This window comes from Salinisphaera orenii subsp. orenii MK-B5 (assembly GCF_003788635.1).
Taxonomy (GTDB): Bacteria; Pseudomonadota; Gammaproteobacteria; order Nevskiales; family Salinisphaeraceae; genus Salinisphaera; species Salinisphaera orenii.
This window is the reverse complement of sequence record NZ_AYKH01000012.1, coordinates 1-57,671: the sequence shown is the minus strand read 5'-3', so window position 1 is coordinate 57,671 and position 57,671 is coordinate 1. Positions and strand designations below refer to the sequence as shown.

51 protein-coding genes and 1 pseudogene (1 of these 52 running past the window's edge) are annotated in these 57,671 nt (G+C 62.6%); 31 read left to right on the top strand and 21 right to left on the bottom strand.

Annotated elements, in window-relative coordinates; genetic code table 11:
- The 3 genes from SAOR_RS07180 to SAOR_RS07170 form a co-directional block, all read left to right on the top strand.
- Positions 1-433: the final stretch of an MFS transporter gene (locus SAOR_RS07180; protein WP_221179909.1), read on the top strand. 842 nt of this gene lie to the left of the window's left edge; the window shows 433 of its 1,275 coding nt (coding positions 843-1,275); its start codon lies beyond the left edge, outside the window; it ends in the stop codon at positions 431-433.
- Positions 434-509: 76 nt separating this feature from the next.
- Positions 510-1,046, top strand: a complete 537-nt coding sequence (locus SAOR_RS07175; protein WP_123630829.1) for a VOC family protein — start codon at positions 510-512, stop codon at positions 1,044-1,046.
- A 635-nt stretch (positions 1,047-1,681) separates the two neighbouring features.
- Complete coding sequence (locus SAOR_RS07170; protein ID WP_123630828.1) at positions 1,682-3,043, top strand: carbohydrate porin; 1,362 nt, start codon at positions 1,682-1,684, stop codon at positions 3,041-3,043.
- Positions 3,044-3,077: 34 nt separating this feature from the next.
- Here SAOR_RS07170 and SAOR_RS07165 read toward each other — a convergent pair whose 3' ends face one another.
- From SAOR_RS07165 to SAOR_RS07105, 13 genes are all read right to left on the bottom strand, one after another.
- Positions 3,078-4,049 carry a helix-turn-helix domain-containing protein gene (locus tag SAOR_RS07165; RefSeq protein ID WP_123630827.1) on the bottom strand — a complete coding sequence of 324 codons (972 nt, stop codon included), beginning with the start codon at positions 4,047-4,049 and terminating at the stop codon, positions 3,078-3,080.
- Between the two features lie 253 nt (positions 4,050-4,302).
- Positions 4,303-5,496 (bottom strand): 4-hydroxybenzoate 3-monooxygenase, encoded by a 1,194-nt coding sequence (gene pobA / locus SAOR_RS07160; RefSeq protein WP_123630826.1) that lies wholly within the window; start codon positions 5,494-5,496, stop codon positions 4,303-4,305.
- Between the two features lie 56 nt (positions 5,497-5,552).
- Positions 5,553-6,176 (bottom strand): protocatechuate 3,4-dioxygenase subunit alpha, encoded by a 624-nt coding sequence (pcaG, locus tag SAOR_RS07155; RefSeq protein ID WP_123630825.1) that lies wholly within the window; start codon positions 6,174-6,176, stop codon positions 5,553-5,555.
- A gap of 10 nt (positions 6,177-6,186) precedes the next feature.
- Positions 6,187-6,924, bottom strand: a complete 738-nt coding sequence (gene pcaH / locus SAOR_RS07150) for a protocatechuate 3,4-dioxygenase subunit beta (protein WP_123630824.1) — start codon at positions 6,922-6,924, stop codon at positions 6,187-6,189.
- 144 nt (positions 6,925-7,068) lie between these two features.
- A complete protein-coding gene (locus SAOR_RS07145) occupies positions 7,069-8,001 on the bottom strand; it encodes a LysR substrate-binding domain-containing protein (protein ID WP_123630823.1) in 933 nt (310 codons plus the stop codon).
- Between the two features lie 84 nt (positions 8,002-8,085).
- Positions 8,086-9,258 (bottom strand): bifunctional 3-oxoadipate enol-lactonase/4-carboxymuconolactone decarboxylase PcaDC, encoded by a 1,173-nt coding sequence (gene pcaDC, locus SAOR_RS07140; protein WP_123630822.1) that lies wholly within the window; start codon positions 9,256-9,258, stop codon positions 8,086-8,088.
- A 19-nt stretch (positions 9,259-9,277) separates the two neighbouring features.
- A complete protein-coding gene (gene pcaF / locus SAOR_RS07135) occupies positions 9,278-10,486 on the bottom strand; it encodes a 3-oxoadipyl-CoA thiolase (RefSeq protein ID WP_123630821.1) in 1,209 nt (402 codons plus the stop codon).
- Between the two features lie 2 nt (positions 10,487-10,488).
- Entirely contained in the window at positions 10,489-11,262 is a 774-nt protein-coding gene (locus tag SAOR_RS07130; protein ID WP_123630820.1) for a CoA-transferase subunit beta, read from the bottom strand.
- Positions 11,259-12,080, bottom strand: coding sequence for a CoA transferase subunit A (locus SAOR_RS07125; protein ID WP_123630819.1), 822 nt, complete (start codon positions 12,078-12,080; stop codon positions 11,259-11,261). The genes SAOR_RS07130 and SAOR_RS07125 overlap by 4 nt, the downstream gene beginning before the upstream one ends.
- 141 nt (positions 12,081-12,221) lie before the next feature.
- The gene (locus SAOR_RS07120) at positions 12,222-13,559 is read right to left on the bottom strand and encodes a class-II fumarase/aspartase family protein (RefSeq protein ID WP_123630818.1); all 1,338 of its coding nucleotides are present in this window, start codon (positions 13,557-13,559) and stop codon (positions 12,222-12,224) included.
- Between the two features lie 58 nt (positions 13,560-13,617).
- Entirely contained in the window at positions 13,618-14,418 is an 801-nt protein-coding gene (locus SAOR_RS07115) for an IclR family transcriptional regulator domain-containing protein (protein WP_221179908.1), read from the bottom strand.
- A gap of 169 nt (positions 14,419-14,587) precedes the next feature.
- Positions 14,588-14,992 carry a transposase gene (locus tag SAOR_RS07110; protein WP_123630817.1) on the bottom strand — a complete coding sequence of 135 codons (405 nt, stop codon included), beginning with the start codon at positions 14,990-14,992 and terminating at the stop codon, positions 14,588-14,590.
- Positions 14,993-15,250: 258 nt separating this feature from the next.
- Positions 15,251-16,954, bottom strand: coding sequence for a sigma-54-dependent Fis family transcriptional regulator (locus tag SAOR_RS07105; RefSeq protein ID WP_123630816.1), 1,704 nt, complete (start codon positions 16,952-16,954; stop codon positions 15,251-15,253).
- Between the two features lie 240 nt (positions 16,955-17,194).
- On the opposite strand from SAOR_RS07105, the gene SAOR_RS07100 reads away from it, so the two are divergent.
- The 12 genes from SAOR_RS07100 to SAOR_RS07045 all read left to right on the top strand — a co-directional run bounded on the left by SAOR_RS07100 (position 17,195) and on the right by SAOR_RS07045 (position 30,210).
- Positions 17,195-17,539 (top strand): c-type cytochrome, encoded by a 345-nt coding sequence (locus tag SAOR_RS07100; RefSeq protein ID WP_123630815.1) that lies wholly within the window; start codon positions 17,195-17,197, stop codon positions 17,537-17,539.
- 1 nt (position 17,540) lies between these two features.
- A complete protein-coding gene (locus SAOR_RS07095; RefSeq protein WP_123630814.1) occupies positions 17,541-18,086 on the top strand; it encodes a hypothetical protein in 546 nt (181 codons plus the stop codon).
- Positions 18,087-18,116: 30 nt separating this feature from the next.
- Positions 18,117-19,673, top strand: a complete 1,557-nt coding sequence (locus SAOR_RS07090) for an FAD-binding oxidoreductase (protein WP_123630813.1) — start codon at positions 18,117-18,119, stop codon at positions 19,671-19,673.
- A 250-nt stretch (positions 19,674-19,923) separates the two neighbouring features.
- Complete coding sequence (locus tag SAOR_RS07085) at positions 19,924-21,567, top strand: flavin-containing monooxygenase (RefSeq protein WP_123630812.1); 1,644 nt, start codon at positions 19,924-19,926, stop codon at positions 21,565-21,567.
- 73 nt (positions 21,568-21,640) lie between these two features.
- Positions 21,641-21,955, top strand: a complete 315-nt coding sequence (locus SAOR_RS07080; RefSeq protein ID WP_123630811.1) for an EthD family reductase — start codon at positions 21,641-21,643, stop codon at positions 21,953-21,955.
- A 58-nt stretch (positions 21,956-22,013) separates the two neighbouring features.
- On the top strand, positions 22,014-22,958 hold the full coding sequence (locus SAOR_RS07075) for an alpha/beta hydrolase (RefSeq protein WP_123630810.1): 945 nt from the start codon (positions 22,014-22,016) through the stop codon (positions 22,956-22,958).
- A gap of 43 nt (positions 22,959-23,001) precedes the next feature.
- Positions 23,002-24,183 (top strand): OmpP1/FadL family transporter, encoded by a 1,182-nt coding sequence (locus tag SAOR_RS07070; RefSeq protein WP_123630809.1) that lies wholly within the window; start codon positions 23,002-23,004, stop codon positions 24,181-24,183.
- Positions 24,184-24,376: 193 nt separating this feature from the next.
- Complete coding sequence (locus tag SAOR_RS07065; protein ID WP_123630808.1) at positions 24,377-25,195, top strand: glucose 1-dehydrogenase; 819 nt, start codon at positions 24,377-24,379, stop codon at positions 25,193-25,195.
- Between the two features lie 94 nt (positions 25,196-25,289).
- Positions 25,290-27,080 carry an FAD-dependent oxidoreductase gene (locus SAOR_RS07060; RefSeq protein WP_185015578.1) on the top strand — a complete coding sequence of 597 codons (1,791 nt, stop codon included), beginning with the start codon at positions 25,290-25,292 and terminating at the stop codon, positions 27,078-27,080.
- Positions 27,070-27,471, top strand: a complete 402-nt coding sequence (locus SAOR_RS07055; protein ID WP_123630806.1) for a c-type cytochrome domain-containing protein — start codon at positions 27,070-27,072, stop codon at positions 27,469-27,471. The genes SAOR_RS07060 and SAOR_RS07055 overlap by 11 nt, the downstream gene beginning before the upstream one ends.
- Positions 27,472-27,765: 294 nt before the next feature.
- On the top strand, positions 27,766-29,217 hold the full coding sequence (locus tag SAOR_RS07050) for an aldehyde dehydrogenase (RefSeq protein WP_123630805.1): 1,452 nt from the start codon (positions 27,766-27,768) through the stop codon (positions 29,215-29,217).
- A gap of 252 nt (positions 29,218-29,469) precedes the next feature.
- Positions 29,470-30,210 carry a sulfite exporter TauE/SafE family protein gene (locus tag SAOR_RS07045; protein ID WP_123630804.1) on the top strand — a complete coding sequence of 247 codons (741 nt, stop codon included), beginning with the start codon at positions 29,470-29,472 and terminating at the stop codon, positions 30,208-30,210.
- Between the two features lie 24 nt (positions 30,211-30,234).
- On the opposite strand, the gene SAOR_RS07040 is transcribed toward SAOR_RS07045, so the two are convergent.
- Complete coding sequence (locus tag SAOR_RS07040; RefSeq protein ID WP_123630803.1) at positions 30,235-31,545, bottom strand: MFS transporter; 1,311 nt, start codon at positions 31,543-31,545, stop codon at positions 30,235-30,237.
- A 263-nt stretch (positions 31,546-31,808) separates the two neighbouring features.
- Positions 31,809-31,958 (bottom strand): hypothetical protein, encoded by a 150-nt coding sequence (locus tag SAOR_RS17300; protein ID WP_342782575.1) that lies wholly within the window; start codon positions 31,956-31,958, stop codon positions 31,809-31,811.
- Between the two features lie 176 nt (positions 31,959-32,134).
- Here SAOR_RS17300 and SAOR_RS07030 point away from each other — a divergent pair, with 176 nt between their 5' ends.
- Positions 32,135-32,614: a MarR family winged helix-turn-helix transcriptional regulator gene (locus tag SAOR_RS07030; RefSeq protein ID WP_123630802.1), complete on the top strand. Its 480-nt coding sequence runs from the start codon at positions 32,135-32,137 to the stop codon at positions 32,612-32,614.
- A gap of 30 nt (positions 32,615-32,644) precedes the next feature.
- On the opposite strand, the gene SAOR_RS07025 is transcribed toward SAOR_RS07030, so the two are convergent.
- Both SAOR_RS07025 and SAOR_RS07020 read right to left on the bottom strand, forming a co-directional pair.
- Positions 32,645-34,489, bottom strand: coding sequence for a feruloyl-CoA synthase (locus tag SAOR_RS07025; RefSeq protein ID WP_123630801.1), 1,845 nt, complete (start codon positions 34,487-34,489; stop codon positions 32,645-32,647).
- 42 nt (positions 34,490-34,531) lie between these two features.
- The gene (locus SAOR_RS07020) at positions 34,532-35,368 is read right to left on the bottom strand and encodes a p-hydroxycinnamoyl CoA hydratase/lyase (protein ID WP_123630800.1); all 837 of its coding nucleotides are present in this window, start codon (positions 35,366-35,368) and stop codon (positions 34,532-34,534) included.
- A 351-nt stretch (positions 35,369-35,719) separates the two neighbouring features.
- Here SAOR_RS07020 and SAOR_RS07015 point away from each other — a divergent pair, with 351 nt between their 5' ends.
- From SAOR_RS07015 to SAOR_RS07005, 3 genes are read left to right on the top strand one after another with little or no spacing between them, the layout of a single operon-like run.
- Positions 35,720-36,802, top strand: coding sequence for an aromatic ring-hydroxylating dioxygenase subunit alpha (locus tag SAOR_RS07015; protein ID WP_123630799.1), 1,083 nt, complete (start codon positions 35,720-35,722; stop codon positions 36,800-36,802).
- Positions 36,803-36,828: 26 nt separating this feature from the next.
- Positions 36,829-37,548, top strand: coding sequence for a GntR family transcriptional regulator (locus SAOR_RS07010; RefSeq protein WP_123630798.1), 720 nt, complete (start codon positions 36,829-36,831; stop codon positions 37,546-37,548).
- Positions 37,549-37,583: 35 nt separating this feature from the next.
- Complete coding sequence (locus SAOR_RS07005) at positions 37,584-38,588, top strand: PDR/VanB family oxidoreductase (RefSeq protein WP_123630797.1); 1,005 nt, start codon at positions 37,584-37,586, stop codon at positions 38,586-38,588.
- 103 nt (positions 38,589-38,691) lie between these two features.
- Here SAOR_RS07005 and SAOR_RS17075 read toward each other — a convergent pair.
- A pseudogene (locus SAOR_RS17075) lies at positions 38,692-38,814 on the bottom strand (IS1595 family transposase); the annotation flags it as partial.
- 557 nt (positions 38,815-39,371) lie between these two features.
- Here SAOR_RS17075 and SAOR_RS07000 point away from each other — a divergent pair.
- Positions 39,372-39,839, top strand: coding sequence for a (2Fe-2S)-binding protein (locus tag SAOR_RS07000; protein ID WP_123630796.1), 468 nt, complete (start codon positions 39,372-39,374; stop codon positions 39,837-39,839).
- A complete protein-coding gene (locus SAOR_RS06995; RefSeq protein WP_123630795.1) occupies positions 39,836-42,058 on the top strand; it encodes a xanthine dehydrogenase family protein molybdopterin-binding subunit in 2,223 nt (740 codons plus the stop codon). Before SAOR_RS07000 ends, SAOR_RS06995 begins: the two co-directional genes overlap by 4 nt.
- 627 nt (positions 42,059-42,685) lie before the next feature.
- Here SAOR_RS06995 and SAOR_RS06990 read toward each other — a convergent pair.
- A complete protein-coding gene (locus SAOR_RS06990; RefSeq protein WP_123630794.1) occupies positions 42,686-43,321 on the bottom strand; it encodes a hypothetical protein in 636 nt (211 codons plus the stop codon).
- 341 nt (positions 43,322-43,662) lie between these two features.
- Between SAOR_RS06990 and SAOR_RS06985 the strand changes: the two genes are divergently transcribed.
- Positions 43,663-44,097, top strand: coding sequence for a hypothetical protein (locus SAOR_RS06985; RefSeq protein ID WP_123630793.1), 435 nt, complete (start codon positions 43,663-43,665; stop codon positions 44,095-44,097).
- Between the two features lie 206 nt (positions 44,098-44,303).
- Here the strand turns inward: SAOR_RS06985 and ilvB are convergent, their stop codons facing one another.
- Positions 44,304-46,148 (bottom strand): biosynthetic-type acetolactate synthase large subunit, encoded by a 1,845-nt coding sequence (gene ilvB, locus SAOR_RS06980; protein WP_123630792.1) that lies wholly within the window; start codon positions 46,146-46,148, stop codon positions 44,304-44,306.
- 150 nt (positions 46,149-46,298) lie between these two features.
- On the opposite strand from ilvB, the gene ilvN reads away from it, so the two are divergent.
- The 7 genes from ilvN (at position 46,299) to SAOR_RS06945 (ending at position 52,278) form a co-directional block, all read left to right on the top strand.
- The gene (ilvN, locus tag SAOR_RS06975) at positions 46,299-46,826 is read left to right on the top strand and encodes an acetolactate synthase small subunit (protein ID WP_123630791.1); all 528 of its coding nucleotides are present in this window, start codon (positions 46,299-46,301) and stop codon (positions 46,824-46,826) included.
- A 66-nt stretch (positions 46,827-46,892) separates the two neighbouring features.
- Positions 46,893-47,909: a ketol-acid reductoisomerase gene (gene ilvC, locus SAOR_RS06970; RefSeq protein WP_123589650.1), complete on the top strand. Its 1,017-nt coding sequence runs from the start codon at positions 46,893-46,895 to the stop codon at positions 47,907-47,909.
- Positions 47,910-47,965: 56 nt separating this feature from the next.
- Entirely contained in the window at positions 47,966-48,637 is a 672-nt protein-coding gene (locus tag SAOR_RS06965; RefSeq protein ID WP_123589649.1) for a phosphatidylserine decarboxylase, read from the top strand.
- Positions 48,638-48,681: 44 nt separating this feature from the next.
- Positions 48,682-49,455 carry a CDP-alcohol phosphatidyltransferase family protein gene (locus SAOR_RS06960; RefSeq protein ID WP_123630790.1) on the top strand — a complete coding sequence of 258 codons (774 nt, stop codon included), beginning with the start codon at positions 48,682-48,684 and terminating at the stop codon, positions 49,453-49,455.
- Between the two features lie 287 nt (positions 49,456-49,742).
- Entirely contained in the window at positions 49,743-50,543 is an 801-nt protein-coding gene (locus tag SAOR_RS06955; RefSeq protein ID WP_123589647.1) for a uracil-DNA glycosylase, read from the top strand.
- Complete coding sequence (rimI, locus tag SAOR_RS06950; RefSeq protein ID WP_123589646.1) at positions 50,540-51,016, top strand: ribosomal protein S18-alanine N-acetyltransferase; 477 nt, start codon at positions 50,540-50,542, stop codon at positions 51,014-51,016. Before SAOR_RS06955 ends, rimI begins: the two co-directional genes overlap by 4 nt.
- On the top strand, positions 51,013-52,278 hold the full coding sequence (locus SAOR_RS06945; protein ID WP_123630789.1) for an MFS transporter: 1,266 nt from the start codon (positions 51,013-51,015) through the stop codon (positions 52,276-52,278). The genes rimI and SAOR_RS06945 overlap by 4 nt, the downstream gene beginning before the upstream one ends.
- 129 nt (positions 52,279-52,407) lie before the next feature.
- Here SAOR_RS06945 and SAOR_RS06940 read toward each other — a convergent pair whose 3' ends face one another.
- The gene (locus SAOR_RS06940) at positions 52,408-53,022 is read right to left on the bottom strand and encodes a TetR/AcrR family transcriptional regulator (RefSeq protein ID WP_123630788.1); all 615 of its coding nucleotides are present in this window, start codon (positions 53,020-53,022) and stop codon (positions 52,408-52,410) included.
- Between the two features lie 217 nt (positions 53,023-53,239).
- On the opposite strand from SAOR_RS06940, the gene SAOR_RS06935 reads away from it, so the two are divergent.
- Together SAOR_RS06935 and SAOR_RS06930 are read left to right on the top strand one after the other, a co-directional pair.
- Positions 53,240-54,538: an efflux RND transporter periplasmic adaptor subunit gene (locus SAOR_RS06935; RefSeq protein ID WP_123630787.1), complete on the top strand. Its 1,299-nt coding sequence runs from the start codon at positions 53,240-53,242 to the stop codon at positions 54,536-54,538.
- The coding region (locus tag SAOR_RS06930; protein WP_123630786.1) for an efflux RND transporter permease subunit at positions 54,535-57,671 on the top strand (3,137 nt) is incomplete at its 3' end. The genes SAOR_RS06935 and SAOR_RS06930, both read left to right, overlap by 4 nt.

Sequence of the window (57,671 nt, the reverse complement as noted above, 5' to 3'; positions counted from 1 at the left end):
TGCCGCGACCAGCTTCGTCGTGCCCTGGCTGTCCGACCGGCTGGGTCGCAAGCCGGTGGTGGTGTTGTTCGGCCTCGTCGGTATTTTTACGCCGCTGTCGGTGCTTTATTTCCAGGGCACGCCGATCGCGCTCGGTTGCCTGGTGTTCGTCTTCTGGTCGGTGATCGGCACCTTGCCTATCACCATGTCTACCATCCCGGCAGAGACCGTGCCCGCCCAGTACCTGGCCACCGTGATGGGTCTGACCAACGGGTTGGGTGAGGCGATTGGTGGGGTGTGCTCGCCCGCGATCGCGGGCTTCGCAGCTGATCATTATGGTCTGGCGGCCCCGCTGTGGATCGCCGCCGGCTGTTCGCTGCTGATCGCGGTGTTCGGGCTGATGCTTCAAGAGACCGCGCCCGGTAAAACGCGAGCTGCCACCGCGGCCGCTTGACGCCTTTGTCTTCCGCTCGAAGCGGCGGCCTGTCGGTCGCCGCCGAACCTACGCGCTCTGACTACGGAGAGACAGCATGCGATTAAGTTTTGGTCAGCCCACGAACTCGATCATCCAGACCGCCTATATCGTGGCTCACCTCGAGGACGAGATTCAGCGATGGATTGACGATCTGAACGTCGGCCCCTGGTTTGTACTGGAGGATTTCAAGGGCGAGGAGGCGATCTATCGCGGCAAGCCTTCTAAGGCGAGCGTTAAGATCGGCATGGCTTTCGCTGGGCATATGATGATTGAGCTACTGCAACCCAATGACGATCATCCTTCGGTCTACAAGGAAACACGTGAGGCACGCGGTTACGGCTTTCACCACTTCGGCGTAGGCTCACCTCACTTCGGCGCCGATGTGCAGCGCCTGGAACGACGCGGTTACGATCTGGCCTTCCAGGCTAGGGTGCCGACCGACGACCGTGTGGCCTATCTGGACACGAAGGGCGAGCTACCAGGCTTTCTCGAACTCATAGAGGTAAGCGAGGGAATGGATGAATTCTTTGGCCGCTGCTATGCCGCCTCGGTCGGCTGGGATGGCAAAGAACCGCTACGTCCATTCACCTAGCGAACTTGCGACCATGCAGAGCGCGCGGTGGAAAGCGTATGCACGATTTCCATACCGCCGGATGTTCGGCGTCCTCTGCGGTCTCGACAAACCCTCAGGCCCGGCTCGGCGGCATTCGTGCTTGCGTCTATAGCTGATTGACATCGTTATTGGTCGGGGTGCTCCCAGCCCCGCCGCGCGCTGACCATGGGCACATGTTGCTAAGGGGGCCGTAGCGAGCGCCGCGCAGGTCTAACGGTCGATAGCTGACCAATCGGAAATCCTACCTCATCGTTCCCGCCTGCCTGCGGTTTCTATGACCCGGCGGTCGGGTTGTTTCTAGCCTCCGGTATTTGTCGCGAATCGGAACCGTTGTATCAGTCGGTGTGCCGGTTAGCTGCGAGCGCTGTGCGTGGCCCATCGCTACAGCGCGTCGGCCGGCACCTTGGCCTGTGCGTCGCGAGCGATCAAGTGATTGGTCTTTTCGGGTCAAGCCATACCTCCCACTAGCTTCTACGGTTGTCTTGGCCCAACGGGCCTGAGGCAGACGTGCTCGGTGCGAATGGTCGTTACTCGCCGCGACAGGCGGGAGGGGCCCGCGAGGAGATACGCGCACGTACTGCGGAAATTCCTCCAAGCCACGGATAACGATAATTATGGGCAAGCTTAAAACGGAGTTCTGCAGCCGCCGGGCACTCGCCACGGCAGCGGCCATCGGGGCTTTCAGCCCGCTCGCCATGGCCGCCAGTGTGGACATGAATACCAACGATCCCGGCTCGCGCGGTGCGTCCGCCCCTTTGCTCGGAGCCGTGGCCGACTCGCTGGAAGAAGCGGGTATCAAACCGCATCTGTTCGCCTGGTCGCTCGCGCTGGCCAACCCGAGTACCGGCCCGCGCCAAGATGAATACACCATCAACAACGACGTCTTCGTCGGCGCTGACTTCGATCTCGACAAGCTGGCGGGCGTGTCGGATGCGGTCTTTCATTTGGAATACATCTTCTTCCCGGCCAACCACAACATCGGCAGTCCGCCGGCTTCTGCCTATCAGGGCGCGGTTGGCGGTTATTTCGGCGGTTCACCTTCGCACAACGATATATCACGCGGTTATCTGTCTCAGTTTGCCCTGGAGCAGACACTCTTCGACGGGCGGTTCACTTACGTGCTCGGGCGAAGTAACGCGGAACGCTATTTCTTCAAGAACAACTGTTCGAGCGTCATCACCTGCAATGACCCGATCTGGGATAACTCGACGGGCGTGCTGCCGATTCCCTATGGCTCCTGGGGTGCGTTCGGCCGCCTTGGTACGTCTGCGCATACCTATGTAAAGGCAGGGGCGTTCGAATCCGATCCGCAACAGTACCTGGACAAGGGCAATGGCTTCAGTTGGGGGCTCGGCGAAGCGGCAGGGGAGAGCATCATGGTCGCGGTGGGGCGCAAGACCGATTTTGCCGATACGCGATATCCCGGACAGTACGAATTGATCGGATTCTCCAATACCAGCGATCAGATCGATCCCCGGACCGGTCTCATCGACGAGACCGGCACAGAAGGCGTGATCTTCAAGTTCCGCCAGGCGCTCTGGCGCGAACCCGGCCCCTTGACGCAAAATCCGAAGGCATTACAGCTGTTCGGTTCGCTGGATGCTGCCCCAGGGGACAATCAGCCCTATCAGGCGTTTGCAGAGGTGGGGCTGACTTATCGCCAACCGTTCAATCGCCCCTACGACACCGTCAGCATGAAAGTGGCCTATGCGAAGATCGGCGATCGCCAGCTCGAAGCTCAGCGCATGCTGCGGGTGGCCAGCGGCGGCGAGGATCGGTCGGCGCCCGACGACACCTATCGAATCGAGGCCAACTACCATGTGGCATTGCCGTGGAATGCCTTCGCCGAGCCGACCGTGCAGTACGTCATCAATCCCAGCAACTTTTATAATCCGGCCGCGCCCCGACTGAACGACGACGGCGTCGTGGTCGGCGTGCAGTTGGGCATCGATATCGGCAAGGGTCTAGGCTTCTAGCCGCTGCTAAAGCGGTGCGGCAGAGCGTGCCGCTTCAGTTGATACGAGCCTGGGTGGCGCGGTATTCCTTAGCGGACATGCCGAAACGGGCCTTGAATACACGACAGAAATGGGCCGCATCGTTGAAGCCCATCCGGTAGCACAGTTCCGTAATACGGACATTGTATTGCGCAGGGTCGCTAAATATCGCCGCGCACTGGTCCAGGCGCCGTTCGCGGATCCACGCATGCGGCGTACTGCCGATGCTTTCGAAGAGTCGATGCAGCTGACGCCGTGAAATCCTGAGCGCAGCGCTGATCGCCTCGCAATCCAGATCCGGATCGCAGAGATGTTCAGCGATCATGGCTTTGGCCCGAATCAGTAGATCGAGATTCGACGGCGCCTGGGGATTGGTCTGGCCGTCTAGCTGCATCAGGCTTTCGGTTGCCGGCCAGAAGCGCTCGGCAAGAACTGAATCCTTTGGGCGGCCGGCGAGTAGATCGCCGGCACAGGCGTTAAGTGTTCGGAACAGGAACTTGCCACTCTCGGTGAAGCCGTTGAGCTTGGTCAGTCCGTGTACATTCCACCCCGCACAGTGCTCGCGAAAACGTTCCACCGGGATGTCGAAGGTGATCTGGCGCGAACGGCTCGGAAATCCGTGGATATAGGGTTCGTCGCCGGCGTAGACTACGCCGTCGCCGGCAGTCAGCGTGACGCAGTCATCTGCCTGATAAGTGAAGGCTTTCCCTTCCAGCAACAGGCACACGAATACTGACTCGGTACGGTGGCGGCGTATTTCCTCCGGCGACCGTTCCACTACGTGGGAATTGCCGTGTACTTCCACCAGGCCAATATCGCCCAGATCGACGGCGGCCAGCCCAGCGTCCAACCCGTCGTTTACGAAGGTGCGGCAGTCCAGTTCGACCAGCGTATCGGCAAGGCAGCTCTGCCAGTAGTCAATACGGTGTTCAGGCGCGACATCACTCGTGCTTACGCGAGACGTCGCGCACATCGTGGAATCGGTCATCGGTGGTCTCCTCCGGCCCTCTTTGGGGCCTGTTTTATTGTGTTACCGGATCAGCCTTGCCCGAACCTTGTAGCGGTTCTTCGGGCCTAGGGTCCAGTTGCAGGGTACCTGTCTGCCTGCTTTCCTATCCTCCTATTGCTAGCGCAGCGCGTGTGTTGGTTGTTCGATGGCCGCGGTCCGACGTTATGCAGTAGTAATACCGACCTTTGGCGTTTTCGTTTTTAGATAGCTTCACCCTACGTTTTACCGGCCATTAGGCGTCGTTTTCGAGTGCCTCGAACGGCAGGCCGACATAGTTTTCGGCGATGGTGGTGAGCCCGGCTCTCGAACTGGTGTAGTAGTCCAGTTCGGCGCGCTGCATACGGCTCAGGAAGTTGTCGTTGTCCGAGAAGGTGTGCAGGTTCGTGGTCATCCACCAGGCGAAGCGCTCGGATTTCCAGACCCGGCGCAAGCAGGTTTCGGAATAACGCGGGATCAGGTCGGTGCGATTATCGCGGTAGACCTTGGTCAGCAGTCGATAGGCCGTGTTCACGTCGCTGCAGGCCAGGTTCAGGCCCTTGGCGCCGGTGGGCGGCACGATATGCGCCGCGTCGCCGAGCAGGAACAACCTACCGTGTTGCATCGGTTCGGCCACGAAGCTGCGCAGCGGTGCAACGCTCTTCTCGATCGATTCGCCGGTCACGAGCTTATCGGCGACATGCTCGGGCAGCCGGCGTTTGAGCTCGGCCCAGAAGGCATCGTCCGACCAGTCATCGGCGTCTTCGGTATCCGGCACCTGGATGTAATAACGGCTACGCGACGACGAGCGCATGCTGCACAGGGCAAAGCCGCGGTCGTGGCTGGCATAGATCAGTTCGTCGTCGACCGGCGGGGTGTCGGCGAGCAGGCCGAGCCAGCCGATCGGGTATTCGCGCTCGAAGATGTTCAGCCGGTCTTCGGGGATACAGCGTCGCGATATGCCGTGGAAGCCGTCGCAGCCGGCGATATAGTCGCAGTCGAGGCGCTTCTGCTCGCCTTCATGGGTGAAGGTGACATAGGGCGTGTCGCTTTCCAGATCGTGCGGCTGTACGTCGTCGGCTTCGTAGCAGGTGGTCGCACCGATCGCCTCGCGGGCAGCCATCAGATCGCGGGTGACCTCGGTCTGGCCGTAGACGAGCACGGTCTTGCCGCCGGTGAGTTCTTCCAGATCGACCCGGATTTGCTGGCCGCCGAAGGCGAGCGCAAAACCGGTATGCGGCAGGCCTTCGCTGTCCATGCGTTCGGCGACGCCGGCCTCGCGCAGCAGATCGGCCGTGCCCTGTTCGAGCACGCCGGCACGGATACGCGAGAGCACATAGTCGCCCGAACGGCGCTCGAGGATCACGTTGTCGATGCCCTGGCGTGCGAGCAGTTGGCCCAGCAGCAGGCCAGACGGGCCCGCACCGATGATGGCGACCTGTGTCTTCATTGCGGTACTCCGGTGGAAAAGACCCGCCACGAGTCGGCGGGCCGGCGCGTGCGCTTCTAGAAGTCGAAGAACACCGTCTCCTGCGGACCCTGCAGGTGGATTTCGAAGCGATAGCGGGGCTTGTCGCTGCCGTTCTCGCGGGTGGCGATCAGGGTGTCGCGCCGGCTCGGCGGCACGCGGGTCAGGAACGGGCAGGCGGCATTCGCGTCGGCTTCGTCATCGAAATACAGCCGCGTGTTCAGATGGATATTGATCCCGCGGGCGAACAGCATGAGGTTGATATGCGGCGCCATGGCGTCGCCGTTGGGGTGCGGTACGCGCCCCGGCTTGATCGTGTGCAGCGACCATTCGCCGGCATCGTGCTCGCCCGGCGCGCTGCGACCGAAGCCGCGAAAGGCGCGATCGGCACGGTAGTCGGTTTGGTAAACACCGTTCGCATCGGCCTGCCAGGCCTCGACGAGGATGCCCTCAACGGTGTCGCCGTTGCCGTCGATCACGCGGCCGACGATCTCGACCGGCTCGCCTTCGGCATCGGGCGTCGCGATCTCGGGGCCGATCTCGTCGTCGCGTGGCGGCAGGCCGGCGACTTCCAGCGCCAGGCCGATATGCACATAGGGCCCGGCCGTCTGCGAGGGCGACTCCGGATACATCAGCCCGCCGTCTTCCGTCGGTTGTGTCATTTCTAACCCCTTAGCCCTGGTTCTCGAAGTAGGTCTGCAGCGCGCCGCGGGTGACGATATCGAAGCGGTACGCCAGGCTGTCCATCGGTCGCGAGCCGGCCTTGTCGAGACGGGCCACGAGGGTGTCGACCGCCTCCGGATCGTTGAGCGTGTTCACGATCGGGCATAGCGGGATCAGCGGATCGCCTTCGAAATACAGCTGGGTTATCAGGCGCGTGCTGATCGACGGGCCCATGACCGAGACATGGATATGCGCCGGCCGCCAGGAATTGACGTCGTTCGGCCAGGGGTAGGGGCCGGGTTTGATGGTGCGAAAGCGATACCAGCCGTCGGCATCGGTAACCGTACGGCCCACGCCGCCGAAGTTCGGGTCCAGCGGCGCCATATAGGCGTCCTTCTTGTGCCGGTAGCGCCCGCCGGCGTTCGCCTGCCAGACCTCGACCAGGGTGCCGGGAACCGGCTTGTTGTACTGATCCACCACGCGCCCGTAGACGATGATGCGCTCGCCGATCGGCAGGCCGTCGCGGTCCGTGCCGGGGCGAAAATTCAGCAGCAGGTCGTTATCGACCGGGCCGAGGACGAAGTTGTCGAAGTCCGGGCCGGTGAGTTCGGAAGCCGTCGGCGTCTGCAGGCTCATCAGCGCCTGCTGCGGCGACCGGGCGACCGACGTCTTGTAGGCCGGTGCATAGGCGGGCGGGTGCCAGCCCCGATCGCGCATGACGAAAGCGGTATGGTCGTTCTGCGCCATTGGGTTTATCTCCTGCGATTTCACGCGCGTTCGAGCTGGGATTAACCCGTCGGCTCCTTGCCGCGCGTCTTGTTATGGCTTTCAGTTTGCCGTAACGGCTCGTGCTGCCAAGTGAAAGTCGAACCAGTGGATATAACCGTGAGGTTATATATCGGTTTCGTGTGTCGGATAGGTCTTCGCCACGCTCTGCAGTTCGTTGCAGAACAGCCGGACCGCGGTCGACAGGGGCTGACTGCTATTGACCGCGTAGCCCACCGAGCCGCCGCGCAGTTCGATCTGCTGGGGCAGGCGGACCATGTCGCCGGCCTGCAACGCTTCACGAGCGGTATCGAACGGCGTGACCCATATCGCATCCGACAGCTGCACATAGCGGCTGCTCAATGGCAACGACAGCGTTTCCAGAGCCAGTCGCGGCGGCTGCGCCGCCTGTTCGACCCAGAAGCGCTCGAGCTGTTCGCGCAGCGTGGTGCCACGCGGCGGCACGACCCAGGGGTAGGCGATGACTGCATCGGTATCGACCGCTTGGGCAAGGCCAAGCAGGGGATGATCGCGGCGTACGACGGCTATCAGCGGTTCGTAATAAAGATGCTCGAACTGCAGGTCGCGTATCTCTTCGGCCTCGCTCATGCGCCCGAGTACCAGATCCAGCTCGCCCAGACGCAGCCGTGCAAGCAGCGCAGCACTGGTGCCGGTATCCACTTCCATGCGTAGCTGCGGATGGGCCCGATGCAGACGATCGAGCACTGGCGGCAGCAGCCCGCCTTCCACGTTCGACAGCGCGCCCAGACGAACCACGCTGTCTGCGTTGTCCTGGCGGATCGCGTCGATGCCTTCGCGCAGCGAGCGCAGCGCGGGGGCGGCATGGCGCAACAGTGTGCGCCCGGCTGGGGTCAGCCGTACGCCGCGTGGCAGGCGCTCGAACAGGGCCACGCCGAGGCTGTCCTCCAGCTCGCGGATGGTCTTGGACACGCCCGGCTGGGTAATCGACAGCGCCTCGGCGGCGCTCTTGAAACGGCCGAGCCGGGCGACCTCCTGGAAGGCGACCAGATGGCGCAGCTTGATCGGCGAATGGATCATCGGCGTGCAGCGTTGAAGCCACGCCCGCGAGCCATGCCGCGTGTGTTCATGCCGGGGCGGGCACGCCGGGTGTGCATGACGATGCTAGAGCGTATCGCCCCAGCCCTGTTCCTTGGCGAGTTTGAAGGCATGGTTCGACGCCGGCACGCCGGCATAGATCGCCACATGCATGAGCGACTGGCGCAGCTGCGCTTCGGTCACGCCGATACGTTTTGCGGTCTTAAGGTGCAGTACCAGTTCGCCGTCGCGCCCGAGTGCTGCGAGCACCGCGATGGTGATCAGGCTGCGCTGGGTGCGCGAAAGATCGGGATTGCTCCAGAGCTCGCCCCAGGCAAAACGCGTGATCAGTGCCTGGAACGGTGCATCGAGCGTGGTCGCGGATTGCGAAGCGCGCTCGACGTGTTCGCTGCCGAGCACCGATTTGCGTGTGGCCAGGCCTTCGTCATAAGTGACCGGCGCGCTCTCTGCCGCTTCGCTCGCACCGAGCCAGCCGGGCAGACGGGCGGCGAATTCGCCCGGTGCTTCGACAGAGGGTACATGTGCCACCGCGTCGAGCGTGTCCAGCGAGGCAGCCGGTATCTCCTGGCCAAGCGCGGCCAGGGTATCGGGCGGCGTGGCCGGGTCATCGGCGCCAGCGACCAGTTGCACCGGGCTGTCGACATCCGCGAGCCGGCCGCGAAAGTCGGTCGCGCCCAGCAGTTCGCACAGGCGCGCATAGCTTTCGTCGTCGGTACGGGCGAGCTGGTATGTCCAGCCTTTCACGCCCGCGCTGTCGTCGCGCTTGTAGGCGTCGGCGAACCAACGCTGCGAGAGCTCACCGGCGATCGCGGCCAGCCCTTCGCGACGCACGCGTTCGGCGCGCTCGTTCCAGGCATCGGGCGTGCCGATCACCGCGCCGGTGTTGGTGAGCACCACATTCTGCAGCCGATCGCTCGCGTCGAGCAACAGCGCCTGGCCGATCACGCCGCCGATGGATGTGCCGACGAAATGGCAGCGCTCGATATCCAGATGATCGAGCAGGGCGAGGGCGTCGAGGCCCAGTTCGGACGCATCGATCTCGTCCTCCACGGGGGCGCTGGCGCCGTGGCCGGGCAGATCCCAGCTGATACAGCGATAACGGCCACGTAGCGCTTCGATCGTATCGGACCAGACAGCCTGCGACATGCCCAGCGGGTGGGCGAACAGCACGGCCGGCAGGCCGGCTTCGCCGCTATCGCGATAGCAAAGAACCCGGCCGTTGCATTCGACAAATGCCATAACTCGTTTCCTTCGGGTATCAGACCCGTTCGATCACGGTGGCGATGCCCTGGCCGACGCCGATGCACATGGTGCACAGCGCATAACGGGCATCGGTGCGGCCCATCTCGTGCAGGGCCGCGCTGACGATACGTACGCCCGACATGCCCAGCGGATGCCCGAGCGCGATCGCGCCGCCGTTGGGGTTCACATGCGGGGCATCGTCGGGCACGCCGAGTTCGCGCAGGCAGGCCAGCGACTGGCTGGCAAACGCTTCGTTGAGTTCGATGATATCCATCTGCTCGATGGTCAGGCCGAGACGATCCAGCAGTTTGCGGGAGGCATACACCGGCCCCATGCCCATGATGCGCGGCTCCACGCCAGCGGTCGCCATACCGAGGATGCGGGCCTTGGGCTGCAGATCGAACTGCTTGATCGCGTCATCGCCGGCCACCAGCAGGGCACCGGCGCCGTCGTTCACGCCCGAGGCGTTGCCGGCGGTCACCGTGCCATTGCTGCGAAACGGCGTCGGCAGCTTGGCGAGTTTTTCCAGCGTGGTGCTGGCACGCGGGTGTTCGTCGGTATCGAACACGATCGGATCGGCCTTGCGCTGGGGGATCTCGATCGGCGTTATTTCTTCAGCCAGGCGACCGGCCTGGCGGGCGGCTTCGGCCTTTTGTTGTGAGCGCAGAGCAAAGGCGTCCTGATCTTCGCGGGAGACGTTGTACTGCTCGGAGACGTTCTCGCCGGTCTCGGGCATGGAGTCGATGCCGTACCACTCTTTCATCAACGGGTTCACGAAACGCCACCCGATGGTGGTGTCTTCCATGATCTGCTGACGGCTGTAAGCAGATTCCGCCTTGGCCAGCACATAGGGCGCGCGCGACATGGATTCCACGCCGCCGGCCAGCATCAGTTTCGTCTCGCCGGCGCGGATCGCGCGCGCGGCGGTGCCGATCGCGTCCATGCTCGAGCCGCACAGGCGGTTGATGGTCGAGCCCGGCACGCTGGTCGGCAGCCCGGCGAGCAGGGCGCTCATGCGCGCGACGTTGCGGTTGTCTTCGCCGGCCTGGTTGGCACAGCCCATGAGCACGTCGTCGATCGCGGCCGGGTCGAGGTTCGGCGCCTGGCCGATCACGGCCTTGATGATATGCGCGAGCATGTCGTCGGGACGCACGCTGGCCAGAGTGCCGCCGAAACGGCCGACCGCGGTACGCGCGGGGTGACAGAGATAGACATCGTTCGCCATGTTCAGGCCTCGCTGTGGTGTCGTTCGGTGCGCGCCTTCAATTCGCGCAGCACCTCGAGTTCGTGGTCGTCGGGCACCGGCGTTTCGTCGATGTCGTCGGCAAAGCGTATCTCCCAGCCGGTCGCCTCGATGACCTGTTCGCGGGTCACGCCGGGATGCAGCGACGTCACCGTGAGTTCCTTGGTGTCGGCATCGGGCTGCATCACGCACAGATCGGTGATGATGCGCGTCGGCCCCTTGCCGATGTTGGGCACATTGTCGCGCGCCGTACCGTCGCGGCCGAAACCGACGGTGGTGACGAAATCGACTTCATCCACAAACGTGCGCTTGGAATGCTTGAGGGTGATGAAGATCTCGCCCGTGCAGGTTGCCATTTCCGGCGCGCCGCCGCCGCCCGGCAGGCGGACCTTGGGGTTGTCGTAGTCGCCGATCAGGGTGGTGTTGAGATTGGCGTACTTGTCGACCTGGGCCGCGCCGAGAAAGCCGACGTCGATCTGGCCGCCCTGAACCCAGTAGCGAAACATCTCGGGCACCGACACCGTGGTCAGCGCGGTCTCGCACAGCTCGCCGTCGCCGATCGACAGCGGCAACACGTCAGGCCGGGTCTGCAGGGTGCCCGATTCGTAGATGAGCACCACGTCCGGGGCGTGCGTCAGGCGCGCCAGATTGGCCGCCTCGCTGGGCAGGCCGATGCCGACGAAACAGGTGTTGCCGTTGGCCAGCGCGCGCGACGCGGTCACGGTCATCATCTCGGATGCACTGTAGCGCTCGCTCATGCCTTGGCTCCTTCGTTGGCGTACACGTTTTCATCCAGCCAGGCGCTGAACGCCTCGCGATCGCGGGCGATCGGGTCCCAGTCCTTGTAGAACTTGTTCGAGCGCGGATAGTAGCCGTGGGTATAGGACGGCTTCGCGCCGCCTGGGGCTTCGGCAACGGCATCGATCACCCAGCCAGGGATCACGCAGGCATTGGGATGGGTATCCAGATCATCGACCACTTCCTCGACGGTCACGATCGAATGCCTGGCCGCCATCACCGCTTCCTTCTGCACGCCGACGATGCCTTCGACCAGCACGTTGCCGTGGCGGTCCGCTTTCTGGGCGTGCACGATCGACACGTCCGGGCGGATCGACGGCACCGCGGCCAGGCGTTCGCCGGTGAACGGGCAGTCGATGAACTTGATCTGATCGTTGACCTTGGGCAGATCGGAGCCGATATAGCCGCGCAGAATCGCCAGCGGCAGGCCGGCGGCGCCGGCCTCGAAGGCACAGGCCATGGCCGCATGGCTGTGTTCCAGGATCTCGATCGAATTGGGCCAGCCGTGCTCGACCGCGTCGCGCAGCCGATGCAGCGAACCTACGCCCGGATTGCCGCCCCAGGAGAAGATCAGCTTCTTGGCACAGCCGGCGCCGATGAGCTGATCGTAGATCAGGTCCGGGGTCATGCGGATCAGCGTCAGATCGCGTTTTTTCTGGCGGATGACCTCGTGGCCGGCCGCGAACGGAATGAGATGGGTGAAGCCTTCCATCGCGACGGTGGCGCCATCGGCCACGTATCGCGATACGGCGTCGTGCAGCGAGAGAAACTCTGCCATCGGATCAGCCTCTTTGAAAGTTCGCAAGGCGAACGCACGTTTGCAATGCGAATAACCTAATGCGTCGGCGCGAGAGGCGTCAATCGGGCGGCGCACGGCGCCGCCGCGGTGCAGGCGCCCAGTCTGAAGGAAAGCTGTTCGTTACAGCGACTTCAGCGCCTCGCGCAGGCGTGCGACCTGGGCCCGGCTGGCGCCGACATGGGCCGCCGGATCGACCGCGGCGCGCAGCGCGGACAGGTCGACCGCGGCGGCGATCTCGGGCTGGTCGAGCAATGCCTCGGCGAAATCCCGATGTGTCTCGACGGCGTTGGCAGTCGCCTCCCGCACGAGCGCTGTGGCCCGATCGCGATCGAGATGCCGGGCAAGAAAAGCGATCGCCGGGGTAGCTAGGATCGCGCCGCCGGTAACGGCGAGGTTGCGGTGCATGGCCTCGGGATGCACGTCCAGGCCTTCGAGCAGCAGTTGCAGGGTTTCCAGCGCGCCCTCGAGCAGCAGCACGGCATCGACCAGCGGCGCCCATTCGGCATGCCATTCGCCCAGCCCGCGTTCCATCGGCTGGGCGCCGGCGTTATGCAGCAGGCCGACGGTGGCATGGATCTGGCGCGCCGCCGCCCGGATACGCGCACAGCCGACCGGGTTGCGCTTGTGCGGCATCGACGACGAGCCACCGGCGCCGGTACTCGCCGGTTCGCTGACTTCGCCGATTTCGGTCTGGGCCATCAGCGCCACGTCGAGCGCGATCTTCTCGGCCGCGACCGCTACCACGCCCAGCGCATCGCCGATGGCGAGGATCGGCTGGCGGTCGGTATGCCAGGGCAGCACGGGCCGGGCCAGGCCGAGCTCGTCGGCCAGTGCGTCCATCAACGCCGGGCCGTGCTCTTCGAGCCCGGTATGCACGCCCACCGGGCCGCCGAATTGAACATAGAGGCCGTTACGGGCGACGCCTGCCAGCCGTTGCTCGGCCTGGGCCAGTCCCCATAGCCACTGCGCCACCTTGGCGCCGAAAGTGATCGGCATGGCCTGCTGCATGAGCGTACGCCCGATCATCGGCGTGTTCTCGTGCGTGGTCATGAGCGCGAGGCCGTCCTGGCGACTGTGTTGCAGCAGGTCCAGGCAATGGGTCAGCCGTGGTTGCAGCACCAGCATGAGGGCAGTATCGACGATGTCCTGGCTGGTCGCGCCGCGATGAAAATGACTGCGCAGATCGGCCGGCAGCAAGGCCTTGGCCTGCTTGACGAAGGGGATGGCCACGTTGCCGCCGTCGGCGCTGTCCGCGGCCAGCGCGTCGAGATCGAATGCCTCGGCGCGTATGTGTTGCGAGATCGTTTGCGCGGTGCCCGCAGGGAATATTCCGGCGGCTTCCTGGACCCGCGACAGGCCGATCTCGACCCGGCACATCGCGGTGACGAAAGCCTCGGCACTGGAAGCCGCACGACCGTCACGGCTCATGAAAGGATGGCGGAGAAAAGCGTCGAGCATCAGGAAATCCTGGGGTTCATGCAGGCCGGCGAGTGTCGCACGCCGAATCGCGGGTGGCTCAGCTGACCTCGCGTGCAATATCGCGGCTAGTTTGTTGCAGCAACGGCAGAAAACGCTGGGTGAGGGTCTTCTTGTCGATCCGCGCGGCGTTGGTGCTGACGTTGATCGCGCCGAGCAGAACGCCGTGCATGTTGTAGACCGGAACCGCCATCGAGCGCAGCCCGGATTCCAGCTCCTGATCGACAATGCAGTAGCCCTGTTCGCGGGCGGTATCGATATGCGCGCGCAGCGTCTTGGCATCGGTGACGGTGCGCGGCGTATAGGCCTTGAGTTCGATCTCGGCGAGCAGGGCGTCCAACGCGGCCGGTTCCAGCGTCGCCAGCAACATGCGGCCCATGGAGGTCGCGGCGGCCGGCAGATGGGTGCCCACCGACAGGGCGATGGTCATCAGCCGATGCGGCGCGGCCGAGCGGGCGACATAGATCACGTCCGAGCCCTGCAGCACGCCCATCGACGACGATTCGCCGGTCTGTTCGGTGATGTGCTCCAGATGCTGACGAATGACCGACTGGTAGTTGTTCGCCGAGAGAAACGCATAGCCGAGCTGCAGGGTCTTGGGCGCGAGTTCGAAATAACGCGCCTGGCGGCGCACATAGCCCAGCCCGTGCAGGGTGAGCAGGAAACGCCGCGCCTTCGCTCGGTTCATGCCGGTACGCGCGGCCACCTCGCTGAGGGTCATGCGTGGGTTCTCGGCATCGAAGGCACGGATGACCTGCAGCCCCGTGGCCAGCGCCGTCACGAAGTCGCGGTGATCGGGCGTCAGGCCCGCTGGATTGTCGTCGATCTGGTCGGCTGCCACGTCGCGCCCGGTGATAGAACGGAATTTCGCCCCGGAGTGTAGCAACGAGATGCCCTGTTCGCTATGCGAACAGCCGGCCGGGTTCTTGTCATCTGGCGCGGCCGATGCGCTGGCAAGCCCGTCCGCACAGGCATTGCGTGGTTAGCGGCGACGGCCTAGGTGTGACGTCTCAGTAGATACAGTCCCGGGTATTAGCGTGCAATAGCGAATGCCGGATCGAACGGCCTGTTGGATTTGAGCACGCCGTACACAATATGCAGCAATTTACGCAGACGGCACAGGCGATCTGCTTGCCGGCCTTGCCGCGTTGTTGCAGACGCTGCCGAAGCGCCTTGATCGCCGGGTTGTGTGTCATCGTCACGATAGCGGGTACGTAGAGCCCAACGCGACGTCGCACCGAGCCCGTGCGTGAGATGTGCGCACTCCCTTTATGTTCGCCCAATTCGGCCAGCTTGGGATTCAGGCCGGCAAAAGCCGCGATTTCGCGTGCGCCGGTGAACGACAACGGATCACCGAGTTCAGGCAGCAACAACGCCGCTGTTTTGGCACTGATGCCGGGAATGCTGGTCAGCAAAAGTGCTTGGGCCGCAGATCGGCATCGTCATGAATATGAGCTTTGAGCGCATTCAGCAGTACCGTGATTTGGCTATCTAGCCGGTCGACAACTACCTTGACGGATAGGGCCACCCTGACATCAAATTAGCGGCGGACCAGCAAATCGCTCAGGCTATAGTTGCCCGATAAAACGAGCAGTTCTATTGACCTCTAACGCAGTCGCTAGAAATATCTAAAAGTGTATAAGTATTAAAGTATCAACCAGCGTATTTCGAACTCATTTATATTTCTTATGTCGATAGTCAAAAGTCGCACGGCTCATGCCGACACTACGTGCCGCAGAAGAGACGTTACCGTTGTTTGCGTTGAGCGCAATCTGGATCATTGTTTGTTCTATCTCGTCTAGACTCTTGCCGGCCGCAAATAGTGGTTTGACCAGAGTCGTTAGGTCGGTTTGTTCATTCGGCATATCCCGAATTTCGATGTGTCCCTGCGCGTCTAACCGATGACTATTTGCTTGCGCGCCGGTGCTCTGTGGCGCCTGGGCAAAAAGCGCGTGCTCGACGATGCGTGTGCGTGGGGCAGTTAGGATGACGCCGCGCTCGACCGTGTTCTTGAGCTCGCGGATATTGCCTGGCCATTGATGGCGCTTAAGTGCTGATACGGCCTGATCGGTGAAACCGAGCGTATGATGTTCATACTGGGTTTCAAAGTTGTGGCGGAACTGTTCGGCGAACTCAACGATATCGTCCATGCGTTCGCGCAGCGCGGGTATGCGCAGCGTCATAGAATTAAGCCGATAAAATAAGTCCTTGCGGAACTGACCGTCTTCTACGCGCACGGAGAGGTCCGCATGGGTCGCGGCAACGAGCCGCACATTTACACTGATCACGCTTTGCCCGCCGACACGTTCGATTTCATTTTCCTCTAGGACGCGTAGCAGCGCCGCTTGGGCACGGGGAGAAAGTTCAGCCACCTCGTCCAGAAACAAGGTCCCGCCAGATGCTCGTTCGAACCGGCCGATGCGCCGCTCCGTTGCGCCGGTGAAAGCGCCTTTTTCCGCGCCGAATAGCTCGGCTTCTACCAGATCGGGCGGAATCGCGGCACAATTGATGGCTACGAATGGGCCTTCGGCTCGGTGGCTGCCTTGGTGAATACGCCGCGCTAACACTTCTTTGCCGGTCCCTGTCTCGCCATGTAGAAGTATGGGTACTTCGGTGGGTGCGGTGCTGTCGAGAAGCGCCAGCATGTTACGGAAGGCACGTGAGCGGCCGGTCGCACTTGGCGGTTGATCGGCGCGAGTACGCGCAATGTCAGCTTGGAGCGTGGCCATCTGGTCTTGTAGCTCGTGGAGTTCATTGATCAGAGGATCAGCTCGAAAATACTCGGCGAAGCTTTCGTGATCGGCCCATTCGTGGGCCAAGCGCCCGACGATCCTGCATCTGGCATCACCTCGACCGCGACATTCCAGTTCGCGGAACTGGACTTCGCGACCGAAAAGATGGCTGGCGTAGGCGCTAGCGTATCCGAGAAGCGTCCAGCAAACGGGCTCGTTTTGCAGGCCCTGGGCTCGCCAAGCATCGACCTCAAAAGAATTCTCCCAGACGAATTCACTGTAGAAGCGATCGTTTTCCAGGTCCATATCGAGCGCGATGGGCACCGCTAGTACCTGACCTTGTAGAGCGTGAAGCTGGGGCCCGGCGAAATAGCTTTCCTCAAGCTGTTCAGGGCGATCGCGAAGCGTATGACCGAGCTCAGCGTCGCGCAGCCCAGCGTGATAGCCAAGCCGCATGAACAGGCCCTTGGCGCGTTCCATGCCTAGGTGCCTAACCAGTTCCTCACGAAAGAAGGCCGAGGCCTGCAGCGGCATAAGCAGCATCCGCTGTTCGCCCAGCCAGATCTGGCCCTCTTCAGGCAGAAAGCGTAGTGCCTGTACGAGGTCTCGGGTGCTTGGATAACTCGGTTTGTATTGACACGGCATTGGCTATCTCTCCTCACTTTTCGTCGCACAAGTTAATTATTTGATGAATTATTATGTATTGCGTTGCGCATATAAACAATAAGTATGCGGCTGGCAGTCGATCGAAAACATCATAGGTTATTGTATTTGAATAGAAGTTCCTTGTGTCAGCAAAGTGGGCACGATCTTTGGATTGACGTAGATTCGCGGTCGCACACGTTGTGATCGCATTTCGACAAAAAGCAAAGGGAGACTGCTGCGATGGAGGTAACCCCAAGGGGCGCGTTAGCTGCGCTGTTCGCACTAATACTGCTTGCCGTGACCGTGACGGCCGCGGAGGCCGAGGAACCGCGCGCGCCACACCAAGTATTCAATCAAGTCTGCGCACATTGCCATATGGGCGATAAGGCCGTGGGGCCGCCCATCACCATGAAATTTCCCGAGTCCGTACATAAGGCGCGTGGCGATTACATGCGCCAAGTTGTGCGCCATGGTCGCAATGCCATGCCCGCATTTCGTCATTCCGAGATCAGCGACGTGGAACTGGATGCGCTGCTCGAAGCGCTCATGAGCGGCGAGTTTGCCCCCCGCAGTACGGAGAAATGACATGACGTTATCGCGACGCGAACTACTCAAGCACGGGCTGGCGCTCGGCTCACTGGCGCCTTTTGCCGTTGGGCTGGCGGCGGGCGAGCCGACCGCGCCCTTGATGGCACGCCGGGTCGCCGTCTATGGCCCCGAGCGCGCGAGCCGAGCATTACGGCAGGGCTTTAGTCGTGCGGGGTGGCAAAGCACTTTCGCTGGCCGACTCAATGTACTGGAGCTCGCCCGTAGCCGCCCGGGCTACTGGATCGCCGGCTTTGCCGACGACGCAGAGTTGGTGCTGTTAACCAGTCTGGCCGCCGGACGCGGCCGAATCGTGGCCCTGGGTCGCCACGCGCCGCAGGCGCACTCAGTACGCAGCTGGAAAACGAATAGCCCGGTGAGTTTCCAAGAATCGAACCCGCGCGACTGGCGCCGTGATCTTGGCGGTCTCTATGCAGCGCTCGCCGACCATACCCCGCTTTCGCCCCACGCCGATACGCGACCTGGACAACGCGTCGTCGCGGCGCCGCGAGACGCGCGCGAGCACAGTTTCCTCATTCGCGTTTAAGCCCTGCCCTCAGAACAAAACGGTAACGACATGAAGCAATCCGACCGCACTCTACCGCCCGGTGTATCCGCCGCCGATTTTGATTCAGCCTTGCAGAAGTTCAAGGATGTTGTAGGCGGCGATAACGTGCTGATCGACAGCGACCACCTCGCGCCGTACACCAAGTTGATGATGGCGGGCCACGACCGCGACTATATCCCCTCCGCTGCGCTATTGGCGACTCGTACGGAACAGGTTCAGGCGATCGTGAAGATCTGCAACGAGTACGGCGTGCCGATATGGCCGATCTCTACGGGAAAGAACCTGGGCTATGGCTCAGCAGCGCCCGGCGAGACCGGTCAGGTGATGCTCGACCTGCGGAACATGGACCAGATCATTGACGTCGACCCGGAGGTCTGCACCGCGCTCATCGAGCCGGGCGTGACCTATCAAAAGCTTTATGACTATATCCAGGAGGCGGGTTACAAGCTGTGGCTGGATCCACCTGCGCCGTCGGCAATCGCCGGGCCGGTAGGTAACACGCTGGATCGTGGCGTCGGTTACACGCCCTACGGCGAGCACTTCATGTTCCAGTGCGGCATGGAAGTCGTGCTACCGAATGGAGAAGTCGTTCGTACGGGCATGGGTGGCATTCCGAACTCTACGTCGTGGCAAGTCTTCAAGTGGGGCTACGGGCCTTACATCGACGGGCTATTCACCCAATCCAACTACGGCATCGTGACCAAAATGGGGCTTTGGCTCATGCCCGCCCCGCCGGCCTATCGTCCCTTCCTGATTCAATACCCAGACCCGGAGGACATCGAGGAAATTGTCGAGATCATGCGTCCGCTGCGTATCAGTCAGGTGATTCCTAACGCAGTCGTGATCGCTCATACCTTGTGGGATGTCGCATCGCACAAGCCACGCAGCGATTTCTATGACGGTGACGGCACGATCCCGCGCGAAGCCATCGACAAGATCAAAAGCGACGAGGGCATCGGCGAGTGGAACATCTATGCCGCGCTATACGGCACGCCTGAACAGATCGAGGTGAACTGGAACATCATCCAGCAAGCCTTCAGCAAAAGCGGTAAGGCGAAGATCTTTCACGGAGAGGCGGCCGAAAAGGCCTCCGGTTCCTTCGGCTATCGAGCCGCGCTCATGAAGGGCGAGATGAACCTCCAAGAGTTTGGCCTTTACAACTGGCGCGGCGGCGGCGGATCCATGTGGTTCGCGCCCGTGTCCCAGGCGAAGGGCAAGGAAACCCGGGACCAGACCGACTTGGCCCAAGAGATTCTCGGCAAGTACGGATTCGACTATGTCGCAGAATACATCGTCGGATGGCGTGACATGCATCACATCATCGACCTGCTCTACGACCGACAGGATCCAGAGGAAAAAGAGCGTGCGCACGCCTGTTTCGCTGAGCTTATCGGTGAATTCGAGAAGCGCGGTTATGGTATTTATCGAACGAACATCGAATTTATGGACCGAGCGGCTCAGAGTTTCGGCGAACCGTTGCGGAATATCCATCGAACGATCAAGGACGCGCTCGATCCAAACGGGATCATTGCCCCTGGTAAGTCCGGCATACGTGGCTCGGTATAAAGCCAGCGCCTTTTTAGAGATAAGCATCGTAATTTTAGAAGTACACGGGAATAGCTTTTAGGTGGGGTGTATCAGGTGCTATCGGAAACGCGAGTGCCCCGGACGTAAAAGCGGTCGGAACATTTCGCCGGCTTAAGTGTTTTGGCGCTCGCTGTCGCCCATTTTATGGATACACGCGCTGGGCAGCACTGCTAAAGACCACTGCCCGATATCCGAACGAAAATATAAGATTAAAGAGGAGATCAGACCTATGACGGAACATCCGGAGAACACTGAGAACGCGAGTTCAGAAAGCAGGATCAATGTGGACGCCCTGGTTGTTGGCGCAGGATTTTCGGGTCTCTATATGCTGCACTTGCTAAGAGATCGTCTTAATCTAAAAGTTGGTCTTATTGAGGCCGCGCCAAGCGTCGGCGGCACATGGTATTGGAATTGCTATCCGGGGGCGCGTTGCGACATACCAAGCTACCACTACTCATATTCTTTTTCCGAAGAATTACAGCAAGAGTGGTCCTGGTCAGAAAAATACGCAGCTCAGCCGGAAATCCTAGAATACCTGAATTATGTGGCGAAAAAATTCGACCTGGCCAAAAATATAACCTTCAACTGCCGCGTATTATCGGCGCACTTTATTGAGGGGCCTAATAGGTGGCATATAAAGACAGATGACGGCAAACAATATGAAGCTAAATACTTCATTCCGGCCGTTGGTACGCTATCTGACGCAAACGTCCCGGAAATCCCTGGACAGCAGGCGTTTGAAGGGGAGTGTTATGTGACCGGAAGGTGGCCGCAGGAGGGTGTGAATTTTACGAATAAACGTGTCGCAGTTATAGGCACGGGTGCGACCGCTGTGCAGGTGATTCCACTAATCGCAAAAGAAGCGGATCACCTGACAGTGTTTCAGCGAACCCCTGCTTGGGCTGCCCCGCTGCAAAACAAGCCACTAACCGAAAAAGATAACGAAGAAATTAAGGAAAATTACAGTGCACTCCGAAACCAGGCGTGGAATTCGTTCGGTGGTGTTCCGTTTCCGAACGCCCGCGCTTCTGCATTAGCAGAATCTCAAGCCCAACGTGCAGAACATTATGAGTCATGCTGGCAAGAAGGAGGTTTCTCGCTGTGGCTTGGTAGTTACCAAGACATATTGTTTGATGAAAAAGCCAATGAAACTGCCGCTGAATTTGTGCGTGCCAAGATTCGCGAACGCGTCGAGGATCCTAGCATCGCGGAAAAGCTATGTCCGCCGGAGGACGTCTACTACGGTGCTAAACGACAGCCGTGCGAAACCGGTTATTACGAGGCTTTTAACCGCAGCAACGTAACGTTAGTTGACGTAAAGCAGACACCAATTCAAGAAATCACGCCCACCGGCCTGCGCACAACACGTGAAACCTATAATTTCGACGTGCTTATCTACGCGACCGGATTTGACGCGTTTACCGGAGCTTTGTTCCGTATGGATATACGGGGGCGAGACGGTCAGCGCCTGAAAGATCAATGGGCCGCGGGTCCTCGGACTCTATACGGCTTAGCTACGCACGGTTTTCCCAATATGTTCACGATAACGGGCCCTCAAAGTCCTTCGGTCCTGTTCAATATGCCCCTTGGAATAGAAATGCACTGCGATTGGATCGCCGACTGCATTGACTATATGGAAAAGAATGACGTCGGGTCGATAGAACCCGATAAAGCGAAAGAAGACGAATGGATTGCACACGTGAAAGAAGTCGCGGACACCACTCTGCTTCCGAAGGCGAGCTCATGGTATTCAGGCGCAAATATCCCGGGGAAACCTCAAATATTTATGGTGTACCTCGGCGGCGGTCCGCGTTATCAAGAAATTATCGAGAATTCCGCACGTAACGGGTACAAGGGATTTTTACTAGAGTGAGCCGACGTTCTGCTCGTAGATCGGGCGCATATATCGACATAGATCTTATACAACACAAAAAGGAACAAGTGTCATGCATAAATTAATAGTGTTCTATCCCCATCCGGACAACCCTGAAGAATTCATGGATTACTACGTGAACAGGCATCTGTCGGAAATTAACAAGTTTCCGGGATTGATATCTGCCTCATATGGTCAAGTCGAGGACGAGGAAAGCCCATATTTCTTGTTTTTCGAGGGCGTGTGGCGTAACGGCGCAGAGCTTAACGATGCCTTGAACTCGGAGGTCGGGCAGGCGTTACTGGCGGACGTGCCAAATTATTCACCCAAAGGGGCTACGATGGTGACGTTAGATGTAAAAGAGGTCGATTTGTCTCAAGAGCGATGAGATAGCGCTTTGTTAGTGAAATAATAAAAGTCTTGAAAAAACAAAAAAAGGTGAGGAGATGACGATTGATTCTGCAGGAAAAGCGTTCTTAGGGTCGCTAAAAGATCAAGGTATAAAGCCATTCCACCAGATGTCGGTTACGGAAGCGCGTGAAGTGATGGGCGGCCTGCGGAAGCTCTTGGGCCCTGGCCCGGAAATGCGCAGCGTCAAAGATGTCCCGCTAGGGGCAAATACTCCCGCGAAATTACGTGTTCTCACGCCGGGTGACGCGATTGATGGGGTAATCATCTACTGTCACGGTGGCGGCTGGACCGTAATGGATATAGACGACTACGACTCGTTAGGTCGCCTTATCGCGTTGGAGACCAATTGCAGCGTCGTCTTGGTAGATTACCGTAAGGCACCGGAAAATCCGTTTCCTGCCGCGCTTGATGATGTTTGGGCGGCGCTCCAATGGGCGACAACGGAATATGCGTCGCGTAATTCGGAAATGCCCGTGCTGATAGCCGGTGACAGTTCCGGGGGGAATCTCGCTGCTGTGGTCGCCCAGATGGCGACAAGTGAAAAGACGTTGGCGATCACGCAGCAGATTCTAATCTATCCGGTTACCCAGCCGGATCTTGAGGGCCCTTGTTATCTGAGTGCTGAAAACCAGGGATTTCTGGGTAAACAGGACATGGCGTGGTTCTGGGATAACTATTGCCCGAATCCACAAGATCGTCTCAAACCTGAAGCATCCCCTCTATTGGCGGAAGAGTTTGCAGGACTCCCTCCCGCCGTTCTCATAACTGCGGAACATGATGTGCTGCGTGACGAAGGCGAAGCGTACGCTCACAAATTAAAAGAAGCAGGTGTCGAAGTTGTACATCAGCGGTTTGCCGGCCAGATGCACGGCTTTTTTAGCTTGTTTAGCCTTTTCCCTGAAAGCACGCGTGCCCGCGCATTCGTCGTGAACGCTATCCGTAATCACCTTAGGGGTTTGCCATCGAAGCATAGTGGTTAATAACACAGCGTAATCCCCTATTTTACAGAAATACGGAAAAATTATGATTGCGAATAGAAAAACTATAAAAAAGACCACGAAAAACACCTGCATCTGCTCGCTCACATGGTTATATGCTCTGTCCGCCAGCGCGGGTAATGGAGTGGAGTTGCCAGGCTATGGGGCGAAATCTCAGGGTATGGGGGGGGTATCTATAGCTTTGCCTCAGGATTCTACGGCGTCAGCAAATAACCCGGCAGGTATGGCGCTGGTCGGCGACCGTATGGACGTTGATGTAACCGTGCTATACGCGCCAGTGGATGCTGACGTTGGTTCGGATAGCTATTCGACCACTGCGTTTGTTCCCGTGCCTACCGCGGGGTTCAATAAGGTATTAAATGAGAAGATTACTGTGGGATTGACCATTTTTGGTCACGGGTTAGGCATTGACTACGAGGAGCCGTTATTGGGGACAACAGATTTAAAGGCTGATCTCAAACAAGTAGTCGCTGCCCCTACGGTCACCTATCAACTTTCTCCTAATCAATATATTGGCTTTTCCCCGCGGTTAGCTTATCAGCGTTTAGATATAGGCGGTCTGGAGGGCGTTGGTTTTTCCAACCCCGGTTCAGAAACTAGTTATGGATACGGTTTTGCGGTTGGCTATCAAGGGAAATTGTTCGAAGACCTGAGTTTAGGGGTTACTTATTTTAGCAGGATTAAATATGGCGAACTAGATCGTTATGACACTTTGCTGCCGAATGGGCGGCTTAACATGCCACGGCGCGCCGGGGTAGGCTTAAGTTACCAATACTCACCGAAGTTTACGCTCGCTGCGGATTTCCTTTGGATTAACTGGGCCGGCGAGGAAGGATATGGCAACAAACTTTCGGAGGGCGGCCCAATGGGGGCAAATGATGGCCCTGGTTTTGGGTGGAAAGACCAAAATATTTTTCGTTTTGGTGCATCGTATGTCGTAAACCGCCGGTGGACTGTGCGTGCCGGCGCCTCGTTCGCTAGCGAGCTAATCCCGAAGTCAGAAACTACCCTCTCTACTCTGGCTCCGCTGAACCAATACGACCATTATAGTCTCGGTGTAACTTATAAGGCATCCCCTCGATGGGAGATAACGGGAAGTTATACATACGCGGACTATGGAAGTATTCGCGGAACCGAGGAAAGTCAAGGGATCAACTTCGACGCTCACATTGACTATATCAATGTCGGGCTTGGCTATAATTTCTAGTGTTTGGGAATGGCTGAGATAAGTACCGTCGCACGCGCTATATTTGTTTAAACCACGCTGATAATTGTGCGTAGGCGGCCGCTATAGACTTCATTTCATGCCGCCATTATCTGCGGGAGATGCCGTGCGAAGTTTAAATTCCGATTTTAAAGCAATTAGAAATGCAAAAATCAAAATTCTAGAGGAGAACCCGATGGGCAATTCAGGTAGCTTATTTTCCCTGAGAGATAAGGTTGTATTGGTAACAGGCGGTGGTCGAGGCCTTGGCGCAGCTATGGGTAAGTTGTTCGCCGATGCCGGGGCCGAAGTCATGCTTTCCGATGTGCTCGCCAAGGAAGGAGAGGAAATTGCAAAGGAAATCTGTGACATGGGGGGGACGGCTAAATTCGTGCATCACGACGTAACTGTCGAGCCCGAATGGGAATCGGCGATAGCCGCGACTGTGAGGGCCTTTGGCCGTGTCGATATCCTAGTTAACAACGCGGGAATCGAACATATGGTGCTGGCTAGCGAGGAGTCCGTTTCCGCGTTCCGACGTCTGATGGAGGTCAACGTGACCGGGGTCTTCCTGGGCTGCAAACATGCCATCCGCGCAATGTCGCCCGATGGCGCTTCGGGGCACGGTGGGTCGATCATCAACATGTCGTCGATCGCCGGCAAAGTCGGCATGCCCGCGGTCACGGCCTACTGTGCATCAAAGGGCGCGGTATCGTTGATGACAAAATCATTGGCGGTGGAATGTGGGTTGCTCAAGAATGGAATCCGGGTCAATTCGATTCATCCTGGCGTTGTCTGGACTGATATGGGTAGCGCCTTGCCCGAGCAGCTTGTGAACGTCGGTCTTGCGCCGAATCCAGAGGCTGCACGCCATATGTTCCTTTCAGGCCATCCCATCGGCCGATTTGGGAGCGTCCCTGATGTTGCGAGCGCGGCGCTGTATTTGGCTTCCGATGCGGCTTCTTGGATGACAGGTTCCGAGTTTGTTGTAGATGGGGGATATACCGCTCAGTAGCGGAAGCGCTGAACAGGAACCAGGAACCAGGAACCAGGAACCAGGAACCAGGAACCAGGAACCAGGAACCAGGAACCAGGAACGAGGAAGAAGCATGGTTGACTACGAAGACAAAGGGCCAGAGAACAACTCAATTAACCGTCGACGTCGTAAGCTACTTGTGTCGACAGGGGCTGGATTGTTGTCTGGCATAGCGGGAATCGCCGCCGTACCGGCCGTTCGGGCAGAAAAGTCGATGAAATGGGAGAGAAAAGCGGATGTGCTCGTCGTGGGCAGTGGCGCCGCTGGTACCGCCGCTGCACTTGCAGCCGCTCAAGCTGGCAGTACAGTACTCATCCTGGAGAAGATGCCGTTTTCTGGAGGGACGACCCGAAAGTCCGCTGGCGTATTTTGGATACCAAATAATCCTTACTTGCGCCAGAAAGGAGTCAACGATGATCGCGAGGGCGCTTTACGTTACATGATCCGGTTGGCTTATCCTGACCTTTATCGGCCGGATCATAAAACCATGGGTATCTCTCCCGACGCTTTTGCACAGCTCGAAACGTTTTATTTAAACGGTAGCCGGGTAATTCAAGCGTTGATGGCTAATACCACGCTCAAGATCAGCCCATGGCACTACAAGCCAGATCAGGTGTGGCCGGATTACCACGCCCACTTGCCGGAGGATGAAGTCGAAGTCGGTCGCTCGTTGGTCACGGACATGAGCGACAATCCCGAAAGCGCCTTTTGGCCGGCCGCCGGCGGCGACGGCAATGCCCTCTTGACCAAACTTCGCGCTGGTTTTGAGGGCAAGCCCGTTGAAGTGCTGTTGGACCACAAGGTTAAGTCGTTGGTTAAAAACGATGGGGGACGCGTCGCGGGGCTCGTTGTCGAAGACCCTGACGCCGGCTTGGTGAAGTTCCAAGCTAGGAAAGGCGTGGTTTTTGCGTCCGGCGGATTTACCCACAACAAGGCGATGGCAGACTGCTTCCTGCGCGGGCGTGTGTGGGGAGGCTGCGCGATGCCGGGAAGTACGGGTGATTTCGTTCCGATTGCTGCAGGTGTAGGCGCAATGTTTGGCAACATGAACAATGCGTGGTGGTGCCAGATTCCAGTGGAACTCGCAGTACGCAGGCGCAGCGTGCCCTACAACGTATGGGTTCCACCAGGCGACAGTATGTTGCAAGTTAACCGTTATGGTCGTCGTTTCGTCAATGAAAAAATCGCGTACAACGAACGAACCCAGGTTCATTTTTATTGGGACCCGGTTAGACTGGAATATCCGAATCTTTTGGGAATCATGATATGGGATGGACGCAGCCACAAGGCTTACGCCGGGTACGATCCTATACCTGGGCCTGACGCTAGCTTGCCAGAATATATCATTCGCGCAGCTACTCTTGATGAGCTAGCGACCAAGGTTGCTACCCACCTCCAACTTTTGGAAGAACACACTGGGGCACTTAAATTAGATGCGTCATTTAAACGCAATTTAGTTGGAGAGATAGAACAGTTTAATCAATTTGCTAGGTCTGGTAAGGATGAGAGGTTTGGTCGGGGCGAGACACCAAATGAAAACGCTTGGCAAACCGTATGGCTCCAGAAGCCAACCAACCCTTATCCAAACAAGACCTTATACCCGATTTCCGAGAAGGGGCCATACTACGCGGTACTACTGGGCGCTGGTACTCTCGACACGAAGGGAGGTGCAGTAATTGATAGTCGATCCCGTGTGCTCAACACCGAGGGCGTACCGATACCGGGGTTGTACGCGGCGGGGAATTGCGTCGCCAGTCCGGCGCATCAAGCTTACTGGGGCGGCGGCGGCACTATTGGTCCGGCACTAACTTTTGGCTATATCGCGGGGGAACAGGTCGCCGGAGCACAGTCATATGACGCCTAAGCTTCTCGCGATTCGCTTTTTCGCTGTACTGCTGGCGTTTTTGTCCTCGGCTCCGAGGGCTGATGATTCGGTTATTTTTAGCAAAGACATTCAGCCCATTCTTAACGAAAGATGCGTTGTATGCCACGTTCGTGGCGCTGAACAAGGGAACCTAGCACTCGATCGGAGAAATGCGTTGGCCAATTTGGTGGCGCAGCCCAGTTCCCAGTCCGGTTTAGCAAGGGTCGAGCCCGGCGATTCCACGGAGAGCTACCTGATACATAAGCTAAAAGGCAACCAGCTGGAAGTCGGCGGCAGCGGCGCACGTATGCCACTGGGTAGTGGGCCTCTAACCAAGAAAGAGATTGCCAAATTCGAGAGTTGGATTAATGAAGGCGCCGCTGGAAATTAGAATTAGCGACGCCCTTCAATATCATGATAATGAACAGGCTTGGTTGCTTCAGCCAGTATCTCGGCGAAGGTGCGGCCCTTGCAGTCTGCTTTTTCGATGCCGCTCCGGATCTAGGCTATAGGTGCCAATAATGAGCGGTTAGTGCTGACTCGAATAGGTTACTGGACATCGCTAAAAGGCTCGATAGATAAGACTTGGCGTGTAGCCAGCTGGTCTTTAATAGCGTGATTCTTGATGAAAATAACCTGAGTTTGTGTTTTGGTTGTAAAAACAGTATTTTGAATGAGGTGAGCCATGCGCAGCATTAATCTTTATATCGGTGGGGAATCGTGCCCGGCGGTGGGCGGCACGACGTTCGACCGCTGTACGCCGGCCTCGGGTATGGTGGCCACTCGTGCGGCAGCCGCGACCGTGGAGAATGCGAACGCGGCCGCCCAAGCGGCTCATGCCGCGTTCGGGGCATGGGCGAAGGTCGGCCCGCACGCCCGGCGGGCGAAATTGCTGGCCGCGGCCGACGAGCTCGAAGCGCGCACCGAGCAGTTCATCGAGTGCATGGTCGCCGAGACCGGCGCCACCGCCGGCTGGGCCGGTTTCAATGTGCATATCGCCGCCGGCATGCTGCGCGAGGCGGCCGCGCTGACCACCCAGGTCAGTGGTCAAACCATTCCCAGCGAGGTGCCCGGCAACTTCGCCTTCTCGGTGCGCGTGCCCTGCGGCGTGGTGCTTGGCATAGCGCCCTGGAACGCGCCCATTATTCTCGGCACGCGGGCCGTCGCTACGGCCCTCGCCTGCGGCAATACGGTGATTCTCAAGGCCTCGGAACAGTGCCCGGCGGTCCATCATCTGATTGGTGAGGCGCTGGTCAGCGCCGGGTTGGGCGAGGGCGTGGTCAACGTGGTGACCAATGCGCCGGAAGACGCAGCCGAGGTCGTGAAAGCGTTGATTGAACACCCGCACGTCCGGCGCGTGAACTTCACCGGTTCCACCGCGGTCGGGCGCATCATCGCCGAGACGGCCGCGCGCCAGCTCAAGCCGGCACTGCTGGAACTGGGCGGCAAGGCGCCGTTCGTGGTGCTCGACGATGCCGATCTGGATGCAGCGGTCGAAGCCGCGGCCTTTGGCGCCTTCTTCAACCAGGGCCAGATCTGCATGTCCAGCGAGCGGCTGATCGTGATGGACAGCGTGGCCGATGCCTTCGTCGAAAAGCTGGCGCGCAAGGCCGAAAGCCTGAAGGCCGGCGATCCGGAGCACGAGGACACGCCGCTGGGCACGCTCATCGGCGAACCGGCACGCGTGAAACTCAACGAGCTGATTGCGGATGCGCGAGAGAAGGGCGCCGACATCGCCTGTGGCGGCGAGGCGGATACGGTGATCATGCAGCCGACGGTCATCGATCGCGTCACCGCGGACATGCGGCTGTACGCGGAAGAGTCCTTCGGCCCGGTGGTGGCGATGATCCGCGCGCGCGACGAAGCCGAGGCCATCCGCCTGGCCAACGACACGGAATACGGCCTGTCGGCCGCCGTATTCAGCGGCGACGGCTCGCGCGGCATGCGTGTCGCCCAGCAGATTCAGTCCGGCATCTGTCACGTGAACGGCCCCACCGTGCACGACGAGGCACAGATGCCGTTCGGCGGCGTGAAGAGCAGCGGCTACGGGCGTTTCGGCGGCCAGGCCGGGATCAACGAATTCACGGAACTGCGCTGGATGACGCTCCAGTCGGGGCCGCGCCACTACCCGATCTGATGTTAGGGGCGTCGCGGGCCTGGGTGCTCGCGGCGCCGTTCGGCCATAAATCGGCCATAAGCCTACGAAGGTCGAGGGGTTGCCGGCCGTTCCGGTCGCGAGTCGAATCGGCTGCTCGGTAATCAACGCATTTGCCGCGGCTTTCGACGCCGGGTCCAGTGGTGGGCAGCAAATCGACAACCCCGGCGGTAAACAAATCGCGGCCGTCGCCTGCAGTGCACAGGCGCCTCTCAGCGCCGAAAACGAGTAATCATGACGCTATCCGAGGTCGCCATCGCGTTCGCCTGCCTGGCCCTGGGTGGGGTGATCAAGGGGGCGACCGGCGCTGGCGCACCGATATTTGCGGTGCCGGCGCTGGCCATGATGTTCGACGTGCAGTTCGCGGTCGTGGTGATGCTGATGCCGAATCTGCTCACCAACTGCTGGCAGGCCTGGCGTTTCCGCCATCAGCGATTGTCGACGCGATTTCATCTTGGCTTCGCCGGCGCCGGTGCTGTGGGTGTGCTGCCCGGCAGCGTGATGCTGGCGCGTTTGCCGCCGCATTTTCTGTCTCTCGGTGTGGCCTTCGCGGTGATCGCTTATATCGCTTTTCGGGTCGCGCGCCCGGGCTGGTCCATCGGCCGCGCTCTTGCGCGCCGCCTGAGCGCACCGGCGGGGTTGTCGGCCGGGCTGCTCCAGGGCGCGTCCGGGTTGTCGGCGCCCGTGTCATTGACGTTCCTCAACGCAATGAAGCTGGAGAGGCCGTATTTCATCTTCTCGGCGTCGCTGTTCTTTGTGGCCATGACGTTGCCGCAACTGCCGATGCTCGTCGCGCTCGGCGTGCTTACGCCACAGCGCCTATTGCTGAGCACGTGCGCGTTGTTGCCGGTCGTGCTGTTCATGCCGCTGGGTGCGCGCCTGGCCCGACATCTGCCGCGTAAGCTTTTCGACCGCGTGATCCTTGCCGTACTGGGCATTCTGGCGGTCAAACTCCTGCTAGACGCGTTGCTCTAGCGCTCCTCTGCAACGTCACGACTCTCAGGTCGTGGTGGGCTCACGCTGGGTCTTGAGGAAGAACAGCGCTGCAGCAGCCAGCAGCGAGCCGCTGGCCATGAGGATGGCCACGCCCTGCAGGCCGAAGCCGCCCTCGAACAGGAAGCCGGCGACGATCGGCGACAGCGATGCACCGCCACGGCCGATGCCGATCGCAAAACCGGTGCCGGAGGCGCGTACATGGGTCGGAAACGCCTCGGCGAAGATCGCATACAGGCCGACCACGCCAGCGTTGGTGAAAAAGCCGGCGCTGGCGGCCACCAGCGCGAGCCCGGTGAGGGTGGTATGGCCGCTGCCGAATACCGACACCATCACGAACGACACCAGCAGTACGCCGATGGTGAGAATGCGAACCGGAAAACGCCGCGTGAGTAGGCCGAGCAGGGCGCCGCCGATCGCGCCGCCGACGTTGGCCCAGACCAGCACCCCGGCCGCCGAGGAGGCGGCGAAGCCCATGTCCACGACGATCTTCGGTACCCACTTGAGGATGAAATAGAAGGTCGCGATATGGGTGAAATAAGCCAGCGTGACGATCACGGTTGTGGCGATAAGCGCCGGGCTGAACAGATCGCTGGTCGCGCCCTTGAGTTCTTCCTTGCGTGGCGGCGGCAGCGCGTCGGCGGTGGCATGACCCATGCGCTTGAGGGTCTTGTTGACGCGCTCGAGCGCGCCCTTGGGCTGGCGCTGGCACAGAAAGGCGACGGTCTCGGGCAGGCGGAACCAGACGATGGGGATGAACAGCAGGGACACACAGCCGCCGAGCAGAAACACCGCACGCCAGCTGTAGAACTGCAGCAGCCAGGCGGCGACCGAGCCACCGAGCACGGCGCCGATCGGATAGCCGATGGCCATCAGCGACACCGCGAGATTGCGGTTCTTGTCGTTGCTGTGTTCGGCCACGGCAGCGTTGGTGGCGGCGAGCATGCCGCCGATGCCCAGGCCGGTGAGCAGCCGCCAGATCGATAGCGTGGTTACGCCCGTCGCCATGGTTGCAAGCAGCATGCCGACCGACATCACGACCAGACAACCGAGAATCATGGGGCGACGCCCGATCTTGTCGGTCACGCCGCCGAGCATGATCGAGCCGGCGGCCATGCCCATCAGTTCGACCGCGAGCACGAAGCCGAGCGCAGCGCGGTTGATGCCCCATTCCGCCGCGATGCCGGGCGCAGCAAAGCTGATGGAGAGGACGTCGAAACCGTCGAGGCCGTTCAGGCCGACCGTGATGGCGATCGCCACGATCTGGAACGACGTGAGTTTCGACCGCGATACGATCTGGTCGGGCGTGGTGGCCATGCGGATTCTCCTCCGGCGTGGTTATGTTTCGTCTTCGCGGGCCCGTTTATGCTCAGGGCCTCGCTGTAGCGGGCACGAGCTTTTGCTCGCACACTGCCAATGTGCGCGTGGCGAACAGTAGTTCGCAAGGCGCTACGTTAGTTCATCCCAGTTGTTGCGCTCTGTCAAACCTGCCCGTATGCCATGGCGACAGGTAGGCACGCCCGGTCGCCGACGCCTGGAGAGCGCGCAGGGCCAAGTCGAATATCGGGAAGAGCGTGCGCTCAGGGTTCGATCACGGTGGTCGGCACCTCGATCAGTGTCGGCCGATCGGTGGTCTCCAGCGCCTGGGCATAGGCGACACGGAAGGCTTCACGATCGCGGGTGCGCTGGGCCTGGACGCCGTAGCCGGCCGCGATGGAACAGAAATCCAGGCCCGGCAGATCGATGCCGGGCGCGTCTTCGGCGTCCAGCAGGTTACGACGGCGAGGTGGTACTGGCCGACGACTTGAGCGTCTATTAGCGATCGTCTCTCACCGGTTCGATCGGCCGGCGCCCGTCGGCCTCGCGTATCATGCCCGGCATCATTCGCGAGTCTTGATTCCGATTCATGTCGAAGGATGCGCCGGGCGCGGCGAACAATGCCGATGATGCGACGCCGTCGACATCGGACGATTCGGTGCTGCGCTCACTGGTCGGCTACCAGGTGCGTCGCGCCGATATCGCCATGCGCCAGGCCTTCGCCCGGCGTATCGGCACGCCGTTCGGTCTTACGCCGGTGGAATTCTCGGTGCTCGTGCTGCTCGGCGAGAGCGCCCAGCTGACCCACAAACAGCTCAGCGAGGCGCTGGCGGTCGCACCGTCGAACATGGTTTTGGTGGTCGGCCGGCTGCGCAAGCGCGAGCTCATCACGCGTACCCGCAATCCCGATGACGGCCGCTCGATCTTCCTGTTGCTGACCGAGGCCGGGCAGGCGCTACGGGACCAAGCGCGGGCCGAGGTCGAACGCATGGAAGACGAGATGTTTGCCGGCGTGGACCGGCAGGCCCGTGCGCAACTGCTGCATACCCTGCGCCAGCTGCGCTTCTAGAGCGTATGTCGTAGGTCCGGCGGCCCGGTATCAATCGATCGACAGCTGATGCGGCGCGCTGTCTTCATGCAGCGCATCCACGAGTTCTGCCCGTCGTGCGAGCACCCGGCGCTGGTTGATCGAGCCCTTGTCGGTGACTTCCTGGGCGTCGAAGGAGGGCGGCTCGGCGAGAATGCAGGCGCGGGCGATACGCGTGGCACTGCCGGTGGCCTGCCTGTTCACCTGCGCGATGAGTTCGGCGAAATGGCGCTGTATGGACGCGCAGGCGGCGAGCTGTTCCTCGTTCATTGCTTGCCGGGTATCCGCGAGTTCCTGACAGGCCTGGGCATCGGCAAAGATCAGCAGGCCGATATCGGCACGGTCCGCACCGGTGATGACCACATCCTGAAAATACGGTGCGGCGACGCCCAGCACGCGCCCGCGCAGCGCGCCGGTGGCGACGAAGCTGCCTGAGGACAGTTTGAAGTTCTCGGCAATCCGCCCGGCAAAGAACAGGCCGCGGTTGGGAACATGCGGATCGGCGAACTCGAGGGCGTCGCCACTGCTGTAGAACTGCTCGTCGTCGAACGCCTCGGCGCTCTTGTCTGCGTTGCGCCAGTAGCCGGGCATGACGTGGGGCCCGGCAAAGCGGGCCTCGTAGCGTTGGTCCTCGATCGGCACCAGTTTGAGCGTGCTGCCCGGGCAGGGCAGGCCGACCGCCCCGGCGCGCAGATCGCCGCCGGTGGTGAACATGGCCGAGGGCGCCGTTTCGGTGGCGCCGAGACCGGACATGAACGGAATACGCTCGCCGCATTCCTGTTCGGCGATGGCATCGAGCCGATCCCAGACCGATTGCGCGAGCCCGGCCGCAGCGAAGAACTTGAGTTCCAGGCGTTTGTAGAAGACCCGGCGCAGGTCGGGCTCGGTTTCCAGCGCCCGGGTGAGCTTTTCCCAGCAGCCGGGCACGTTGAGATAGAGCGTGGGCGAGATTTCCCGCAGGTTGCGCAACGTTTCGCCGAACAGCGCCGGCGTCGGTTTGCCCTCGTCTATATAAAGAGTGCCGCCGTTATAGACCACGATGCCGACGTTGTGACTGCCGCCGAAGGTATGGTTCCAGGGCAGCCAGTCGACCAGTACCGGTGGTGTCTCGGCCATGAACGGAAAGGTCTGCAACAGCATCTGCTGGTTCGAGCAGAGCATGCGCTGGGTGGTGGTCACCGCCTTGGGCAGGCTGGTCGAGCCCGAGGTGAACAGGAACTTGGCGACGGTGTCGGGGCCGGTGGCGGCATGCACCTCGTCGATATCGTCGGCGGCGGGATGACGTTCCAGTTCGGCGAAATCGGTATGGGCGCGTGATTCGAGCGTACCGCGTACGCCGACCACTTCGGTGTCCGCGTCCACGGTGGCGGCGATCGCCGGCGCATAGGCATTCAGATCGTCGGCGAACACGAGCCCGGGCGTGAGCAGGCGCATGGCGTGGGCGACCTTGAAATAGTCGCTGGAACGCAGCGAGGCTGCCGGCGAGAGCGGGCAGTGGGGAATGCCGGCATACATCGCCCCGAAGGCGAGCACGAGATGCTCGATGCTGTTTTCCGAGAGGATGAGCAGCGGCCGCTCGGCGGAGAGATCGCGTTCGCGTAGAGCAGAAGCGATACGCCGTACCCGATCGAGCATCTCGCCATAGCTGACGTGGCGCCATGCCTCATCGGCGTCGCGCCGGGCGACCAGGCTGCGATCGGGGTATGCCTGCGCGCCGTCGATCAGGCGGTCGAGCAGGCGCTCCGGGTAGGCCTCGAGCCCCTGGTTCGGACGCATGTAGATCGCGCCGTCGGCGGCTGTCTCGACATGGCACGACCAGCGCCCGAGCGCCGTTTCGCGATAGCGGGGTTCGGACATGCGTTTCTCCTCTACGGCTGTCCGTTATTGTCCGGCTCGTCGTTAGCGTTCGCGCTGGTAGGCCTGCAGCCCCGGTTTGATGCTCTTGTCGTCCAGGAACTGCTTGAGGCCTTCGTCGCGGCCGCGCTCGGGATCGCGATGCAGGGACTGATCGATCTTGGCGTAGAGATAGTCCTCGTTCTGTTCCCAGGTCAGCTCGCGGCAGCGTTTGAAGCCGTGCTTGGCGGTACGCAGGGCGACCGGACTCTTGTCGATCAGTTTTTCTGCCAGTTCGCGTACATGGGATTCGAGGTCGGCGAGCGGCACGCTGGCGTTGACCAGGCCTATCGCGGCTGCTTGTTCGCCGGTGAAGGTCTCGCCGGTCATGATGTAGTAGAGCGCCTGGCGGTGGCCGATGGTGTCGGCCAGGGCTTTGCTGACTAGGTTCCCGGGCGGGATGCCCCAGTTGATTTCGGACAGTCCGAACACGGCCTCGTCGGCCGCGATCGCCAGATCGCAGGCCACCAGCGGCGAAAACGCGCCGCCAAAGCACCAGCCGTTGACCATGGCGACGGTGGGCTTGGTGTAGAAACGCAAAAGGCGCCATTGCCACTGCGAGCAGTCACGGCGAATACGTTCCTGCACGATCTCGGGCGCGGCATCCACCTCGCGGAAATACTCCTTGAGATCCATGCCTGCGGTCCAGGCCTCACCGGCACCGCGCAGCACGAGCACGCGGGCGTCGTCATCGAGTTCGACGGCATCGAGCACGTCGATCATTTCCTTGTTGAGCGTCGGGCTCATGGCGTTGCGTTTTTCCGGCCGGTCCAGCGTGACCCAGGCAATGCCCGACGCTACCGTGACCGAGACGGTCTTCCATCTGTTCTCGTAATCGCTCATGGCCGCTGCTCCTCTGGTATTGGCGAAAAATCCAGACCGATCGTTTCACGGAAAGAAGTTATTTGCAATAACTAAATGGCTGTAACGGAGCTGGTCGAGTCTGTATACAAAAATGCCGTTAGCGCGCGCAGTTTGCGCAGAAAGTAACCAATTTGGGCACAGGATCGAACGCTCAAAAAATAGTTATATAGCATCATAAAACGCGAGTAATAAGGTTTTACGCGCGATTGCGCAGCGGATTCACGGCCTCGGGTGTTTGACTGTCGCGAAAGCCTTGCGCATGTTTTCTGCATACAGGCTGTATACAAGCCTGTGGTGTTCATTCGATATGCGAGTTGGAGGAGACGCGCAATGACGACCCGAACCTATCCGATCAATGCCTGGTATGCCGCGGCCTGGGCGCATGAGATCGAGCACGAGCTCAATGCCCGCACGGTCTGCGAACGCGATCTGGTGATCTATCGCAAGACCACCGGCGACGTGGTGGCCCTCGAAGACGCCTGCTGGCATCGGCTGCTGCCGCTGTCGCTGGGCAAGCTTGTCGATGACGATGTGATGTGTGGCTATCACGGCCTGAAATACGACGACGAGGGTCGTTGCGTATTCATGCCGTCGCAGGAAACCATCAACCCCTCGGCCTGTGTGCGCGCCTTTCCGGTAAGCGAGCAGCACGGCCTGATCTGGGTCTGGACCGGTGACCCGGCGTTGGCCGATCCTGCCAAGGTGCCGGATTTTCACTGGAATACCGACCCGAATCTGGCCGGCAAGGGCGGCACCTTCTACAGCATGGGCTGTGACTACCGCCTGCTGGTCGACAACCTCATGGATCTCACCCACGAGACCTTCGTGCATGCCGGCAGCATTGGCCACGATGCGATCACGCGCACGCCGTTCGAGATCGACCATACCGATACCGACGTGACCATGACGCGCTGGATGCACAACTTCGACGCGCCGCCGTTCTGGGCCTGGCAGCTGGGCCGCGACGTGCCGGTCGATCGCTGGCATATCATCAACTTCCAGGCGCCCTCGACCGTGGTGGGTGATGTCGGCGTGGCCGAGACCGGCACCGGCGCCGATCAGGGCGATCGCTCGAAAGGCGTGACCGGCTATTTCATGGCGGCCATCACCCCGGAAACGGCGACCACCTGCCATTACTTCTGGAACTTCGTGCGTGACCACCACGTCGACGACCCGCAGTGGACCGAAGACCTGAACAAGGCCCATGTCAACGGCGATAACGGTGTCTACGAACAGGACGTCACCGTGCTCGAAGCCCAGCAGCGGGCGATCGACAAGCAGCCGCGCCAGCCGTTCTATAGCCTCAATATCGATGCCGGCGCGCTGTGGGCGCGGCGTCTGATCGACCGTATGATCGAGGAGGAAGGCGAAATCTTCCGCCGCCCGGCGCCCGAGCGCGCCAGCGCCGGCTGATCCCTGCGGCGACAAGGAAACGGGTAGTGCAACAGCGTATCAAGGCAGTTCTGCGGCTACGGGAGATGATTCTCGACGGCGAACTCGCCGCCGGCAGTCGCCTGTCGGAGCCCATGCTCGCCGAGCTGATCCAGGTCTCGCGTACCCCGGTACGCGTGGCCCTGGTTCAGCTCGAGCACGAGGGGCTGCTGGAGCTGCTGCCCGGCGGCGGCTATCGCATCCGTGTGTTCGCCGAGAAGGACATCTTCGACGCGATCGAACTGCGCGGCACCTATGAAGGGCTGTGTGCACGCTATGCCGCCGAAAGCGGGGCGAGCGCGCTGGAACTCGAGCGCCTCGCCGGGCATATCGCCGGCATCGACGAGGTGCTGGAGAGCGATCAGCTCAGCGAGGGCGATTTCCTGCGCTATATGGAGATCAACCAGCAGCTGCACGACTGCGTGATCGACATGGCGCACAGCCCGATGCTGGCGGAGGCCATGAACCGCATCGTGACCTTGCCATTCGCCTCGCCCAGCGCCTTCGTGCTGGTGCATGCCGAGATACCCGAATCCCGCCACGTGCTGACCATCGCCCAGCATCAGCATCACAGCCTGTATGAAGCGATCGCGGACGGCGAGGGCAGCCGCGCCGAGGCGATCGCGCGCGAACATGCCCGCAGTGCCAAACGCAATCTGCAGATCGTGCTGCGCCAACAGGATGCGATGGATCGCGTGCCGGGACTGCAACTGATCAAGCGCGGCTGAACGACCGCGCCCGAACCTACAAAGAGGAGATACCCATGGCGACCTATCAGAGTTTTCGCCCCGCCGTGCTGCGCGACACCCTAGATGTGGCCAGCGACGTGCGCCTGTTCAGCATCGAGCCCGAGCACGGGCTGTCGAGCTACCAGGTCGGCAGTCATATCGATATTCAGGTGATGGTCAACGAGCGACCCGAATACCGCTCCTTTTCGCTGGTCGACGGCGGCCAGACCGAGGGCGGCGTCTATCGCATCGCGGTCAAGGACCGCCCCGACGGGCATGGCGGCTCGCGTTATCTGTGGTCGCTCGAGCCCGGCGCGCGGGTGATGATCTCCGAGCCCAAGGATCGTTTCCCGCTGTCGCATCGTGGGCACGAATACCTGCTGGTCGCCGGCGGGATCGGCATCACGCCGATCTATGGCATGGCGCGGGCGCTGGTCGCCCGTGGTGTCGACGTGAGCGTGCTCTATGCCGCCCGTACCCAGGAACAGCTGGCTTTCGCCGCCGAGCTGCAGGAACTGCTCGGCGACCGGCTCAAGCTGTTCGTCACCGGCGAGGGCCAGCGCATGGAAGCCGCGGCCGAGATCGCCAGACTCGGCGACGACGCCGAGCTGTATATCTGCGGCCCGTTATCGCTGCGCGAGGATTTCCTGCGTGAATGGCTGGCGGCCGGGCGCTCGCAGTCGAAGTTCCGGTTCGAGACCTTTGCCAGCAGCGGCAAATATCCGGACCAGCCTTTTGATGTGCGCATCGCCAATCGCGATATGGCGATTCGGGTGGAAAAGGACCAGTCGCTGCTGCAGGCGCTGCAGGTCAACGGCGTCAACGAAGTCCTCTACGACTGCGAACACGGCGAATGCGGCCTGTGCACGGTCGACGTGCTCGACTACAGCGGCAAGCTGGATCATCGCGACGTGTTCTATAGCGATCGCCAGAAGGAAGCCAACAACCGTATCTGCACTTGTGTATCGCGGGTCTACGACGGCGAACTGGTGATCGATACGTCGCGCCATCTGGTCGATACCGGGCGCGCCGACGCCTGAGTCGCGCGAAACTGGATCAAGACCCTGGCTTCGTTCGGCATAGAGGCGCACATGCTCGCCGGCCGTGCAGTGCCGGGGCGGATACACGCTGAGCGTATTGGTCACGCAGCCGGGCGAGCAGCTTGCCGGTCAACGCATTCAAGGTGTGGCGATAGGCGCGGCATTTATAATACTGTAGGCCACTGGCATGGCCGAGCCGCAACGGAGAACCCGCTGCACAGTGTGGTGGGGCAGCGCGAGATGCTTGGCACGTCCAGTTCACGAGCCACGGTCGTCGCCGGATCTGATCCGCCACGCATCATAGTAGACGCCGTTTCTGCACTGCGTTTAGCGCCGGAAACTGGCCGGCCGTTCGAGCATTTTGATAGTTTCGTCGGGGAAGCCATAAGACGGCGCATGCCATAGCGACGGCGCCCTTGTAGTATTTTTCAGTTTAGCGAATGGGCACGCGATGACCCGGTCGTGTTTTAATCCATTCGGGTCTAATTCCCCGTAGCTTGCTGCGATATGATCGACCAATGCGTAGCGAGTGCCAAGGCAATACCCCGCAGCTTGCCGCGGGGTTCTTTATTGGATGCGCGATCGCGTTCTGGCCGAGAGTGCCGGCACGGTGCCTCGTATCGGCCGGCGTTTCGCCGAGCGGGATGCGAGCATTCGCGTGGCGATGAGCGGTACGTGCGAGGATGCTCTGACAATGGACCGCCAACCCACGCGCGACCGCTCGTGCATGTCCGCGGGACAGCGGCCCGGACCACATGACCGCGCGATGCCCCGGAGACTTCGATGGCCCAGTTCACGCTTCGCGTCAATGACGAGACCCGCGAGGTCGACGTGGCGCCCGAAACGCCGTTGCTGTACGTGCTGCGCAACGAGCTCGGGCTCACCGCGACCCGTTACGGCTGTGGCAAGGCGCAGTGCGGCGCCTGCATGGTCGTGATGGACGGCGAGGCCACGCCGTCGTGCGTGGTGCCGGTCGTGGCCGCGGCCGAGCAGCCGGTTCTGACGCTCGAGGGGCTGGCCGACGGCGATCGGCTCGATCCGTTGCAGCAGGCGTTCATCGACGGACAGGCGGTGCAGTGCGGTTTCTGCATCACCGGCATGATCATGTCGGCCCACGCGCTGCTCGAGCGTACCCCGCGGCCCTCGCGGGCCGAGATCAAACAGGCGCTTGCCTCCAATCTCTGCGGCTGCGGGACGCACCGGCGCATCGTGAGAGCGGTGGAGCGGGCCGCCGAGCGGCTGTCCGCATGAACACGCCGACGCTCTCACGCCGCCATTTTCTCCAGGGCGCGGGTGCGCTGCTGGTGGGCTTCAATTTTGCGGGCGGGCCGCTCGCGCTGGCGGCCCGCACCGTCGAACCGCGCGCCGCAATCGACAAGCCGCTGGGCACGGGTCAGGTGGATGCCTGGCTGGCGGTGACCGATGACGGCCGTGTCATCGTCTACAACGGCAAGGTCGAGCTTGGCACCGGGGTGGAAACCGCGCTGCGTCAGATCGTGGCCGACGCGCTGGCCGTGCACTTCGATACCACCGAGATCGTGCAGGGCGATACGGCGCTGACGCCGGATCAGGGATACACCGCCGGCAGCAAGACGATCCAGCAGGGCGGGGCGCGTCTGCGCGCGGCGGCGGCCACGGCGCGCGGCCTGTTGCTGGCCAAGGCCGCGGACCGCCTCGACGTGGCGTCGTCCCGGCTGGTCGCCGCCGACGGCGAGATCCGTGTCGACGGCGACAAGTCGCGCGTGCTGCGTTACGCCGACCTCATCGACGAGGCCGGCTTCGACGCGCCGGTCGATTCCGGCGCCGAGGCGCCCGCGGCGCGGCGTTTCGTCGGCCGATCCGTGCCGCGTGTGGATATTCCCGACAAGGTCGCCGGCCGTTTCGATTATCTGCAAGACCTGCGGCTTCCGGATATGTGGCACGCCCGGGTGGTGCGTCCGCCGACAACCGGTACGGTCCGCACGCCCGCCGTGGCGTCCATCGACCGCGATAGCGTCGGCAAGAACGTCGAGATCGTCCAGCGGGGCGCGTTCGTGGCGGTGGCCGCGGCCACGGAATGGGCGGCGATGCAGGCGGCGGACGATCTGTCGGTGCAGTGGGCGGATCTCAAGCCGATGCCCGACGCCGATACGCCCTTCGCCGCCTTTGACGCGGCGGCGGGTACGGGGCGGGTGAGCGCCGAAGCCGGTGACGTGGAGGCCGCGCTCGGCGACGGCGACGACGTCCTCTCGGCCGAGTACGACTGGCCGTTCCAGATTCATGATTCGATCGGGCCGTCCTGTGCGCTCGCGGATGTGCGCGAGGACAGCGCCACCATCTGGTCCGCCACCCAGGGCGTCTACCCGTTGCGCTCGGCGCTGGCGGACCTGTTGGATCGCGACGAGCGCGCCGTGCGGGTGATCTATGTCGAGGGCTCCGGCTGCTACGGCCACAATGGTGCGGACGACGTGGCCGCGGATGCGGCGCTGGTGTCGCAGGCCATCGGGCGCCCCGTGCGGCTGCAGTGGAGCCGGGCCGACGAACACGGCTGGGCGCCCAAGGGGCCGGCGATGCGCATGCGACTGCGCGCCCGGGTGCAGGACGGCCGCGTCGCGGCCTGGGCGTTCGAGAATCTCACGCCGTCGCATCTCACGCGGCCCGGCGGCGGGGCGGGCGCGCGCAATGTCCTGGCCGGCAATCTTGTCCACGGCACGCACGCGAGCGACCGCTATGTCGGCGGCGACCGCAACGCGCCGGTCGACTATCGGTTCGACGCCTATCGGGTGAGTACGCGCTGGGTGGATGTGGCCGACGCCCTGCTGCGCTGCTCCGCGCTGCGCACGCTCGGGGCGATTCAGAACAGCTTCGCCAACGAATCGTTCATCGACGAGCTGGCCGCTGCGGCCGAGCGTGACCCGGTGGCGTTTCGGCTGGACCATCTCGACGATCCGCGCGCCCGTGCCGTCATCGAGACCGTCGCCGATCGCGCCGGCTGGCAGGCGCGCGTATCGCCGCAGCGCCGTGAAGACAGCGCGCCGACGCCGCGGACCGGCCGCGGTATGGCCTTTGCGCGCTACGAGAACGAATTCGCCTACGTGGCTGCGGTTGCCGAAGTGGAGGTGAGCGACAGCGACGGCATCCGGGTGCGCCGGGTCGTGGTGGCCCACGACTGCGGCCTGATCGTGAACCCCGACGGGCTGGAGAACCAGATCGAGGGCAACGTGATGCAGGCGGTCGGTCGCACGCTGAAAGAGGCGGTGACGTGGGATCGGACCGGCGTGACCAGTCTCGACTGGGCCGCCTATCCGATCCTGACCTTTCCGGAGATGCCCGAGGTCGAGATCGCGCTCATCGACCGGCCGGACCAGCCCGCCACCGGTGCCGGCGAACCGGCGTCCGTGCCGATCCCGGCGGCGATCGCGAACGCGGTGTTCGACGCCACCGGTCAGCGTCTGCGCGCCGTGCCGCTCCGCTGGCACGGTTCGGCCTGACGCGAAAGCCCGGCCGCGGGTAGCCCCGAACCCGGTCGAGCCGAGCTGCGTCCACGTCCAGACGTCATACCATCGTGCCGATACGCGCCGTTGCGATAGCGGCAAGCCGCGGTCGACCGGCCCGGCGGCGGTCGTCTCGCATCACCCGCCGTCGCAATGAACCGGCCCGATGATCGATTCCGCGGTCCTCGGTGCCCAGGCTGCAGCGCGGCCGCGCCGCCCGGCGTTGGATAATGGACTGCGAACGGGACGGCGTGAGTCGGGTCGGCGGCGCGCCGGCTTCGCCGTTGGCCGACGGCCCGCTCGCTGGGACGGCCAGAGGCCGATGCGTGAGCGGATGTGTTCCACGTCCCGTATGGTATGGCGCGTGTTCATGCCCCGGGTCGATCCGGGGAACGCCGGTCGGGCCATCACTGATGAAGGGAGACGCTGTCGCACGCCATGAGCAATCTATCCAGAATCGCCGCCGTCGTGGGCGGACTCGAGCGTAAAGGGGGTCAGGCACGAACAGTGATGTGGGACGGATTCATGCCGCGCCATCGCGCTGTCTTAATGGCTATCCATGGACGCCTGTTTTGCTTGAGGCGGTGAAGCGCATTGGCGTTCTGTCCCGCAATGCCCCGAGTATTAGAACGTTCTACGTCGTACCAGGATCAAGCCGAACATACTGAGCGCTGCTAGAGCGAGGAGGCTCGACATATCGGGTGTGGATACCGGCACAGTCGATTCATCGAGGACCCAGTATCCGCTCCCGGCGGAACATTCTCGATTATGGCGGCCGGCGCAATACCCGTAAAAATAGTCACTGTTGAAATCGACGATGGACCATGATTGTCCCGCGCCAAAGGAAGTGAAATTCTCGCTTGCGTCGAAGACGTTTAGGTTGCCAATCAGGAATCCGTCGTCGCCGAAGAATAGGTTGGCGACCAGGGAAAGGCCGCTAGCCGCGAATCGATGGGTGTTCGGGTGAACATCCGCGCGCAGGTCTGCTCCAGTGGACTCGTGGCGGAATCGCATAGCGGCACTCAAAATCGGGCTGAGATCGCCAGTTGCAAAACTTGACTGCTCTCGTCCTGAGCCGAAATCAACTTGCACCGAACCGGCTAAAAAAGCAGCGTCAGTAACAACAAGTCGACCGCTGCTTGTAGACACATACTCACCCCCGGCTGCGGGCTGCCAGTTATATACGACACTGGCGTGAGCGCTTGTAGCGGTCAGTAGTGTGATCAGCCCTGCCGCCAAGGCGCGAGTTATCTGACGCATAGTCTTTTCGTTCGATTTTCCAGATTGATGTCTTGTACGAAAGCAATAATTATTCCATTTTAAAAAAGATAATAATTACAGATAGGTAAAGGGATTGTCGCAACCCATTTAGTCTTTATGCGTAATATGTTCCGACAGGTTGAAGATAGTCGTGGAAGCGCTCTGTACTCAGATAACGGCATATGTTGGCTCCGGGCGATCCCGGTCGCGAAGGCGTGGTCGCGAGCGGATAGGCGCCACGTTCGGTATGGTGCGCCGCATGCCCGAGGCTCCGTCTGTTTCGATCAGACCCGAGAACGCCGGCCGAGCCGCCACTGAACGAGGAGACGCTGTCGCACGCCATGAGCAATCTATCCAGAATCGCCGCCGTCGTGGGCGGGCTCGTGCTGCTCGGGATACTCGGGCTGGTCGGTTTCGTGGTGGCGCCGTATGTCTTCGGCGACACGACGGAAAAGGACGGTGTGCTCGACAAGGTGTCGGCCCAGCTCAACACGGGCCTGCCGACGCAGGTGGACGAGGGCACGCGGCTGGACGATACGTCGGTCGACGGTGACACGCTGCAGTACAACTATACGATTCTGCCGGCGTTCGCCGACCGTATCGACCGCGAGACCTTTCCCGCCGATCAGGAAGCCGCGATCCGGCGGACGATATGCGAAAAGGCGCGTCTGCGAGGGCTGATGAAGCGGGACTTCCGCGTGGCGTACCGGTATCGGCTCGACGACGGCACGACGCTGGGCGAGATCACGGTGGCGCGGGCCGACTGCGGCGGCTGAAGCCGGGCCACGCCCGCGTCGGCGTGTAACGGCTCGCGTTGCCGATCCCAGGCCGAGCCGATCCCGCGGGCACGTCGGCTGCGGCGGTTGGCCCGGGCGCGCCCGAGCCAGCGCCAACGATGTGCCGACCGCGGGCGTCCCGTAAAACGAAGCAGGCGGCGCCGAATGGCGCCGCCTGCCCGAGCCGCCGGCTTCGAGAATAAGCCCTAGAACATCTCCGAGGCGTCGATCTCGCGTTCGTCGCCGGAAGCACCGTGGCGATTGTTGATGTGATCGCCGGTGATCATTTCCTTGTAGCTCTTGCCGGGGCCGACCATCGGGTAGACGCCGGCGTCCGGGTCGACCATGACTTCGAGGAAGGCCGGGCCCTGGAAGTTCAGGAAGGCCTCGATCACCTGGGCCATGTCCGCCGGATTGCTCAGGCGTTCGGCGAACTCGAAGCCGTCGGCCTGGGCGGCCTTGACGAAGTCCTTCTTGTGCAGCGACTTGTCCGAGGCCGACAGCCGGCCCTTGAAGAACAGCTTCTGCCACTGCTTGACCATGCCGTCGCCGTTGTTGTTCAGCACGACGACCTTCACCGGCAGGTTGTAGGTGGTCACCGTCTCCAGCTCGCCGATGTTCATGCGGATGGAGGCGTCGCCGTCGATGTCGATGACCAGCTTGTCGCGCCGCGCGAACGCCGCGCCGATGGCCGCCGGCAGGCCGAAGCCCATGGTCCCCATCGAGCCGGAGGTCAGCCACAGCCGCGGTTCGCGGAAGTCGAAGTACTGGGCCGCCCACATCTGGTGCTGGCCGACGCCCGTGGCGATGACCGCGCGCCCCTCGGTGTGCCGGTTGATCTCCTCGATGACGGCGTAGGGCTGGATGAGCGCCGTGTCGCGGGCGTAGTTCATCGCGTAGTCGCGCTTGAGCTTCGTGACGTGCTCGTGCCACGTCGAGAAATCGCTCGAGAAGCCGTTCTCGCGGCCGTAGGCCAGCAGCCGCGAGAGGCTCGGCGAGAACAGGCCCACGTGATGCCAGTCCACGTTCTTGACCTTGTTGATCTCCGAGGCGTCGGCGTCGAAGTGGGCGATGGCCTTGGCGCTCGGCGCGAAGCGCTCGGGCACGCCGGCCACGCGGTCGTCGAAGCGCGCGCCCACCGCGATCAGGAAGTCGCAGTCCTCGACCGCATAGTTGGCGAAGGCGGTGCCGTGCATGCCGAGCATGTGCATCGACAGGGCGTCGGTGGTGTCGAAGGCGCCGATGCCCATCAGCGTGGTCGTCACCGGGATGCCGAAGGCCTGGGCTAGCGCCCGCAGCTCGTCGGCGGAGTCGGAGTTGATCACGCCGCCGCCGGCGTAGATGAGCGGGCGCTCGGACTCGGCCAGCAGGCGGAAGAACGCCGCGCACTTGTCGTCGCTGAGCGGGCTGGCGCGCAGGTCGCGCATGCGCTGGCGATAGCCGGGCACGGGTAGCAGGCCCTGGCCGGAAAAGCGCTGCTCGATGTTCTGGACGTCCTTGGGCACGTCGATGACCACCGGGCCGGGCCGGCCGGAGCGGGCGATCTCGAACGCCGTGCGCACCGTGGCCTCCAGCTTCTCCGGATCCGTGACCATGAACACGTGCTTGGCCGCGCTGCTCATGATGTTGGACACCGGCGCCTCTTGAAAGGCGTCCGTGCCCACGGCGGCGCGCGCCACCTGGCCGCAGATCAGCACGATCGGCACCGAATCGGCCATGCAGTCGCGAATGGGCGTGACGCAGTTGGTCGCGCCCGGCCCGGAGGTGACCATGGCCACGCCCACCTTGCCGGAGGCGCGCGCGTAGCCGGCGGCCATGAAGCCCGCGCCCTGCTCGTTGGCGGGCACGATCAGCGGCATCTGGCCGGGGTTGTCCTCGTTGTAGCGGAAGATGGCGTCGTAGGTCGGCAGGATGGCGCCGCCGGAATAGCCGAAGATGGTGTCCACGCCCTCGTCGGCCAGCACCTGTACGATCGTGTCCGCACCCGAGAGGACGGTCCCGCTGAGCGGGTGGGGATCGGTGGCGTGGACAGCGTGCTGGGCGTGGCTCATGGGTTCACCCTGAAACAGCGTGGAAAACCGCGAATTGTAGCGCAGTTCGCGGGCGTGTCGGTCATCCGGTTCGCAGTGTGGTTGATTCACCCCGATATTGGGCGTATTTTGCGCGCTTTGCACGCGCACGCGGCGACCGCGGGACCAGCCATGCGACACGTCATTTCCGTTCTGATGGCCAACGAGGCCGGGGCACTCGTTCGCGTGGCGGGCATGTTCTCGCAGCGTGGCTTCAACATCGAGACCCTCAACGTGGGGCCGACCGAGGACGCCACCGTGTCGCGCCTGACGCTGGTCACCCACGGCACCGAGGACGTCGTCGAGCAGATCAATCGCCAGCTGCTCAAGCTGGTGGACGTGATCGACGTGCTCGACATGACCGGCGACGCCCATCTGGAACGCGAGCTGGCGCTGATCAAGGTGCGCCCGCGCGAGGACGATGCCGCGATCGACGCGCTCGCCGAGCCCTACGACGTGGTCGAGCTCGGCGGCGACGCCGGCCAGCGCACGCTGCAGTTCGTGGGCTCGGGCGAATCGCTCAACACCTTCGTCGCCGCGCTCGAGGACGCCGGCGCGCTGGTGGAGCTGGCGCGCAGCGGTGCGGTCACCATGACCCCGGGCGACGCCGGCCTGCATTATGAACATGGCGCTTCGGGCAGCGACGACGCCACCTTTTAATCGACCAATCGCCGCGGCGTCCGAGGCCGTGGATGCCATACGCAAAGCAGGAGTACGACCTTGAGCATGAACGTTTATTACGACAAGGACGGTGACCTGTCCCTGATTCAGGGCAAGCAGGTGGCCATCATCGGTTATGGCTCGCAGGGCCATGCCCATGCCAACAACCTCAAGGATTCGGGCGTCGATGTCGTGGTCGGCCTGCGCGAGGGTTCTTCGTCGGCCAAGAAGGCCGAGAACGCCGGCCTGAAGGTCGCCAGCATCGCCGATGCGACGGCCAGCGCCGACGTGGTCATGATCCTGACCCCGGACGAGCATCAGGTCACGCTCTACAACGAGGTGATCGAGCCCAACATCAAGCAGGGCGCGACCATCGGTTTCGCGCACGGCTTCAACGTGCACTTCGAGCTGATCGAGCCGCGCGCCGATCTGGACGTGATCATGGTCGCGCCCAAGGGCCCCGGCCATCTCGTGCGCACCACCTACGAGAAGGGTGGCGGCGTGCCGAGCCTGATCGCCGTCTACAAGGACGTCTCCGGTCAGGCCAAGGACGTGGCCCTGGCCTACGCCGTGGCCAACGGCGGCGGCCGGGCTGGCGTGATCGAGACCACCTTCCAGGCCGAGACCGAGACCGACCTGTTCGGCGAGCAGTCCGTGCTCTGCGGCGGCACCATCGCGCTCATCCAAGCCGGCTTCGAGACGCTGGTCGAGGCCGGCTACGAGCCGGAGATGGCGTATTTCGAGTGCCTGCACGAGGTCAAGCTCATCGTGGACCTGATCTACGAGGGCGGCATCGCCAACATGCGTTACTCGATCTCGAACACCGCCGAGTACGGCGACATCTCCCGCGGTCCGCGTCTGATCACGGATGAAACCAAGGCCGAGATGCGTCGTATTCTGGAAGAGATCCAGTCGGGATCGTTCGCGCGCGAGTTCATCGCCGAGCACCAGGCCGGCAGCCCCATGCTCAAGGCCGGGCGGCGCCGGGCCGCGGATTCGGAGATCGAGCGCGTGGGCGAGAAGCTGCGCGGCATGATGCCGTGGATCGCCAGCGACAAGATCGTCGATAAATCGCGCAACTGATCCGATCGGCCGGATCGCCATTTCGAGACTCGATCGCCCTCGGGCGGGACGGGGTTATGCGGCGCAAGACGCTGTTTCATATTGTGCCGGAAGGGTGGGCCGTGCTCACCGGACTGGCCGTGGCCTGCGCGCTCGTCAACGCGCTGTTCGGCGTTTGGGCGGCGCTGCCGCTGGCAGCGGCGGTGCTGTTCAGCATCCTGTACTTCCGGGATGCCCCGCGTAACGTGCCGGCCGAACCGCTGGCCGTGATCGCGCCGGTGGACGGAACCGTCGTCCACCGGCGCGAGGGCTACGACCCGTTTCTGGACCGCGAGGCGGTCAAGCTGTCGCTTCGGGTCGACGTCTTTGGGGCCTACTTCATGCGTTCGCCCGTTGAGGGCACCGTGCTGGAGGTCACCGGCGAGGCGGTCGACACGCTCGACGGCGTGGTCTCGCGCATCCGTACCGACGAGGGCGACGAGCTGGTGATCGTGATCCAGCACGGCTCGTTGTTCGGCACCCGCCCCTGCCGCAGCAACTACGGCGAGCGCGTGGGTCAGGGGCGCTGCTGCGGCATGCGCCGGCTGGCCCGCCGCGTGGACCTCTACCTGCCCGTGAATTCGCGTGTCGAGGTCGAACTGGGTGATCATGTGCGCGCAGGTGCCTGTGTGCTCGCCAAGCTGGTGCACAAGAAGGCGGCTCGCCCGACGGGCGCGGACGCGCCGCCGCCGGCCGCCCACCCGGCCTGATCATCCAGACCGGGCCCATCCCACGCCCGAGCAGGAGCCACGCGATGGCCGACGCCCCCGAAGAGACCGAGTCCGGCAGCCGACGCAAACGCGGCATCTATCTGCTGCCGAACCTGTTCACCACCGGCACGCTGTTCGCCGGCTTCTACGCCATCATCGCCGCGACCCAGGGGCGCTTCACGGTGGCGTCCATCGCCATCTTCGTGGCGATGCTCACCGACATGCTCGACGGCCGGGTGGCCCGGCTGACGCACACCGAAAGCGATTTCGGCATCCAGTACGACAGCCTCGGCGATCTGGTGGCCTTCGGGCTCGCCTCCGGACTGACCGCCTATCTCTACAGCCTGGACAGCCTGGCCTACTACAGCGACACCGCCGGCAAGCTCGGCTGGCTGGCCGCTTTCTTCTATATGGCAGCGGCCGCGCTGCGGCTGGCCCGGTTCAACATCACCCGCGGTGCGCCGGTCGAGAAGAAGACCTTCCTCGGCCTGCCGAGTCCGGCCGCCGCAGGGCTGCTCGTCGGCTTCGTGTGGGTGGGCGCGGACTTTGGCATCGACGGCAGCGCGCTGGTGCCGATCGTGTTCCTGCTGACCGTCGCCGCGGGCGTGCTGATGGTCTCGAACGTGCGCTATCAGAGCTTCAAGGATCTGAATTTCGGCGAACGTGTGCCGTTTCGCTACATCCTGATCATGCTCATCGTCTTCGTGCTGATCATCCTCGACCCGCCGCGGGTGCTGTTCCTCGCGTTCTTCGTCTACGCGGCTTCCGGTCCGTTCATGGCCGTGCGCCGCTGGAAGCTCAAGCGCGGTCAGGGCTAGGGTGGACAGGCCGTGCGGCGCGCGGCCGGCGCTGCGGGCCCGTCTTTGCAAGGCACGCCGGTTACGCCGCGTGGCCAAAGCGCCGGCTGTCGAGTCGCCGGCGCAGCCGTGATCGTGCGCTCGCGCAGGCACGCCGCCCGCCTCGATGGCCCGGACAAGCCCGCCGCGCCACCGCGTGCGAACACCATACGGGTTGTCCACTCAGCGCCGGCACGCGGTGATGACGGCCGGTCGTTTGGCGGGCCCATGGCTGTCTTTTCCACTGCGAGCCGTTAGGCTATGACGTGATGGACTCAGATCATCGCAGCGCCTGTCTACGCGAACTCGGCCTGGTCGACTGGCGTGCGCGTGCCGACGGCCCGCTCGGCGGCGGAGCGCGCCAGCAGGCGCCGGCCGTGGACACGGCCGGCGAGAGCGAGCTGGCCCCGGACCAGGTCACCGCCGAAGCCGCGGAAGTGGCCGTCGACGTACAGACCGCACCCGCGCCACCGGCATCCGCCGCGCCGACGTCGCCCGCGTCGCCGTCCGGCATGGGCTGGGACGAGCTGGAGGCCTGGCTGACGACCCGCGATCATCGCGGCGCCCAGCGGCCCGTGTTCGGGGTCGGCGCGCGCGACGCGGACGTGCTCATCGTGGGCGAGGCGCCGGGAGCGCAGGAGGATGCCCAGGGCGTGCCGTTCGTCGGCCGCGCCGGCAAGCTGCTGGACCGCATGCTGTTCGCGATCGGCTGCTCACGCGAGACCAACGTCTACATCACCAACATCTGCAAGTTCCGCCCGCCCAACAACCGCGATCCGAACGCCGAGGAGGTCGCGGCGGACTGGCCGGTGCTGGAACGCCAGATCGAGCTGATGGACCCGACGCTGGTGGTCGCGGTCGGGCGCGTGGCCGCGCAGACGCTGCTGAATAGCGGCGACAGCCTCGGCAAGCTGCGTGGGCGCACCCACAAATACCCGCAGCGGGATCTGGACGTGCTCATCACCTATCATCCGGCCTTTCTGCTGCGCAGCCCGCAGATGAAGGCGCGCGCCTGGGCGGATCTCAAGCGGATCGCGGCCCGCATCGGCGCCGGTGGACGGACGGCGTGAGCGTCGAGCCGCAGCTGCTGATCGGCATCCGCGGCATGCGGGCGGGTGATGTGCCCGCGGTGCTCGCGATCGAGGAGGTGTCCTACGGCTACCCCTGGAACGAGCGCATCTTTCGCGACTGCCTGCGGGTGGGCTATCGCGGCTGGGTCGCGACCGACCTCGACGAGGCGGTGGTCGGCTACGCGCTGCTTTCCGTGGCGGTGGGCGAAGCCCACATCCTCAATCTCTGTGTGGCGCCGGATCTGCGCGGACAGCGCGTGGCCGAGCGTCTCGTCGAAGCCATGACGCGCCAGGCGCGCGCTGACAATGCCGAGGTGCTGATGCTCGAGGTCCGTCCCTCCAACAAGTCCGCCCGGCGTCTGTACAAGCGTCTCGGCTTCAAGCGCATCGCCACGCGGCCCGGCTACTACCCGGGCCCGGAGGGGCGCGAGGATGCGCTGCTGCTGTCGCGGCGACTCGTGGACCTGGCGTGAGCCGGGCGGCGACGGGTCGCGCCCAGCTCGGCTGGGCGCTCTACGACTGGGCGAACTCCGCCTTCGCGACCACGGTGGTGGCGGGCTTCTTCCCGATCTTCTTCAAGACCTACTGGAGCGCCGACCACGCGGCCGAGACGAGCACGCTGCAGCTCGGCGTGGGCAGCGCGCTGGCGAGCCTGATCGTGCTGTTCCTCGCCCCGCTGCTGGGCGCGATCGCCGATCGCAGCCGCCGCAAGAAACCCTGGCTTGCAGGCGTCACCGGGATCGCGGTGGCCGCCACCGCCGGCCTGTTCTTCGTCGGCGCGGGGCAATGGCTGGCCGCGCTCACGCTGTTCGTGATCGCCTCGACGGCTTTCTTTCTGGCCATGGTGTTCTACGACAGCCTGATCGTGGATGTGTGCGCGCCGGCGGACTACGATCGCGTGTCCGCGCTCGGCTACGGGCTCGGTTATCTTGGCGGCGGCCTGCTGCTGGCCGTGAACGTGGCGATGACGCTGTGGCCGGAGGTCTTTGCTTTGGCCGATCGCGCGGCGGCGGTGCGCTGGTCGTTTCTGAGCGTGGCGGTCTGGTGGGCGCTGTTCTCGTTGCCGGTCTTCCTGTTCGTCGACGAGAGCCGCGACGCGGATACTCCGAGCGCCACCCGCGCCATGCGCGAGGGACTCGCCGAACTGCGCCTGACCGCGCGCCGTATCTTCAGCGAAAAGCCGGTATTCACGTTTCTGATCGCCTACTGGCTGTATATCGACGGCGTGCACACGATCATCCGCATGGCGGTCGATTTCGGCCTCAACCTCGGCTTCGGCCAGACCAGCCTGATCACCGCCCTGCTGCTGGTGCAGTTCATCGGTTTTCCGGCCGCGATCGCCTTCGGCTGGCTGGCCTCGAAATGGGAGACCAAGAAGGCGATCTATCTCGGGCTGGCGGTCTATGCCGGCGTTACCGCCTGGGGCTATTTCCTGGCCTACGAGTGGCAGTTCTATGTCATGGCCGCGGTGATCGGGCTGGTGCAGGGCGGCGTGCAGTCGCTGTCGCGCTCCTACTTCGCGCGCCTGATCCCCGACGGGCGCGCCGGCGAGTATTTCGGCATCTACAACATGATGGGCAAGTTCGCCGCGGTGATCGGGCCGCTGCTGGTCGGCGCGACCGCGGCGCTGTCCGGCAGCGCGCGGCTGTCGATCCTGTCGGTGCTGGTGCTGTTCGTCGCTGGCGGCTGGCTGCTCACGCGGGTCGACGCGCGCGAAGCCCCGGGCGTCGCTTAGACAGCCTGGGTTCCGCCCGCGCCGTATCGCGCGACCGAACGCGTCGCGACGCTCGGGCGCGCCAATGCCTGAGGATATTGCCGGGTTGGTCCCCGCACACGAGCACGAGTCGGCAACGCTGTCCGTCCGTCAGTGCGCGGACCGGGCCTGCTCGGGCACGAATGCCTTGATCACGGCTTCGGCGGCGTTGACGACATTCTGGGCCGGGCCGCTGCGGTCGTAGAACGTCAACGGCGAGAGATAGGCGCCTTCCCAGAGCAGCATCAGGGTATCGCCCAGCGCGTCCGCGTTGGGCGCGCCCATTTCGCCGGCCAGGCGGCGAAAGCGCTGGCGCATCTCGGCCTTGTATTCCTCGATGATCGCCTTGGCCGGGTGCTGCGTTTCGGATAGCTCCACGGCGACGTTCGACAGCGGACAGCCTCGGGACGCCTGTGCGCAGGTTTCGACTCGATGCGCCTTGAACAGGGCTCGCGTCTGGGCCAGCGGGTCGCCCTTATAGCTTTCCAGCGTCGCCTCCCAGTGCGCGAGGCCTTCTTCGACCTCGTGGCGCACGTACGCGGCGACCAGGTCGTCCTTGGACGCGAAGGCGCGATAGAAGCTCATCTTGTTGGTGTCTGCCTCGGACACGATCGCGTCCACGCCGACGGCGCGCACGCCATGCCTGTAGAACAGCTCACAGGCGGCGGCGAAGATCCTGTCGCGTACACGCGGCTTTTTTTTCGCGGAAATAACTTCTTGGTTCACAGCGGCTTATCACTCTCGGTGCCTTTAGGCACAATATTTTTATTGAAATGTTACTGACCGGTAACTAACATCCTCCTCAGGACGTTACCGGTCGGTAACAGTTCCGTAAGAATCGGCTTGTTGCCGAACGCTGTCAAGCTGCCGAGTCGCTCCCGACAAGAGACGACCCGGCGCAACCGGTTTCGAGCGCGCTCGTGGCCGCTCCAGGGAGTTCTCAATGCGTGAATCAAGGCGCCGGTCGTCCCGGCTGATCGGCATCGCGGCGGTGATCGCCGTACTGGTCGGCGCGGTGGCCGCGTATGCGGTGTCCTCCCCGACGACCGCAAAGGCACAGGCACAGGCACAGGCGGCAACCCCGCCCCCGGCTGTGACGGTCGCGCCGGTGATCGTGAAATCGCTGCACGAATGGCAGGAATTCACCGGCCGCCTGCAGGCGGTGGAGTCCGTCGAGGTCCGTGCCCGTGTGAACGGCTATATCGATCGCGTCGCCTTTGCCGACGGCGCGATCGTGCACAAGGGCGATCTACTCTTTCAGATCGACCCGCGGCCGTATCAGGCCGAGGTCGATCGGCTTTCCGCGGAAAAGGCGCGTGCGGCATCGTCGCTCGCGCTGGCCCGCGCCGATTTCCAACGCGGCCGGGCATTGCAGCGTGCCAACGCGATCTCGACCCAGGCATACGATCAGTTCAGGGCGAGCGAGGCGGCGGCGAAAGGCGAGCTGGGCTCGGTCGAGGCGATGCTGCGTGCCGCGCGGCTGAATCTGGAATTCACCGAGGTGCGGGCGCCTATCGACGGGCGCGTGTCGCGCGCCAACATCACGGCCGGGAATCTGGTTGACGGCAGCGCGGTGCTGACCACCGTCGTCTCGCAGGACCCGGTCTATGCCTATTTCGACGTGGACGAGCAGGCGTTTCTTCGCTATGAGCAGCTCATCCAGCACGGCGGCGACGAAGACATCACCGGCGTGTTCATGGGGCTGGTGGACGAAACCGGCTACCCGCACGGGGGCAATCTCGATTTCGTCGACAATCAGGTGAACCCCGATACGGGCACCATCCGGGCCCGGGCCGCGTTCGCCAACGGCGACGGCCAGTACACGCCCGGGCTGTTCGCGCGGATGCGCCTGGTCGGCGGCGCGGCGGTCGAGACCGTGCTCATCGACGACCGCGCCATAGGCACCGATCTGGACAAGCGCTTCGTACTGCGGTTGACGGCCGACAACGCGGTCGAGTATCAGCGCGTGGAAATGGGGCCGTCCATCAGCGGCCTGCGCGTGGTGCGCTCGGGCCTGAAGCCGGGCGACGTCATCGTTGTCAACGGCCTGCAGCACGTCATGCCCGGCCAGACCGTCGCGCCCGAGCGGGTGTCGATGCTCGAGGACGGCGAAACGCTGGAGCAGCTGGCCCAGGTGGAAGCGGCGGCTCAACCACAGCCGCTGGCCGGCGCAGACGGTCTGCCCGCGCTTTATATCGATAACGCACGCGGTCTCGTGGCGCTGGCGGATCGCGCGAAATGAAACTGTCTCAATTCTTTATCGACCGCCCGATATTCGCGGGCGTATTGTCGACGCTCATTCTGCTGGTGGGCCTGCTGGCGTTGCCGCTGCTGCCGATCAGCGAATATCCGGAAGTCGTGCCGCCGACCGTGGTGGTCAAGGCCAGCTACCCGGGCGCCAATCCGAAAGTGATCGGCGATACCGTGGCCGGCCCGCTGGAACAGGCGATCAACGGCGTCGAGGGCATGCTGTATCAGTCCTCGCAGTCGACCGCCGACGGCGTGATGACGCTGACCATCACCTTCGCGCTGGGCACCGATCCGGATACCGCCCAGGTACTGGTACAGAACCGCGTGGCGCAGGCCGTGCCGGAGCTGCCGGAAGAAGTACAGCGTCTGGGCGTGACCACCAACAAGGCATCGCCCGATCTGACCATGGTGGTGCATCTGGTCTCGCCGAACGAGCGCTACGACCGGCTCTATCTGGCCAACTATGCGCTGGTGCGGGTCAAGGACGAGCTGGCGCGCCTGGACGGCGTCGGTGATGTTCAGGTGTTCGGCGCGGGCGAATACGCGATGCGGGTCTGGCTGAACCCGGACAAGCTGGCCAGCCGGAACATGGCGGCGGGCGATGTCGTGGCCGCGATTCGCGACCAGAACATCCAGGTCGCTGCCGGCCAGCTGGGCGCGCCGCCGACGCGCAGCAGCGCGGATTTCCAGCTGCTGATCAATACCAAGGGCCGGCTGTCCACCGCCGAAGAGTTCGAGAACATCGTCGTCAAGACCGGCGAATCGGGCCAGATCACCTACCTGAAGGATGTCGCGCGCGTACAGATCGGCGCGGACACCTATGCGCTGCGTGCGCTGCTGGACAACGCCCCGGCCGCCGCCATTCCGGTATTTCAGCGCCCCGGCAGCAACGCGCTGGAGATTTCCGAGCAGGTGCGCGCAAAGATGGCCGAGCTCAAGAAGAGCTTCCCGCAGGGTGTGGACTACCAGATCGTCTACGACCCGACCGTGTTCGTGCGCGAGTCGATCCGCGACGTGGTGCATACGCTGCTCGAGGCGATCGTGCTCGTCGTGCTGGTGGTGATTCTGTTCCTGCAGACCTGGCGCGCGTCGGTGATCCCGCTGATCGCCGTGCCGGTGTCGCTGGTCGGCACCTTTGCCGTGATGTATCTGTTCGGGTTCTCGTTGAACGCTTTGTCGCTGTTTGGCCTGGTGCTGGCGATTGGCATCGTGGTGGACGACGCGATCGTGGTCGTCGAGAACGTGCAGCGCAATATCGAGAACGGGCTCAAGCCGGTCGCGGCCACCCGCCAGGCCATGCGCGAAGTCACGGGGCCGATCGTCGCCACGTCGCTCGTGCTGTGCGCGGTGTTCGTGCCCACGGCCTTCATCAGCGGCCTGTCGGGCCAGTTCTACAAGCAGTTCGCGCTCACGATCGCGATCAGTACGGTCATCTCGGCGCTCAACTCGCTCACTCTCAGCCCGGCGCTCTCGGCGCTGCTGCTCCAGGAGAAGGGCGCGGCACCCGATCGGCTCACGCGCGTGATCAATGGCCTGTTCGGCTGGCTGTTCCGGCCGTTCAACCGCTTCTTCGCGGCGGCTTCGAACGGTTATGTCCGCAGCATCGGCCGGGTCTTTCGCGTGGGCGGTATCGCAGTGCTGCTCTACGTCGGCCTGATCGGGCTCACCGGGCTGGGTTTCACCCAGACGCCGACCGGCTTCGTGCCGCAGCAGGACAAGCAGTATCTGGTCGCCTTCGCACAGCTGCCGGATGCGGCCACGCTGGATCGCACCGAGGCGGTCATCCGCCGCATGGGCGATATCGTCGCCCAGCAGCCGGGCGCCGAGAGCGCGGTCCAGTTTCCGGGTCTGAATATCAACGGGTTCACCAACAGCCCGAATACCGGCATCGTGTTCGTGACCCTCGATCCCTTCGAGGAGCGGGGTAGCGCGGATCTGTCGGCGAACGCGATTGCAGGCGCGCTCAACCAGAAGTTCGCGGGCATACAGGAGGCCTTCGTGGCGGTGTTTCCGCCACCGCCGGTGAACGGGCTCGGCACGATCGGCGGTTTTCGTATGCAGATCCAGGATCGCGCCGATCTGGGCTCGGCGGCCCTGTACGCCGAAACCCAGAAGCTGATCGCGGCCGGCAACGCCGAGCCCGCGCTGGCCGGGCTGTTCACCGGCTTTCAACAGAACGTGCCCCAGATCGATGCCGACGTGAATCGCGACAAGGCGATCGCCCAGGGCGTGAACCTGCAGCAGCTGTTCGACACCATGCAGGTCTATCTCGGCTCGCTGTATGTCAATCAGTTCAATCGCTTCGGGCGCACCTATCAGGTCAACGTCCAGGCCGAGCCGGAGTTCCGTCTCGAACCCGACGACATCCTGCAGCTGAAGACGCGCAACGCCGACGGGGCGATGATTCCGCTGGGCGCGTTCGTCACCCTCAACGCGTCGTCCGGGCCGGACCGGATCATGCACTACAACGGCTATGCCACCGCCGAGATCAACGGCGGCCCGGCGCCGGGCTTCAGTACCGGCCAGGCCCAGGCGGCGATGGAGCGGGTGGCCCAACAAAGCCTGCCCAACGGCATGAGCTTCGAATGGACCGACCTGACCTATCAGCAGATCCTGGCCGGCGATACCGGCATGCTGATTTTTCCGCTGGTGGTGGTGCTGGTGTTTCTGGTGCTCGCCGCCCAGTACGAGAGTCTGGGCCTGCCCCTGGCGGTGATCCTGATCATGCCGATGGTGCTGTTCTCGGCACTGCTCGGCGTGCAGATCACGGGTGGCGATAACAATATCTTCACCCAGATCGGGCTGATCGTGCTCGTCGGGCTGGCGAGCAAGAACGCGATCCTGATCGTGGAGTTCGCCCGCGACCGCGAGGCTGAAGGCGCAGGCCCGTTGCGTGCGGTGCTCGACGCCGCGCGCCTGCGGCTGCGCCCGATTCTGATGACGTCGATGGCTTTCATCATGGGCGTCGTGCCGCTGGTGATCTCGACCGGCGCGGGTGCGGAGATGCGCCGTGCGATGGGCGTGGCCGTGTTCTCCGGGATGATCGGCGTGACGTTCTTCGGGCTGCTGCTGACCCCGCTGTTCTATCTGCTGGTACGCAAGGCCACGCGCTCGCTGGCAAAGCG

Bases quoted from the DNA above. Each gene is read 5' to 3' on its own strand.
- SAOR_RS07175 (WP_123630829.1), top strand. From the start codon at position 510: ATGCGATTAAGTTTTGGTCAGCCCACGAACTCGATCATCCAGACCGCC.
- SAOR_RS07170 (WP_123630828.1), top strand. From the start codon at position 1,682: ATGGGCAAGCTTAAAACGGAGTTCTGCAGCCGCCGGGCACTCGCCACG.
- SAOR_RS07165 (WP_123630827.1), bottom strand. From the start codon at position 4,049: ATGACCGATTCCACGATGTGCGCGACGTCTCGCGTAAGCACGAGTGAT.
- pobA (WP_123630826.1), bottom strand. From the start codon at position 5,496: ATGAAGACACAGGTCGCCATCATCGGTGCGGGCCCGTCTGGCCTGCTG.
- pcaG (WP_123630825.1), bottom strand. From the start codon at position 6,176: ATGACACAACCGACGGAAGACGGCGGGCTGATGTATCCGGAGTCGCCC.
- pcaH (WP_123630824.1), bottom strand. From the start codon at position 6,924: ATGGCGCAGAACGACCATACCGCTTTCGTCATGCGCGATCGGGGCTGG.
- SAOR_RS07145 (WP_123630823.1), bottom strand. From the start codon at position 8,001: ATGATCCATTCGCCGATCAAGCTGCGCCATCTGGTCGCCTTCCAGGAG.
- pcaDC (WP_123630822.1), bottom strand. From the start codon at position 9,258: ATGGCATTTGTCGAATGCAACGGCCGGGTTCTTTGCTATCGCGATAGC.
- pcaF (WP_123630821.1), bottom strand. From the start codon at position 10,486: ATGGCGAACGATGTCTATCTCTGTCACCCCGCGCGTACCGCGGTCGGC.
- SAOR_RS07130 (WP_123630820.1), bottom strand. From the start codon at position 11,262: ATGAGCGAGCGCTACAGTGCATCCGAGATGATGACCGTGACCGCGTCG.
- SAOR_RS07125 (WP_123630819.1), bottom strand. From the start codon at position 12,080: ATGGCAGAGTTTCTCTCGCTGCACGACGCCGTATCGCGATACGTGGCC.
- SAOR_RS07120 (WP_123630818.1), bottom strand. From the start codon at position 13,559: ATGCTCGACGCTTTTCTCCGCCATCCTTTCATGAGCCGTGACGGTCGT.
- SAOR_RS07105 (WP_123630816.1), bottom strand. From the start codon at position 16,954: ATGCCGTGTCAATACAAACCGAGTTATCCAAGCACCCGAGACCTCGTA.
- SAOR_RS07100 (WP_123630815.1), top strand. From the start codon at position 17,195: ATGGAGGTAACCCCAAGGGGCGCGTTAGCTGCGCTGTTCGCACTAATA.
- SAOR_RS07095 (WP_123630814.1), top strand. From the start codon at position 17,541: ATGACGTTATCGCGACGCGAACTACTCAAGCACGGGCTGGCGCTCGGC.
- SAOR_RS07090 (WP_123630813.1), top strand. From the start codon at position 18,117: ATGAAGCAATCCGACCGCACTCTACCGCCCGGTGTATCCGCCGCCGAT.
- SAOR_RS07085 (WP_123630812.1), top strand. From the start codon at position 19,924: ATGACGGAACATCCGGAGAACACTGAGAACGCGAGTTCAGAAAGCAGG.
- SAOR_RS07080 (WP_123630811.1), top strand. From the start codon at position 21,641: ATGCATAAATTAATAGTGTTCTATCCCCATCCGGACAACCCTGAAGAA.
- SAOR_RS07075 (WP_123630810.1), top strand. From the start codon at position 22,014: ATGACGATTGATTCTGCAGGAAAAGCGTTCTTAGGGTCGCTAAAAGAT.
- SAOR_RS07070 (WP_123630809.1), top strand. From the start codon at position 23,002: ATGATTGCGAATAGAAAAACTATAAAAAAGACCACGAAAAACACCTGC.
- SAOR_RS07065 (WP_123630808.1), top strand. From the start codon at position 24,377: ATGGGCAATTCAGGTAGCTTATTTTCCCTGAGAGATAAGGTTGTATTG.
- SAOR_RS07060 (WP_185015578.1), top strand. From the start codon at position 25,290: ATGGTTGACTACGAAGACAAAGGGCCAGAGAACAACTCAATTAACCGT.
- SAOR_RS07055 (WP_123630806.1), top strand. From the start codon at position 27,070: ATGACGCCTAAGCTTCTCGCGATTCGCTTTTTCGCTGTACTGCTGGCG.
- SAOR_RS07050 (WP_123630805.1), top strand. From the start codon at position 27,766: ATGCGCAGCATTAATCTTTATATCGGTGGGGAATCGTGCCCGGCGGTG.
- SAOR_RS07045 (WP_123630804.1), top strand. From the start codon at position 29,470: ATGACGCTATCCGAGGTCGCCATCGCGTTCGCCTGCCTGGCCCTGGGT.
- SAOR_RS07040 (WP_123630803.1), bottom strand. From the start codon at position 31,545: ATGGCCACCACGCCCGACCAGATCGTATCGCGGTCGAAACTCACGTCG.
- SAOR_RS07030 (WP_123630802.1), top strand. From the start codon at position 32,135: ATGTCGAAGGATGCGCCGGGCGCGGCGAACAATGCCGATGATGCGACG.
- SAOR_RS07025 (WP_123630801.1), bottom strand. From the start codon at position 34,489: ATGTCCGAACCCCGCTATCGCGAAACGGCGCTCGGGCGCTGGTCGTGC.
- SAOR_RS07020 (WP_123630800.1), bottom strand. From the start codon at position 35,368: ATGAGCGATTACGAGAACAGATGGAAGACCGTCTCGGTCACGGTAGCG.
- SAOR_RS07015 (WP_123630799.1), top strand. From the start codon at position 35,720: ATGACGACCCGAACCTATCCGATCAATGCCTGGTATGCCGCGGCCTGG.
- SAOR_RS07005 (WP_123630797.1), top strand. From the start codon at position 37,584: ATGGCGACCTATCAGAGTTTTCGCCCCGCCGTGCTGCGCGACACCCTA.
- SAOR_RS07000 (WP_123630796.1), top strand. From the start codon at position 39,372: ATGGCCCAGTTCACGCTTCGCGTCAATGACGAGACCCGCGAGGTCGAC.
- SAOR_RS06995 (WP_123630795.1), top strand. From the start codon at position 39,836: ATGAACACGCCGACGCTCTCACGCCGCCATTTTCTCCAGGGCGCGGGT.
- SAOR_RS06990 (WP_123630794.1), bottom strand. From the start codon at position 43,321: ATGCGTCAGATAACTCGCGCCTTGGCGGCAGGGCTGATCACACTACTG.
- SAOR_RS06985 (WP_123630793.1), top strand. From the start codon at position 43,663: ATGAGCAATCTATCCAGAATCGCCGCCGTCGTGGGCGGGCTCGTGCTG.
- ilvB (WP_123630792.1), bottom strand. From the start codon at position 46,148: ATGAGCCACGCCCAGCACGCTGTCCACGCCACCGATCCCCACCCGCTC.
- ilvN (WP_123630791.1), top strand. From the start codon at position 46,299: ATGCGACACGTCATTTCCGTTCTGATGGCCAACGAGGCCGGGGCACTC.
- ilvC (WP_123589650.1), top strand. From the start codon at position 46,893: ATGAACGTTTATTACGACAAGGACGGTGACCTGTCCCTGATTCAGGGC.
- SAOR_RS06965 (WP_123589649.1), top strand. From the start codon at position 47,966: ATGCGGCGCAAGACGCTGTTTCATATTGTGCCGGAAGGGTGGGCCGTG.
- SAOR_RS06960 (WP_123630790.1), top strand. From the start codon at position 48,682: ATGGCCGACGCCCCCGAAGAGACCGAGTCCGGCAGCCGACGCAAACGC.
- SAOR_RS06955 (WP_123589647.1), top strand. From the start codon at position 49,743: ATGGACTCAGATCATCGCAGCGCCTGTCTACGCGAACTCGGCCTGGTC.
- SAOR_RS06935 (WP_123630787.1), top strand. From the start codon at position 53,240: ATGCGTGAATCAAGGCGCCGGTCGTCCCGGCTGATCGGCATCGCGGCG.